We start from the raw sequence: 57,517 nt of genomic DNA on the forward strand, positions 1-57,517 counted from the left end.
AATGGGGTTGGTGCGGGCGATCTCAACCGGACGCATCGACCGCTTCGACGCCCGCAATGCGTGCGCCGGTGGACCATCAGGCCTGCCTGGCCGCTTCGCGGTACACCAGCAGGGGCGGCTTGTTCTCATCGATGGTGGACTCGTCGACCACCACCTTCTCCACATTGCTCATGCCCGGCAGATCGAACATGGTGTCGATCAGCGCGTTTTCCAGGATCGAACGCAGACCGCGAGCGCCGGTCTTGCGCGCCAGTGCCTTGCGAGCGATGGCCTTGAGCGCCGTAGGGCGCACTTCCAGTTCGGCGCCTTCCATGGACAGCAGCCGGGAAAACTGTTTGACGACCGCATTCTTCGGCTCGGTCAGGATTTCGACCAATGCATCCTCGCTGAGTTCCGAGAGTGCTGCGATCACAGGCACACGGCCGACAAGCTCCGGGATCAAGCCGAACTTGATCAGGTCTTCCGGCTCGATCTCCTTGAACGCCTCGGTCACGCTGCGCTGCTGCTTGCTCTTGACGGTGGCGCCAAACCCGATCCCCGACGCCTCGGTGCGGTTGTCGATGATCTTCTCCAGCCCGGCAAACGCGCCACCGCAGATGAACAGGATGTTGGTGGTGTCCACCTGCAGGAAATCCTGGTTCGGATGCTTGCGGCCGCCCTGAGGCGGCACGGAGGCCATGGTGCCCTCGATGAGCTTGAGCAGAGCCTGCTGAACGCCTTCGCCCGACACGTCTCGGGTGATCGAGGGGTTGTCGGACTTGCGGGTGATCTTGTCGATCTCATCGATGTAGACGATGCCCTGCTGGGCGCGTTCGACGTCGTAGTTGCAGCTCTGGAGCAGCTTGGCCACGATGTTCTCCACGTCCTCACCCACGTAGCCGGCTTCGGTCAGCGTGGTGGCATCGGCCATGACGAAAGGCACGTTGAGCATGCGCGCCATGGTCTGGGCCAGCAACGTCTTGCCCGAACCGGTGGGACCGATGAGCAGGATGTTGCTCTTGGCCAGTTCCACATCGTCCTTGCGAGCCGCCTGCTTGTGACGCAGACGCTTGTAGTGGTTGTAGACCGCCACGGCCAGCGCGCGCTTGGCGGGCTGCTGACCGATGACGTAGTTGTCCAGGTTCGCCTTGATCTGGGCGGGCGTGGGGACATCATCGCCCGACGCTTTGACCGACTCGAGACCGGGCAACTCATCGCGAATGATGTCGTTGCACAGGTCGATGCACTCGTCGCAGATGAACACCGAAGGACCGGCGATCAGCTTCTTGACCTCGTGCTGGCTCTTGCCGCAAAACGAGCAGTAGAGTGCTTTTTCACTAGAGGCGGCTTTTTTGTCGGCCATAGGTTGGAGGGCTCGGGTGAAGCGATGTCAACAATGATAGTTCAAGGGCGAAGGGGGACAAACGGGGGAAAAGCGCCGGAATTGGCACCATGTCCACCATTTATCGCCCCTCAACGGCCGGTCGGCCTGCAATAGCGCCTCAAGTCGTGCCGGGCCGCTTTTCGATGACCTTGTCGATCAGGCCATATTCGTGGGCTTCGCCGGCCGTGAGGAAGTAGTCGCGCTCGGTGTCCTGCTTGATCTTTTCCAGCGGCTGGCCCGTGCGTTCGGCCAGGATGCGGTTCATCTGGTCCTTGGTGCGCAGGATGTCGCGGGCATGGATCTCGATGTCGGTGGCCTGGCCTCGTGCGCCGCCCAGCACCTGGTGAATCATGATCTTGGAGTTGGGCAGTGAGAAACGCTTGCCCTTGGCGCCTGCGGCCAGCAGGAAGGCGCCCATGCTGGCGGCAAAGCCGCAGCACAGCGTGGACACGTCGGGCTTGATGAAATTCATCGTGTCGTAGATCGCCATGCCGGCGGTCACGCTGCCGCCGGGCGAGTTGATGTAGAACGAAATGTCCTTGTCGGGGTTCTCGCTCTCCAGGAACAGCAACTGCGCCACCACGAGGTTGGCGGTCTGGTCGTTCACCTCGCCCACCAGGAAGATCACGCGTTCCTTGAGCAGGCGCGAGTAGATGTCGTAGGAGCGTTCGCCGCGGCCCGACTGCTCGATGACCATGGGCACCATGCCCAAACCTTGAATGTCCATTGCGCTCATGCGTTTCTCCATGTGTTGATGCTTGCCATGCCACTACTGTAACCAACCCGCCGAGGCCGCCATCCGCCCTGGCGCAAGACCGGAACGACCGCAGGGCCGCGGAGATACTGGCAGATGGGGGACGAACCGGAAAAAGAAAGGGCGGATCGCTCCGCCCTGTTTCGTTGACCTGGAATCCCGATCAGGACTGGGCCATCAGTTCATCGAAGCTGACGGATTTTTCCGTGACCTGAGCCTTGGACAGCACGAATTCCGTGACGTTGTTCTCGATCACGATGGCTTCGACTTCGGCCATGCGGCGGTTGTCGCTCTGGTACCAGCGCACCACATCGGCCGGCTTCTCGTAGGAAGCCGACAGTTCCTCGATGTGGGCCTTGATCTGCTCGGGCTTGGCGTGCAGTTCGTTGGCGCGCACCAGCTCAGCCACCACCAGGCCCAGACGCACACGACGTTCGGCCTGCGGGCGGAACAGTTCCTCAGGGATCGGCGCCTTGTCGGCGTCCTTCACGCCACGCTGCTTCAGGTCGGCGCGGGCACCTTCCACGAGGCGGTCGAGTTCGGACTGCACCACCGACTTGGGCAGATCCAGTTCGGCCTTGGCGATCAGCGCGTCCATCACGGCCTGCTTGTTGCGGGCCTGCAGGCGGAACTTGACTTCGCGCTCCAGGTTCTTGCGGATGTCGGCGCGCAGGCCTTCCACGGTGCCTTCGGCGATGCCGAGCGACTTGGCCAGGGCTTCATCCACCTCCGGCAGGTGGGCGGCTTCGAGCTTGTTGACCGTGACCAGGAAGTCGGCGGTCTTGCCGGCCACGTCCTTGCCGTGGTAATCGGCCGGGAAAGCCAGTGGGAAGGTCTTGGATTCGCCAATCTTCATGCCGCGCACGGCGTCTTCGAATTCCTTGAGCATCTGGCCATCGCCCACGATGAACTGGAAGGCCTCGGCCTTGCCGCCCTCAAAAGGCTCGCCGTCGATCTTGCCGCTGAAGTCGATGGTGGCGCGGTCGCCGTCCTGGGCGGCCTGGTCCTGCGCGCGCTGCGCGAAGGTGCGGCGCTGCTTGCGCAGGATGTCGAGCGTGCGGTCGATGGCGGCGTCGTCGACTTCGGCGGCCACTTTCTCGACCGTGGCGGTGGACAGATCGGCGATCTTCACTTCGGGATAGACCTCGAAAACAGCGTCGAAGGTCAACTGGCCTTCAGGCGCGCCTTCCTTCTCGGTGATCTTCGGCTGCCCGGCCACGCGCAATTGCGCTTCGTTGGCGGCGCTGGCAAAGGCCTCACCCACCTTGTCGTTCATGACCTCGTAGTGCACCGAGTAGCCGTAGCGCTGGGCCACGACGTTCATGGGCACCTTGCCGGGACGGAATCCGTCCATTTTCACGTCGCGGGCAATGCGCTTGAGGCGGCTGGACACTTCGTTCTGGATCACATCGGCCGGCAGCGTCAGCGTGATCTTGCGCTCCAGCTTCTCCAGGGTTTCAACGGTCACGGTCATGGTTCTCTCCAAAAGGGTGTCGGTCAACCAGCCTGTCTGGCCGACCCGGGGAAATGCTTTGTCTGTGGTGTGGTGCGCGGGGGGGGACTCGAACCCCCACACCATTGCTGGCGTCAGGACCTAAACCTGGTGCGTCTACCAATTTCGCCACCCGCGCGCCTCGTAGGGGGTTTCCGACGCAGCGCAAAGGGTTCGCTGGGCGGCCGGTTGTCCACTTCACGGCAACCTTAGATTGTAGCCGCTGCGCTTTCCTTCGCCTTGCCCATTCAGACTCCCAGGCGCTGGCGCAATACGCGCACGGCGCTGCCGGGGGTGGTGAGCACGGGCAGGCCCGTGGCCTTGTGCACGGGCCGCTGGGCACGCGCCATGCTGAATTGCGCAAGAGCGATCAGATCGCAGCCCTGGCCCGCCAGCCAGTGAGCGGCCTCCACCACGCGCTCGTCGTGGCCGGCGTCGTCTCCGCGGTTCAGCGCGTCCATGGCGCCCTCTGCGAGGCAGGTGACCAGTTCGGTGCCGGACGGAAACTCAGGCGGCATGGAAAGCAACGTGGGCGCAAACGATGCCACCAATCCGATGCGACCTCCACGCGCCACCGCCTCGGCCACCATGGCCTCGTTGGGTTTGAGCACCGGCATGTGCGGTCGGCGTGCGGCCACGGCTTCGATGCAGGACCCAAAGGCCGAGCAAGTGAACAGGATGGCCTGCGCCCCGGTGCCCTCGGCATAGGCTGCCAGGGTCTCGAAGCGCTGGTGCATGGTTTCATCCAGTCCACTGCCGCTTCGCGCGAGGTCGGCCGAAAGGCTGTCGTCCAGCAGGTTCATGCGCACCGCCTCGGGCCAGGCACGCTCGAGCTCGTCGTTGATGGGCGCAACCGAGTGCGACAGCGCATGAATGAGGGCGACGCGCGTCATGCCGGCTGAGCCACTGGCGTAGGTCGCATGCGACGGCCCTGGTTCCACCAGACCAGCAGCACCAGCAACAGTGCAGGCAGATAGAACCAGTGCGATGTCGGCCGGTCGGTCGGCACCTGAACGCCTGTCACATCCCAACCCTGTTCAAAACCGGACTTGGCCGCACGCGTGCCGAATTTCACCTGCCCGATCTGCACGGTGTCACCGAGCGGCATCAACTGGAGTCCGGCATCAGAAAGTCGCTTGCGACCATCCGGGCCCTGGTCGCCGAGTTGAAGCGCGACGGTCTTGACCACTTCGTCGCCTTCGATGGTGAGGCCCTGGATGACCATCACCACCCTGTCATCGGTGGGCACATCGCGCGCCACGTCGTACACCTGAGCGGCGGGGACCAGGCGGTATTCAGGTTCGATGCGGTCCATGAAGAAGTCGGGGCGGAACAGCAGCACCACCGCCACGCTGAGCAGCACGGTCTCCCACCAGCGGCTCTTCACGCGGAACCAGTTCATGGTGACGGCAGCGAACAGAAGCGTGGCCAGCGTGCAGGCCAGCACCAGGCGAATGAGTTCGCCCCAACCATGCACGTTGATCAGCAGCAACTGCGGATTGAAGATCCAGATGAAAGGCAGGATCACCGTGCGCAGCGCATACACCGCACCCTGGATGCCGGTCTCGATGGCATCCTCGCCGGAAATGGCCGCCGCTGCAAAAGTCGCCAGCCCCACGGGCGGGGTGATGTCGCCCATGATCCCGTAATAGAAGACAAACAGGTGGACGGCAATCAGCGGGATGATCAGCCCGGACTGGGCACCCAGTTCGACCACCACCGGCGCCATCAGTGTGGCGACCAGAACGTAGTTGGCCGTGGTCGGCACGCCCAGGCCCAGCACCAGACAGACGAAGGCGATGAACAGCAGCATCACCATCACGTTGCCCTGCGCCACGAACTCGACGAACTCCGTCATGCGCAGCCCAAGGCCGGTGAGCGTGATGGCGCCGACGATGATGCCTGCCGTGGCGGTGGCCACGCCGATGCCGATCATGTTGCGCGAGCCGTCGTTGAAACCGCCCACCACCGAATTCCAGCCCGCCAGCCACGTGCCTGCCGTGCTGGCGCGGCGGAACAGCGCGATGAGCGGACGCTGGGTGAGCATGAGCACGACAAGCGTGGTCACGGCCCAGAACGCCGAGAGCGAAGGCGACATTTCTTCCACCATCAGGCACCAGATCAACATGGCGATCGGCATCAGGTAGTGCAGACCGGCGCGCACCGTGGGCCAGGTCTCGAGCGCTTTGGGATTGTCGATGTCGATGTCGTCCGGCAGATCTGGGCAGCCGGCTGCCTGCTTCACGGAGAACAGGTACAGCGCCAGCACCACGGCCGACACGGCATAGGGTGCAGCCGCACCCATCACCGTCTTGATCACCTGCAACAGGTAGTAGATGGCGCACACCACGGCGATGGTCCCGGCCAAGCCGATGGCATTGCGCAGCACGCGAATGCGCCAGGGCTTGGGCGTGGTCTTGATGATCGGTTGCATGCCCATCTTCAGCGCTTCAAGGTGCACGATGTACAGCAGGCCGATGTAGGAGAGCGTGGCCGGCAGGAACGCGTGCTTGACGATGTCGGCGTAGGGGATACCCACGTACTCCACCATCAGGAAGGCCGCCGCTCCCATCACCGGCGGCATGATCTGCCCGTTGACCGATGCCATGGTTTCGATGGCACCGGCCTTCACGCCGCCATAACCCGCCTTCTTCATGAGCGGGATGGTAAAGATGCCGCCAGAAACCACGTTGGAGACCGACGAGCCGGAGATCATGCCGTTGAGCGCTGACGACACAACGGCCACTTTGGCCGGTCCACCACGCAGATGGCCCAGCGCCGCAAAGCTGACCTGCATCATGTAGTTGCCGCCGCCCGCGCGGTCCAGCAGAGCGCCGAACAGCACGTAGACAAAGATGGTGCCGGCCGAGACCCCGAGAGCGATGCCGTACACGCCTTCGGTGGTGAGCCACATGTGCGAAATCAGGCGGTTGACCGAAGCACCCTTGTGCGAGAGCACCTCGGGCAGATGAGGACCAAGCAGACAGTAGGCGAGGAAGACGATCGCCAGGGCCGCCATGGGCCATCCCACGGCACGGCGCGTGGCTTCGAGCAGCAGCAGCACACCGGCGGTGCCAACCACGATGTCCATGGTGTTGGGTTGGCCCGGTCGCGTGGCGAGCTCGGCGTAGAACAGCATGATGTAGGCGCCGCAGAAGGCGGCCACCAGCGCCAGCAGCCAGTCGACCACGGGCACCCGGTTGCGCGGCGAGCGCTTGAAGGCGGGCCAGGCCAGGAAGGCGAGGAACAGGGCAAATCCCAGGTGGATGGCGCGAGCCTCGGTGTCGTTGAGGATGCCGAAGCCGAGTGCAAAGGGCAGCGGCGAGGCATACCAGTACTGGAACAGGGCCCATAACATGGCGACGGCAAACACCACGCCGGCCGTGATGCCTGTTGGTTTTCGTCCGCCGGTGTCGCTGTCGGCGACGAGTTGCTGCAAGGCTTCCGGCGCTTTTTCGAGATCTGTGGTCATGGCGTCAGGTCCGCTGGAGAAGGCTAAAAAAAATGGCGAAGATCACTTCGCCATGGGAGTCACGCCGGGCCTGCCCGCAGGCCCGTGGGGATCACTTGATCCAGCCCTTTTCCTTGTAGTACTTCACCGCACCTTCGTGCAGCGGTGCGCTCAGGCCGTCCTTGACCATGTTCTCCGGGTTCAGGTTGGCCAGCGCCGGGTGCAGCTTCTTGAACTCGTCGAAGTTGTCGAACACCGACTTCACCACCGCATACACGGTATCGGTCGGGGTCTTGCTCGAAGCCACCACGGTGGCGATCACGCCGTAGGTGTTGGTCGGCTGCGGGTTGTTGGGGTACAGGCCACCAGGCAGCGTGACCTTGGCGTAGTACGGCTTCTCGGCCACCAGCTTGTCGATGGCAGGGCCAGTGATGGAAACCAGCTTGGCGCCGCAGGATGTGGTCGGATCCTGGATGTTGGCGCTGGGGTGGCCAACAGCGTAGTAGAAGCCGTCGATCTTGCCGTCGCACAGCGCAGGGCCGTGCTCATCGGCCTTGAGTTCGGAGGCCAGGGAGAAGTCGCTCAACTTCCAGCCCATGGCGCCCAGCATTTCTTCCATCGACGAGCGCGTGCCCGAGCCGGGGTTGCCGACGTTGAAGCGCTTGCCCTTGAAGTCTTCGAACTTGGTCACGCCGGCTTCCTTGCGGGCCAGCACGGTGAAGGGCTCGGGGTGCACGGCGAACACGGCGCGCAGGTCACCATAGGCACCAGCGTCCTTGAATTGCCCCACGCCCTTGAGCGAGTTGAACTGCACGTCGGACTGGGTGAAGCCCAGGTCGAGTTCACCAGCCTTGATGGTGTTCACGTTGAACACCGAGCCACCGGTGGATTCCACCGAACAGCGAATGCCGTGCTTGGCACGGTCCTTGTTGACCAGGCGGCAGATGGCGCCACCAGCGGCGTAGTACACGCCAGTGACACCACCGGTGCCGATGGTCATGAACTTCTGCTGGGCCTGGGCGGGAGCCGTGGGAGCCATCAGGGCAGCGGCCGCGGCCATGGCGCTGAGACAAAGTTGGAATTTTTTCATGGTGGTAGCTCCTGCAGTTTTCTGCTTTGGTTGAACAATCGCGGTGCCCCCGAGAGGCGCCTCTTCCTCGATGCTTCGAATCCTAAGGCAAGCATCGTGCCGACCTTGGGCTCCGGGCATGGTATTTACCCCAAGGGGGTATGCAAATGCGTCATGAAACCAGCTGCGCGTCCGCCTGCGCGATGGCCAGATCGATGGCGCCCGCCAGCCGCTCCACGATCTGCGCCAGCTCGCCGGGCGTGCTGATGAAAGGCGGGGCGAGCAGCACATGGTCGCCACTGCGGCCATCCACCGTCCCACCCATCGGATACACCAGCACGCCGTTGGCCATGGCTTTGCTCTTGATGCTGGCGTGCAGCTTGTGCTTCGGGTCGAACCATTGCTTGCTGGCGCGATCGGCCACCAGTTCGATGCCCCAGAACAGCCCCCGACCGCGGATGTCGCCCACATGCGGGTGGTCGCCGAAGGCCTGCTGCAGCAAACCGTGCAGCTGTGCACCACGCTCGCGCACCTGGGCCAGGAGACCATCGCGCTCGATGACGCGCTGCACCGCCAGCGCCGCGGCGCAGGCCACGGCGTGGCCCAGGTAAGTGTGGCCGTGCTGAAAGAGCCCACTGCCGCGCCGGAAAGCCTCCACCAGCTTGCCCTGCGCCAGCACGGCGCCAATGGGCTGGTAGCCGCCCCCCAGGCCCTTGGCGATGGTGAGCAGGTCGGGCACCACCCCGTCCTGCTCGCAGGCATGCAGGGTGCCGGTGCGGCCCATGCCGCACATCACTTCGTCCAGGATCAGCAGGATGCCGTGGCGGTCGCAGAGCTCGCGCACGCCTTTAAAGTAGCCCGGAACGGGCACCAGCACGCCGGCGGTGGCGCCGCCCACGGTCTCGGCCACGAAGGCCATCACCGATTCGGGTCCGAGCCGCTCAATGGTTGATTCGAGCTCGGCGACCAGGCGCTGGCCATACTGCTCGGGCGTTTCATCCTCGCGCCGTTCGCGGTATTCGTAGCAGGGGGAGACGTGCGCCACGTCGATCAGCAGCGGCTTGAACTGCTCGCGCCGCCAGGCGTTGCCGCCCACGGCCAGTGCGCCCAGCGTGTTGCCGTGGTAGCTCTGCCGCCGCGCAATGAAATGGCGCCGCTGCGGCTGACCGATCTCCACGAAATACTGGCGCGCCATCTTGAGCGCGGCCTCCACCGCCTCCGACCCGCCGCTGACGAAATACGCGTGGCTCATGCCAGCCGGGGCGTTGTCGATCAGCACACTGGCCAGTTCCTCGGCCACTTCGGTGGTGAAGAAGCTGGTGTGGGCGTAGGCCAGCTGGTCGATCTGCGCGTGCATGGCGGCCAGCACATCCGGATGGCCATGGCCAAGGCAGGAAACCGCGGCACCGCCCGAAGCGTCAAGGTAGGTCTTGCCCTGGGCGTCGGTCAGTGTGATGCCCTGCCCGCTCACGGCCACAGGCAGGTCGTGGCGCAACTGTCGGTGAAAGACTCGCGTGGGATTCATTCGGGTGCGCAGGGAGATGATGGGGAAGGACGCAGTGTAAGGAGAGGGTTCACAGCCGGTGGATGCTTTTTTGTCGCCCATCCATGCCCAGGATTTATGGGCCTGCGACGGCGGCGGCCATGACTTCACGACATGGGCGATGGTGCGAACGGCATTTTGCAGATCACCGGCGCGTGCCTACAGTCGCAGTCCATGAGCACCCATTCCACCCCATCCCGCCACATCTGCGTGCTCGGCGCTGGCATCGTCGGCCTGGCCACGGCATGGCAACTGCTGCGCGACGGGTACCAGGTCACGGTGGTCGACAGTGCGCAGACCGGCGCGGGCGCCAGTGGCGCGAATGGCGCCCAACTCAGCTACTCGTACGTGCAGCCGCTGGCCGACCCCTCGCTCTGGCTGCAATTGCCCAAGCTGCTGCTTTCGCCCGATTCCCCGCTTAAATTCCGCCTGCAGTTCGACCCCCACCAGTGGGCGTGGGGACTGCGTTTCCTGGCAGCTTGCCGCGCCAGCGTCTCGCGCAGCACCACCGCCAGCCTGCTGGCGCTGGCCGCCGAGAGCCGAGCCGGTTTCGAACAACTGATGGAACACGAAGCGATCGACTGCGACTTCTCGGCCACGGGCAAGCTGGTGCTCTACCCCGATGCACCGTCGTTCGCAGCGGCACGCCGGCAGATGGAACTGCAGCGCAACCTGGGCACGGTGCAACACGCGCTCTCCCCGACGGAGGCCGTGGCGATCGAGCCCGCTCTGGCCCACCATGCGCAGCGCTTCGCCGGCGCCATCCACACCCCCAGCGAGTGCGCAGCCGACTGCTTCAAGGTGTGCCAGGCGTTGCAGCAATTGCTGGCCGTGCGCGGCGTGCGCTTCCGGTTCCAGACCGAAGTCACGGGCCTGGTCCGCCAGGGCGACCGCATCGTGGCAGCTGAAACAAGGCAAGGCCGCATCGAGGCAGATGCCTTCGTGGTGTCGCTCGGCACAGGTTCGCGCCGCCTGGCCACGCCATTGGGACTGGACGTGCCGGTCTATCCCATCAAGGGCTACAGCATCACCGTGCAGGCCAGCAAGGCGACCGGTGCAGCACCCACGGTGAACGTGACCGATGCCGCGCGCAAGGTGGTGTTCGCGCGAATCGGGGATCGGTTGCGCGTGGCGGGCATGGCCGAACTGGTGGGACACGATCGCACGATTCCGGCCGATCGCATCCAGTCGCTGGTGACCAGCACGCGCGAGGTGTTTCCAGGCGCGGGTGACTTCGAGGATGTGAAACCATGGACGGGCCTGCGCCCGGCCACACCGACGGGCTTGCCCGTGCTGGGCCGTTTGCGTGGCTCGCCGGACAATCTGCTGTTCAACACGGGGCACGGCGCCCTGGGCTTCACGCTCGCTTTCGGCAGCGCACAACGTGTGGCACGTGTCCTGAATGAGGGCGTCAGGCCAGTTGCTGCAGGGCTTGTTGCATGCAACGCGTGAAGGCCCGGGTGATGAGGGAGTTGGGCCGGGCCAACGGACGCAGCATGCGCACGGTCGTCGCCAGCTCGGGTTCGAGCGCGAGCACATCGACGCGCTCAAGATCTGCAGAGGCCGCCGTGCAGCCCTCCACCATGGCCACGCCCACGCCATGGTGCGCCAGCGCCAGCGCGACGTGGTAGGTCTGCACGGTCATCACTTCCTGCAGTCCGGCCCCGCTGTCACGCACGGCGTGGGCCAGCAGGGTGCCCAGCGGGTCCTGTCCATCCAGGGCGATCACGGGAAGTTTGGCGAGCTGGGCCAGGGTGATGGTGCCGGCCTTGACCTGCTTCGCGGGCAGCAGTCCCTTGGGCACGACGCAGACCACGCGCCGCACGGCCAGTTGCTCCTGCGCGAGCGCGGGGTGCGAAACGGCGCTGAACACATAACCGACGTCGGCCTCCTGCAGCACGAGCGACGAGACGATCTGCGGTGAGTGCAGTGCTTCGTGGTGCACGATCACCGAAGGATGCTTCTCACGAAAGAGGCGCATGGCGCGCGGGAACACTTCATAGCTCAAGGCGAGCACGGTGTGCACGCGCAGTTCGCCTTTGCCGCGCCCGGCCTTGAGGCTGGCCGAGAGGCGTTGCACTTCATCGAGCTGGGCGAAGAGGCGTTCAATGTGCGGGTAGAGGGTCTGCGCCTCGACGGTGGGCTTGAGACGGCCTCCGACGCGCTGGAAGAGCTGGAACCCGAGTTGCAGCTCCGCGTGTTGCAGCGTGCGACTGACGGCAGGCTGCGTGACATTGATCATGCGTGCGGCGGCACTCACGCTGCCGGTGAGCATGACGGCGTTGAAGACTTCGATGTGGCGTAGGCGCATGCCTTGTATTGTTTCCTTTTTTCTTCGGTGTGTAGCGGTCATCGGTGACCACGGGGCACGCGAACGGTGGAGTGCCTGCATGGTTGCAGGCTCGTGGACCTCAGGTGTTCTGTGGAGCGAAATAAAGGAGGAGGACCGGCAAAGCCGGTCCGGGGGACATTCGCGGAACAGAGCGCCTGAGGTCCGCGAGCCCGCGAGGTGTCACGCCTGCAAGGTCACAGGCTCCCGCTTCACCCGGAACCAGGCCGCATACATGGCAGGCAACGCCAGCAAGGTCAACACCGTGGCCACCACCAGCCCGCCCATGATCGCCACCGCCATCGGCCCCCAGAACACACTGCGCGACAGCGGGATCATCGCCAGCACCGCCGCCGCCGCCGTCAGCACGATGGGTCGCATCCGTCGCACCGCCGCTTCCACGATCGCGTCCCAGGCCGGCACGCCGCGCGTGCGGTCCTGCTCGATCTGGTCGATCAGGATCACCGAGTTGCGCTGAATCATGCCCATGAGGGCAATCACGCCGAGCAGCGCCACGAAACCGAACGGCCGGTTCAGCAACAGCAAGGCACCGGCCACGCCCGCCATGCCCAGCGGCCCGGTCAGGAACACCAGCATCGAACGGCTGAAGCTCTGCAACTGCAGCATCAGCAGCGTGAACACGATGAAAAGCATCAACGGAACGCCGGCAACGATCGAGGCCGAGCCCTTGCTGCTTTCCTCCACCGCGCCCGCCACCTCGATGCGGTACGCGTTGAGCCCGCGCTCGGCCCAGCCATCGCTGATCTTCTTCAGCGCCGGTTGCAGCTCGGCCGTCACCGTCGCACCCTGCAAGCCCTCCACCACATCGCTCTGCACCGTGATCGCGTACTCGCGGTTCTCGCGCCACATCACGCCGGGCTCCCAGTCGAACACCGGCGTCGCAATCTGCAACAGGGGAATGGCCTGACCGCTCGCCGTGGGCAGATAGGCGTTCGCCAGGCTGCTGATGGCATCGCGCTCTTCCAGCGGCTGGCGCAGCACGATGTCGATCAGCTTGTCGCCTTCGCGGTACTGGCCCACCGTGCTGCCGCTGAGCAGCGTGCGCGAAGCCTGCGCGATCGACTGGCTGGAGACGCCGAGCGCGCGCGCCTTGGCCTGGTCCACCTCCAGCCGCAGCCGCTTCACCGACTCGTTCCAGTTGTCGTTCACGCCGCGCGTGTTCGGGCTCGCGCGCAGGGCCTGCGTCACCTCGTCGGCCAGGCCCCGCAGCACCGCCGGGTCGGTGCCCACCACGCGGAACTGCACGGGATACGGCACCGGCGGCCCGTTGGGCAGCAGCTTCACGCGGCCACGCACCTCGGGGAACTCGGTGGCCAGCAAGGCGGGCAGCGCCTTGCGCATCTGCTCGCGCGTTTTCAGGTCCTTGGGCAACACGATCATCTGCGACACGTTGGTCTGCGGAAAGATCTGGTCCAGCGGCAGATAGAAACGCGGCACGCCCGTGCCCACCCAGGTGCTCACGCTGCGCACACCGGGCTCGGCGGCCAGGCGCTTTTCCACGCGCCGCGTCACCTCGTCCATGGCCTGCATGCTGCTGCCCTCAGGCAGCCACACGTCCACCAGGATTTCGGGTCGGCTGGAATCGGGAAAGAACTGCTGCTGCACCGAACCCATGCCCACAATGCCCAGCACGAAGGTGAGGACGGTCGCGCCGATGGTGATCCAGCGATGGTGCACGCACCAGTCCACCACGGCGCGAAAGCGCACGTAGAACGGGCCGTCGAACACCTCGTGCACCTCGCCCACGTGCGGTTTCACCTTGAGCAGCTTCACGCCCAGGTAAGGCACGAACATCACCGCCACCACCCACGAGATCACCAGTGCCAGCACGGTGACGGCGAAGATGGCAAAGGTGTATTCGCCGGTGGTGGAATTGGCCAGGCCGATGGGCAGGAAACCGGCTGCGGTGATCAGCGTGCCGGTGAGCATGGGCATGGCCGTGGCTTCCCAGGTGAAGGTGGCCGCGCGCACCATGCTGTAGCCCTCCTCCAGCTTGCGCACCATCATCTCCACCGCAATGATGGCGTCGTCCACCAGCAGGCCGAGCGCGATGATGAGCGAGCCCAGCGAGATCTTGTGCAGGCCGATGCCCCAGTAGTTCATGGCCAGGAAGGTGATGGCCAGCACCAGCGGAATGGTGATGAACACCACCAGGCCAGGTCGGATGTCGAGCGTGTAGCGGCGCAGGCCCTTGCCGCCCTCGCGCCGGTGCAAGCCCAGCGCCAGGAAGCTCACCGCCAGCACGATCACCACCGCCTCGATCAGCACCTTCACGAATTCATTGACCGAACTCGTCACGGCCGAGGGCTGGTCCTGCACCTGCGCCAGCGTCATGCCGGCGGGCAGGCGGGCCTCGATGCCGGCCACCGTGGTCTTGAGCGCCTTGCCCAATGAAATGATGTCGCCGCCCTTGGCCATGGAGATGCCCAGGGCGATGCTGTCCTGCCCGTTGTGGCGCACCAGCACGGCCGGCGGGTCCACGTAGCCCAAGCCGATGTTGGCGATGTCGCCCAGGCGGATCTGCGTCCCGTTGGCCGCGCGGATGGGCATGGCGCGCAGCTGCTCCACCGAGTTGAAGGCGCCGGCCACGCGCACCTGCACCACGTCCTGCGGCGACTGCACCGCACCAGCCGACGCCACCGCGTTCTGCTGACCCAGCGCGTCGAGCACCTGCTGCAGGTTCAGGCCCAGCACCGCCAGGCGCTTCTGCGAGATCTCGATGTAGAGCTTCTCGTCCTGCACACCGAAGAGTTCGACCTTGCTCACGTCGCGCACGCGCAGCAGTTGCTGGCGCACATCGTCGGCCACCGTCTTGCGTTCGGCCGGCGAGAAGCCATCGCCCTGCAGGGCGTAGATCACTCCGTACACATCACCGAATTCGTCGTTGAAGAAGGGGCCCACCACGCCTTGCGGCAGCGTGCCGCGCATGTCGCCCACCTTCTTGCGCGCCGTGTACCAGACCTGTGGCACCTCGCCCGGTGGCGCCGAGTCCTTGAGCTGGAAGATGATGAGCGCCTCGCCCGGCTTGGCGTAGCTGCGGATCTTGTCCGCGTAGGGCACTTCCTGCAGCGTTTTCTCGATGCGGTCCGACACCTGTTCGGCCACCTGTTCGGCGGTGGCGCCGGGCCAGTACACGCTGACCACCATGGCGCGGAAGGTGAAAGGCGGGTCCTCGTCCTGACCGAGCTGGAAGTACGCCGCCACGCCGAGCAGCATGAGCACGATCATGAGGTAGCGGGTGAAGGCCTGGTGGTCCAGCGCCCACTGCGAGAGGTTGAAGCGCGAGACCCAGGAACTGGCCTGCGCGGTCGGGTTGGCGGCGTCGCTCATTCGACGCTCACTGCGTGGAGGTGGTGACGAAGCGCGTGACCTTCTGGCCCGGTGCCAGCACATGCACACCAGCGGCCACCACCTCGTCGCCGGGCTTGAGGCCGGCCGCAATCACCATGTCGTTGCCATCGACACCGGCCACCACCACCGGACGTGGCTGCACCGTACCCGCAGCGGGGTCGAACACCCACACCGCCGTGCCCGAACGGTCGCCTTCGGTGGAGCGCATCAGCGCGCTGGTGGGCAGCTTGATCACCGGGCCGGCCGCGACCTGGCTGGCCGAAGGCGCCAGCGTCACGTAGGCAGTAGCACCCAGGGGTGCGGTGGCGTCGTCGGGCAGCGCGAGCTTGACCTGGTAGGTGCGCGTGGCCGCATCGGCGCTGGCCGCCACCTCGCGCACCAACGCATTCAGCGGTGCCGGCGCCATGCCAGCACCACCTGCCCCGGCCCAGAGCCTCACCTGCGCGGCAACGCCCGGCTTCACCTGGCCCACGCGGTCTTCGGGCACGGCAATCACCACGTCGCGTGCACCATCGCGCGCCAGCCGAACCACCGGTGTTCCGGCAGCCACGACCTGCCCTACCTCCGCCTCCACCGCCAGCACCACGCCTGCGCCATCGGCCAGCAGCCGCGTGTAGCCTGCCTGATTGCCCTGCACCGCGCTCTGGGCTTTCGCCTGGCGCAAAGTGGCTTCGGCCGACTGCAGCGTGGCCTGCCGACGCTCGATCTCGGCACCGCTCACGAAGCCACGGGACAACAGGTCCTGGTAGCGTTTGAGGTCGGCCGCCGCCAGGTCGCGCTGCGTCTGCGCTGCGCTCACCTGGGCCTGAGCGGCCTGGCTGGACAGGGCCAGGTCCTGTGCGTCGAGCTGTGCCAGCAACTGGCCGGGCTTCACACGCTGGCCCACTTCGGCCGGCCGCTGCACCAGCTTGCCACCCACCCGGAAACCCAGACGGGACTCGGTGCGCGCCCGCACCTCGCCGGCGTATTCGGCTCGGGCATGGATGCCGCCCTCGCCCACGGTGAGCAGCTTCACGGAGCGGATCGGTTCCTGTGGAGCCTCCGGCCGGGAACAGGCGGCCAGCACCATGGCAACAGCGGCGGCGACAAGAAATGGCGGTGTTCTCATGACGGTGCGGGCTTGCGCCGAAAGGGAGTTGTGAGATCGGTCAGCATTAATGACTGACCGGTTAGTAATCAAAATTGTAGTGTAAATTCGACCCCCTTCTCCTGAATTTCTGCCATGCCCCCCATCCCCGGACACGCCTCCCCCACTGCCGACGCTTCCGCCTCGCGCGCAGCGCCGCTGGGCGGTTCGATCGGGCACTACGAAAACTTCCCCGTGGCCTCCTGGCTGTGCCCGGCCCACTTGCGGCCGGCCGTGGCCGCCATCTACCACTTCGCGCGCACGGCCGACGACATCGCCGACGAAGGCGACGCCACGGCTGCCGAGCGCCTGAACGAGCTCGCGGCCTACCGGGCCGAACTGGCGCAATGCCTGCCGGGCGTCGTCACCGCCGAGGTGCCCGCGTCGCGCTGGCCCCGGGTGTTCGGCCCGCTGGCCCAGGCGGTGCGGCGGCACGCCATTCCCCCCGAGCATCTGCACGACCTCATCAGCGCCTTCGAGCAGGACGTGCGACACACCGAGAACGCGCACCCCTATGCCGACATGGCCGAGCTGCTGGCCTATTGCCGCCTCTCGGCCAACCCGGTGGGGCGCCTGTTGCTGCACCTGTACGGCGTGCGCGACGAAGCTTCGCTGCAGCAGAGCGACCAGATCTGCAGCGCGCTGCAACTCATCAACTTCTGGCAAGACCTGAGCGTGGACCTGCCCCGGCACCGTTGTTATCTGCCTGCAGACGTGTTGCAGCGCCACGGCGCCACCGTGGCGGACTTCATGCCCATTGCACAGGCCGAGCCCGGCGCGTTGATCGTGCGCCAGCAGGCCGTGGTCGCCGAACTGTGCGGCTTTGCGCGTGGGCTCATGCAGCAGGGATCACCGCTGGTGCACCGCGTGCCGGGTCGCGCGGGCTGGGAATTGCGCCTGGTGGTGCAAGGCGGCCTCGCGGTGCTCGGCAGGATCGCGGGGATCGAGCACCGAAGCTGGCAGACCCGTGTGAAGCTCCACCGAGGCGATGTGCCGGGTCTGGCCTGGCGAGCGTTGTGGATGTAGCGCTTCGACCCGCTCGCCGTCCCTGTCCAGACGCCTCCCCCTGGGGTATCGGCATAATCCTCGATCCGCCCGGGGTGCAAGGCCCCGTTCTTCTGCAACCAAGACATCTACCTATTTAGGAGACAGTTTCCATGGATCGTCGTTCCGTCATCAAGAACGCTGGCATCGCCGGTGTCCTGACCGCTGGCATCGCCCCCGCCGTGCATGCCCAGGCCGCTGTGCGCTGGCGCCTGGCCAGCAGCTTTCCCAAATCGCTGCCCACCATCTTCGGCTCCGCGGAGAAATTCTCCGAGACCGTCAAGGCTCTGTCGGGCGGCAAGTTCGAAGTCTCGGTGCATGCCGCTGGTGACCTGGTCCCCGCGTTCGGCGTGGTTGACGCCATTCAGGACAGCACCATCGAAATGGCGCAGAGCGCCCCGTACTACTTCACCGGCAAGGACCCCATCTTCGCCTTCGGCTGCGCCGTGCCTTTCGGCCTGACCGCGCGCCACATGGACGCCTGGATGGAACACGGCAACGGCCGCAAGTACATGGACGAGTTCTACGGCAAATTCAACATCGTCTCGATGAGCTCGGGCAACACCGGCACCCAGATGGGTGGCTGGTACCGCAAGGAAATCAAGACCGTGGCCGACCTCAAGGGCCTGAAGATGCGCCTGGGTGGCGGCCTGTTCGGCGAGACCATGGCCAAGCTCGGTGTGGTGGCGCAGAACATGCCCGCTGGCGAGGTGTACCAGGCGCTGGAAAAAGGTTCACTGGACGCCACCGAGTTCGTGGGCCCGTTCGACGACGAGCGCCTGGGCTTCCAGAAGGTCGCCCCGTTCTACTACTACCCCGGCTGGTGGGAAGGCGGCGCCGAACTCGAGTTCTTCATCAACAAGAAAGCCTTCGACGCGCTGTCGGCCGAGAACAAGGCCATCGTGCGCGCCGCTGGCGCCGTGGCCGCCCGTGACATGACCGCCAAGTACGACGCCCAGAACCCGGCCGCGCTCAAGCGCCTGGTGGCCGGTGGCACCAAGCTCATGCCCTTCTCCAAGGCCATCATGGACGCCGGCTTCAAGGCCTCGCAGGAAGTGTTTGCCGCACACGAAGCCAAGTCGCCCGAATTCAAGAAGATCCACCAGGACATGCGCGCCTTCCAGCGCGACCAGATCCTGTGGAGCCGCTTCTCCGAATGGCGCTACGACAGCTACATCACCGGCGCGAAGATCTGACGCTTCGCGACATGTCTCGATGAGCAGAGAGCCCGCCACGAAAGTGACGGGCTCTTTTTTCTGGAGTTGCCACCATGACCACGACCCAGTTTCAGATCCGGAAAAACCAGCTGGACAGCACCCGAGTGGTGACCCTGCCCGATGCACCCCTGGCCGATGGCGAGGTTCGGGTTCGCGTGGAACAGTTCGCCTACACCGCCAACAACATCACCTATGCGGCCTTCGGCGAGTCCATGAACTACTGGCAGTTCTTTCCTGTTTCCGACGATGAGAAAAGCGTCTGGGGCATCGTGCCGGTGTGGGGCTTCGGCGTGGTGGAAGCATCGCGCTGCATCGGTGTTGCGGTGGGCGAAAGGCTGTATGGCTATTGGCCCATGGCCTCGCACGCCGTGCTGCAGCCGGTGCGCGTTTCGCCCGAGAGTTTTCTGGACGGCGCATCACATCGCGCCGCGCTGCACACCATCTACAACCAGTACCTGCGGTGCGCCGCCGATCCGCTGCACGACCCCGCCACCGAAGCCCTGCAGGCGCTGCTGCGGCCCCTGTTCCTCACCGCCTGGCTGATCGACGACTTCCTGGCCGACAACCATTTCTTCGGTACTTGCGAAGGCGGCCAGCGCGGCGTGATGCCGCTCTCATCGGCCAGCAGCAAGACCGCTTTTGCCACCGCCGCGCAACTCGCGCGCCGGCCCGAGGTGGAGGTGGTGGGCCTGACCTCTGCCGCCAACGTGGCGTTCTGCGAAAGCCTGGGCGTGTACCGCCGCGTGCTCACCTACGACCAGCTCGACACGCTCGCGCAGGACACACCTTGTGTGTACGTGGACTTCGCAGGCAACGGCGAGCTCCGCAAAAACATCCACACCCGCTTCGAAAGGCTGGCCTACAGCTGCTCCATCGGCGGCACCCACGTGGACCAGTTGTCGGGCGCGCGCGACCTACCCGGACCGCGACCGGTGCTGTTCTTTGCGCCCGCGCAAGCGAAGAAGCGCCATGGTGACTGGGGGGCTACCGGGTTCAACGAGCGCATGGCGCGCGCCTGGCACGGCTTCATTGAACAGGTGAGCCAGCCTGCTGCGCCCTGGGTGAAGGTGCAAGAACACCATGGGCCTGGAGCTGTTCAGGCCGCACACATATTGGTGCTGGGCGGCCGCGCGGATCCGCGTCTGGGTCACGTGCTGTCGCTGCAGGACATCTAGGGCCTGTTCAGTCTTGACAAGGGGCGCATACGTCCCATGCGCATCAAAGCAACACTGCAAGTGGTGCGACGCATGGGTCTTCCGGTCTACTGTTCAGCAATGGCGAAAGAGAAGTCCGTCATTCTTCCCACTCTCTCCTTGGCAAACACCACCGAAACTCGCGTTCCCGGCTTGATGGCTTCCATGGCAACTTCCATGTTCACCATGTCGACGCCGTCGATGTAGTTGGCGACTGCGGAGTCGACTCCATCAAGCCGGACATAGGCGATGGCGACGGGCGCGGGTCTCTTGCCCTCAAAGCCGCGCACCACGATGGTCGATGCCTCGATCACCCCATGCAACCCTGCCTCCACCCATTCATCACAACGCTCAAAGCTTCGCTCGCAATACGAGCGAGGCGGCAGGTAGGTAAGCCCGGAAGTTGAGCAGCGTGTCGCCAGAATTTTTCCTTCCTGCAGACCGGCCATGAATTTCCCTGCCACCTCTCCAAGAGAATAGCGGTAACGCAGCGTGATCTCGTCAACGATGTAATTGCTGTCTGCTTGTTGAGTGGTCATATGGAGCTCCATTCAGTGGATGACGGGTTCGGAACCGAAAACGGTGCAGTTGCAGAACTGCGCGATGCCGCCGATGGCGGTCGATACCGCTGCCTTGACGTCGGGCCGTTGCATCTCCCCCGCACGTCCCATGACCTGGTTGGCAGCATCGATGGCTCGAACAAGCCCTGTGATGGCGATAGGATTCGTGCACAAGGTACCTCCCGATGGATTGACGGCGACAGCACCGTTCTCCCAGCTCCAGTGACCCTGGCGCTCAAGACGCAACGCAGTACCCGGACTGCAGAATCCAAGCTGCTCGAGCGTCATCGCACCGATCGTGCTGTAGGGGTCGTACAGCTCGGTCACCTGTATCTGACGCAAGGGATCGCGAATGCCTGCCTGCGCAAAACACCTCTGCGCCATCACTCGCATCAACTCCAGATTGGCGTAACCGTGGCGTGAAGTGGGGCCAAGCCGATCACCCAGCCAGTAGGTCTCGGTGATGCTGGCAATGCCATTGATGAAGGCGGGTCGTTCACAGTGGCGCTCAGCCACCGCCTGGCTCGCCACCACCATGGCTGCGCCACCTGAGGAGCGGGGACAGATGTCGAAGAGCTTGAGCGGATATGCAATGACCGGTGATTGCATGACCTCATCGACGGTAATTTCACCCTTGAGGTGCGCACTCGGGTTGCGCATGGCATTGCGCCGCGCACGAACCACCACACGCGCCAGATCTTCCTGGTGAAGATCGAACTCCTTCATGTAGCGGCTGGCCTGCAATGCGACTGAGGTGTTGGTGGACAGCGGCATGTCGCGTTCATAGAACGCGTCGAAGATGAGGTTGAGAACCTTCTGTGCATCGGGCGTTTCGGCGATGCGCTCAGCGCCAACGATGAGCACGCGATCCGCAAGCCCGGCTCGCACAAGGCTATAGGCCGCATGCACCGCAGAACCTCCGGTAGCTCCGCCCGTGTGAACCCGAAAGATCGGTTTGCCTGCACCAAAGATGTGATCGATGGCCCATCGGTCGGCGTCAGCAACGCCAAGGAAGCTGGTGGGCGCCAAAGAGAACACGATGGCGTCGATGTCTTCAGGCGACATGGCCGCCGCCCGCAACGCACCAACGGCTGCCTCCTGCGCTTGTTCCACATAGGTCAAGTCCGGGTGATGGGTCTGGAACTTGGACTGGTAGGTTCCAATGACAGCAACTTCGCGATTCACTCGGTGATCCCTTCAAATATGACGAACACATTTCCCTGCTGCGCGTAGCCGTGACAGCCGTGCGCGGCAGCGCGATGTACACCTTTGCGTTGCACAGGTCCTGCACGGTTCGATACCTGCAGGACGGCCTCCATCGCGTTGACAAGCCCGGTGCAGAAAACCGGGTTCTGTGCAAACGACGCCCCCGATGGGCTGACCTGCGAATCCGAGAGCTTCAGCGCATCGCGGTAGGCGATTTCGTGGAAGATGGTGGGTGTATCCAGCTCCACCAGATCCAGCTCTTGCCCCGATGCCAGACCAGCGCCTGACAGAGCCTGAAGCCAGGCATTGCGCGCCGACTGCATGGCGCCCAGTCGCTGTGCATCCAGTCGGTAGCTGTCAGAGTTCCAGCCCACACCGGCGACCCGACAAAGGGGACGCAGTTGAGGCCGGGTCCGCAAGTAGCGATCAGAGGCAAGCACCATGGCCACCGCCCCATCGCTTGGCGATGCCATGTGTGCCGAGCGCAGCGGTGTCGCCTCAAAAGGGCTGTTTCGAATGTCTTCGGGAGAAGGTGGTTCGCGGCGCAAGCCTCTTGGATTCATGCTGGCACGTTGATGCGCATCACACACCGCACGCGCAATCTGCTCGTCCGTCAGATCAAGTTTCGATACCACCGATTGAGCGAAGAGCGCATCGGCGATCCGTCCGTCCATGCCCATCGGTCTGACGTAGAAAGGGTCGCCTCGCATCCGCATCACCGCGTCGAGGTCGGTCTTGGAGCTCTTGCACCAACTGACGACCAAGCCCACGTCGAAGTCACCTGAAGCAATGCGCGCGTGACCGAGTACCAGGCCCATCGAGCTGCTGTCGGTGACCTTGATCTCATCCGTCAGATAGCCGCCTGAAGGAGCGGTCATCAGCATGCTGGAAATGGGCCGACCATCCATCTCGTCGCAAGCCGCGAGCGTCACGTGGTCGAGTTCACCTCTCGACACCCCGGCATCGCGCAAAGCTGCCGAGCAGGCCTGATAGGCGAACTCCTCCAGGCGGAGGTCGGATTGAAAGGATGGCGTCGCTTGTCCGACACCCAGTACGTTGACGTTCATCGATGGAGGCTCCTGTGGCCCGCCGCTTCGAGGGCAGGTTTGACGCTTTCAAGAGAGCCACCCCCATCACAAGGAATGATGGCTCCAGATATGTAGCTGGCATGCTCGGAACCGAGAAACAGCGCCAGCTCGGCGATGTCCTCCGTCCGACCGAACCGGCGCAAAGGCACCTGAGACAAAGCGAAGTCCCGTGCAGCTTCGTCGGGCGCCATCAGTCGCGAGAACCCCTCTGTGTTCTCAATGGGTCCAGGACTGATGGCGTTGACCCGTATGCCGAATGCCCCCCATTCCAGGGCCAGAACACGGGTCATTTGGTCAACGCCAGCCTTGGCGGCGGCTGCGTGCACCTGGAAACGCATCGGCACGCTGGACTGGGGTGCTGTGACATGAATCAAACTGGCACCCGGCTTTCGCACGTGCGGAAAAACCGCATGCATCACATTGAAGGAGCCATTCAGATCGATATCGACGACCGTTCGGAATCCATTGGGCGAGAGCGAGTCGGCCGCGCAAAGGAAGTTGCCCGCCGCGCCTGAATACACGACATCGAACGGACCCTGGAGCCCGGCGAGAGCAGATGCCGCGCTCGCCAGTCCAGCACTGTCTCGCACGTCGACCGCAAGCCCTTGAGCTTTCCCACCCACTGCGCGCAGCATGTCCACGGCGCGCTGAACCTTGCCCTCATCCCTGCTGATGACACTGACCCGCGCGCCAGCGCCCGCAAAGGCCTTTGCCACGGCCAGATTGATGCCACTGGTACCACCCGCCACGAAGACGTGACGATCACTGTAGTCAATTCTCAGCATTTGGAATCCTCAGCGGCAGGCTTGACCGGTTCGGCAACCGTGTGCGGAAAAAGCGAGAAACGCGGCGCCGCGCGCGCCTGGAGGACACCATCCACCGCAGTGAATACACCCCTGGCCTGGTTGTGAGGGTGCGTCGCGGCTTGCTGCGGAGACAGCACGGGCGCGAAGCAGGCGTCTGTCCCCTCCAGCAAAGCGATCCAATGCATCACGTCCCTGGTTGCGAACAATTGCACCAGCGTCTCCCGCATCGCGGGCCACACGGTCTGGTCGAACTGGCTGCTGGATGAGAAGCGGTCCGAGAGACCCAATCGCTGCATGAGCTCCTGGAAAAACTGAGGCTCCAATGCACCGATGGACACCTGTGCACCGTCCAGGCATCGATAAGTTCCATACCATGGAGCCCCGTCGATCCAGCTCTTGCCGCGCTCTGCGGGGAGTTGCCCGACCGTCGCCAATGAATGAAGGAGCGTTTGCATGTGGGCTACGCCGTCGATGACCGCGGCATCCACCACCTGGCCCTTCCCCGTCGTGCGGGCATGCAGAACACCTGCAAGCATGCCAACCGCCAGATACAGCGCACCGCCACCAATGTCCCCCACCAGCGTGGGTGGAGGGAGCGCCGGCGTCTGTGGGGCGCCCGCATACCATGCTGCTCCGGCCAGTGACACGTAGTTGATGTCATGCCCAGCGCTCTGAGCCAGAGGGCCGTCCTGTCCCCAGCCTGTCATGCGCCCGTAGACAAGACGCGGGTTTCGGCGAAGGCATTCCTCCGGTCCCAAGCCCAGGCGCTCCATCTTGCCCGGCCTCATGCCTTCGAGAAGTCCATCGGCATCCGCCACGAGTGCAAGGAGTTGCTCGCGTCCCGGCCGGCTCTTGAGATCCAGGCTGAGACGGTGCTTGCCTCGAAGAAAGATGCTGCCGAACGCGGCGCCACTGCCGGCGCGTTCGACCAGCGTCACCTCGGCGCCAAGGTCTGCCAACAACATCCCGCAGAACGGCGCAGGCCCAAGCGCCTCAATCTCGACGATGCGCACGCCGTTCAAAGGTCCGGGAGTGCTCATGCTGGATCCGTGAACACGGGCTTGCGCCTTTCCTGGAACGCGCGAAGTCCCTCGACAGGATCCTTGCCATGCAGGCGTGCGCTGGTGATTTCCAGTTCGCACCGTGCAGCAGCTGCCCATTCCAGATTCTCTTCAATGGCCACCATCTTCTTCATGCAGGCAAGCCCTGCGGGACTGCGCTCGCAAAGGCGCTGCGCAAGCTCTTGCGCCTGCCCATTCAGTTTCGATGCCGGCACGACGCGGCTCACAATGCCTGCGATGAGCATGTCCTGAGCGCTGTACTCGTCCCCGGTGAAAAGCATCTCACGGGCCTTGAATGAACCGACGCTGCGCAGCAACCCATGAACACCGCCTGCCGCCGGGAGCAAGCCGTGCCGTGCGTGCGCGTCGGAAAATCGCGCCGTGTCGGCAGCCAGAATCAGGTCACAGCACAGCACCATTTCCAGTCCGCCCGCAAAGCACGCACCATTGACCGCTGCGATCACTGGCAAGCGAAGATTTCGCAGCGAGGTGAGCATGGTCTGCAAGGGAACCAGAAAGCGCTCGGTCACTGCAGTGGGGCCGATCTCCATGAGACTGGACACCATCTTCAGGTCGGCACCCGCACAGAATGCGGTGCCCGTGCCCGTGATCACCAGTACCCGGGAACCATCCGAGCCTGCGGTGTGCAGCGCCTCGCCCATTTCCATGATAAGCAGTTCGTCGAGCGCATTGCGCGAGGCCTCGCGCGTCAGCACGATGGAGGCCACCGAGCCCGTCGTCTGGTAACTGAGGGTTTTCATCTCGCGTTCTTGCCCGTGCCGCCGCCAGGAATCACAGCCATCTTCACCTTGGCGCCTGCCTGGGGTCTCGTCGCCGTCTTCAGCCCGTTCATGAAGAGGTCCAGGAATGCCTCTCCAATCTCCCTTGAAGATCGATGCGTGCGATCGGGATCAAACCAGGTGGCAATCCAGTTCAGCGAACCCAGAATGGCCGCCGATGCCAGCGCAGGATGGACATCCCGGATGGACCCATCCGCCAGACCCCGTGAAACGATCTGCTGCAAAGCCGAGTCGATGAGTTGACGTTCTGTCGCGAGGTGCGTCAAAGCCTCCTCGTCCAGCACATCCCATTGACACCGGACAAGACAGCGCGCGAAGTCGCTGGCTGTCCACTCGGCAAGGTTCAGGATGAAATCACCCAGCTGCTCCATTCCCGTGCGGCTCGGATCGTTGGCCTGCGGAATCGTGAGCTTCAAATGCTCCAGAGCGGTGTGCTGGCACTTGAAGAGAATTTCTTCCTTGCTGCCCACGTAATAGCACAGCGTGGGCTTTGAAATTCCAAGCCGGTTCGCGATGTGCTGGAGGGACGTGTTGTGAAACCCGGCCTGCACAAATGCCTTTGCGGCCGCCAGAAGAATGGCGTGGCTCTTTCGAGCATGTTCGGACTCCTTGTCGAATGGTCCGCCGCGCTCGCCCGCGTCCGATCCTGACTTGTTGGAGGCGGGTCGCCCTACCTTGCTTGCGTTCATATTGGTACCTTTTTTCAGAAGAATCAACCCAGCCAGCGCTTGCGGCGTCGGTAGTGCTTGACGTCCCGGAATGACTTTCTCACGCCCCCTGCATCCACACCCAGATAGAACTCCCGCACATCGTCGTTGCTGGAGAGCTCACTGGACACACCCTCCAGCACAATCCGGCCACCCTCCATCACATAGCCATAGTCCACCAGTTGCAGAACGGCCGTTGCGTTCTGCTCGACGATCAACATGGAAGTGCCTTCGGCCCTGCACCGCCTGAGAAGTGCATAGATGCTCTCCACCATTTGCGGCGCAAGACCCAGCGACGGTTCGTCAATCAGCATGAGGCGCGGCTCCGCCATCAAGGCACGGGAGATCAACAGCATCTGCTGCTCGCCGCCCGACAGGTAGCCGCTGGTTCTGTGGCGCAAGTCCTTCAGCTGAGGCACCAGCTCATAGATCCATTCCTTTCGGCGAAGCATCGCAGTGCGACTCGACAGTCGATGGCCTCCCACGGTGATGTTCTGGTCCACCGTCATGTGCCTCAGCACACGTCTGCCTTCCATCACGTGCGTCACGCCTGTGGCCACCACTTCATCCGGCGACATGCCGACGAGAGACTGCCCGTCGAAATCCACCGACCCCGCAGTGACCTTGCCGTACTGCCCGTGAATCAGGCCAGAAATCGCCTTGAGCGTGGTGCTTTTTCCGGCGCCATTCGCACCCAGCAGAGCGACACTTTGACCATGCCCCACCTGCAGGGATACGCCACGCACCGACAGCACGACGTCTGAATACACCACTTCGACGTTGTTGAGACTCAGCATGGCGTTTTCTGGCAATCCGTGGTCACCACTTGCTCACGGCCGGCACTGCGACCCCTTGCGCAACGCCCACGAACTTCCCGTCCTTCACGGTGCCGATGTTCACCGTTGCGCTGGTGGTGGGAAAGGGTGCCTGGCTGGTGAATTCCAGGTCAGGGGCAAGACCGAAAAGTTCGGACGATTTGAACGTACCGCCCAGAAGAGCAGCGCGCACATCGGCGCCCGTGATGGTGGCGGTTCCCGCCTTTTTCTGCGCTCGTTCGATCGCCCTGACCGTGTAGACCGTCTGAGCCAGACCCATGATGGTGAATCCATTCCAGGCCGCCTTGAGGCCATGGTTCTTCTGCAGCATTTCGTAGAACTTGCGAGCATCGGTGGCGTCGGCGGTGGCCAGCGCTGTGGCGTGGGCTTCGTAGTCTCCCTCCACTGCAGCCATGCCTCCGAGCACTGGGCCCAACGTGGCAAGTCCATTGTGTGAGGAAACCAGAACGGGAATCTTCCGGTTGAGGGTCTGAAGCGCTCGTTTCGTGGCGATCACCTGGCCCATGGTGCCGAGCACGACGATCACATCCGGATTCGCGGCCGTCACGCGACGCATCTGAAGCGTGAGGTCTGACGGCTGCAACTCGGTGAACACCGTTTCGAGAAGCTGCGCCTTGGTGGGATTTTCCTTGGCATACATGGCAATGCCCTTGCTCATGTCGGCAAACGCTGCGCTGGCTTCCGAAGACACCGTCACGAACTTGACGGGCCGACCCAGTTGGCCGCTCATCCAGTTGATGAAGGCACCGGTCTCATGGCCGTAGGTGGGTCGAGACAGAAACGCCCATGGGTCGGCCTTCCAGGCAAAGCCGTAAGCGCCGTTCGCCGCAGTCAACGGGACCTTGTCATCGGGCAGGCGACTCTGCAAGGCGGCGAAGTCCGTGCCTCCCAGCCCAAGGATGGCGATAGGCTGGAGTTCGGACTTGATGCCAGGCCACAGCGAGGCTGTTTGCGCCACGTCGTAGCGTGTGTCATAGGTCTTCATGCGGAGCTCGACCTGATTCTTCGAGCCAACCTCTTTGTTCCACCACTCAATGACAGCACGGCGCGCATCTTCCACGGGCGGATAGATGCTTGAAAACGGACCCGTGTAGTCGCCCAGCGAGGCGATGTTGTAGACCTTGGGCGATTGCGCCTGAACGTGGCCCGCAGTGAGTGCGACCATGGCCGAGATTCCGATCGCGAGAAGCTTTCTGATTTTGAGCATGAGTGTCTCCAGTTACAGGTGGGAAAAGGTGGCGCCTTGCAAGCAATTGGTCAGCGCGGAAAAGGCCATCGCCGGTACTGCGCCTTGAGGATGTTCCAACGGCGCATCAGACCATCCGGCTCGTAAATCAGGAAGGCAACGATCACGCCGCCCAGGAACACGTTCATGGCGGCAAACACCACGGAGTTCCCGAGCATCGGCAGCAGCGTCGCCAGGGTCGGCCCCACCGTGGACAAAAGCTCCTGGGCGCCGCGGATCGTGACTGCGCCGACGATGCCACCGACGATGGAGCCCATGCCGCCAACGATGACCATGGCGATGTACCAGATCGACTGGAACAGCGTGAACCCTTCCGTGTTGATCAGACGCAGCTGGTAGGCGATGAGGCTTCCGCCCACGCCCGCGTAGAAGGCGCCGACAAAAAAGGCCAGCGCCTTCGTTCGCGCAACCGCGATGCCCGTCATGCCGGCCGCCAACTCGTCGTCGCGAACCGCCATGAACGCTCTTCCGTAGCGGCCCCGCACGATGCCAAACGCGCCTGCCACCATGAGCATGCCCACCACCAATGCCATCAGGAACAGATCGCGCTCTGAGGTGAGTCGCCAGCTTCCCAACGACGCCGGTGGCACTGTCAGTCCGGAAGATCCGCCCAACCAGCTGGATGGGAGATTCAAGATCAAAAAGGGAAACAGTGCTTGCGCAGCAATGGTGGTGAGAGCGAGATAGAAGCCCCGGATGCGCACCGCAGCCATGCCGAAAACCCAGCCGAACGCCGCAGCGGCAAGGCCGGAAAGCGGCAACGCCACGTAGAAGGGAACCGACCAACGCTGTGCCAGGTAAGCCGTGCAGTAGGCACCCACCCCCGCGAAGGCCGCTTGCCCGAGGTTGACCTGGCCGGCGTAGCCGGTGGTGATCTGCAATCCGACGGCAATGATGGCGGCGGTGACGATGGAAGTCACCACGGAAAGCATGCGGGGAGATCCGATGAATGCGAATGCGATCAACAGGACAACGATCACGCCGAGTGAAACCCACTGGCGTTTCGTTCTGATGAGCGCAACGTCTTGCGGATAACTGGTGGAGAAGCGGCCAGCCGGATCCATGCTCATACCCTTTCAATGATCTTCCAGCCGAACATGCCGGTGGGCCGTATCAGCAGCACGGCCAGCATGAACAGGTACGGCACGATGGCTGAAGCCTGTCCACCAAAGACCGGATCGATGTAGGCCGATGTGAGGCCTTGAATCAGTCCGATGATGGCGCCGCCCAGGAGCAGGCCACGAATCGATTCCAGTCCAGCCAGCAGCGCAATGGGCAGCGCCGCAAAGCCGATTTCGGCCGCGTTGTAAGTCAGAGTCTTACCGCTCAGGTAGGTCATGGCTCCCACGATCGACAGAGCAACACCCATGGCCCAGGCAAGCGCCATCGAGCGGCGAACCGAGATGCCCACGGACTGTGCGACTTCGTGGTCTTCCGACACAGCCGCCAGTGCCAGGCCCGCGCGACTGTGATTGAAGAAATGGTGCAACACCAAGGCGGCGGTCACTGAAAGAACGCCACTGGCCAGCAAAGGTGTGGGGATGAACAGCTCCCACAGGATCACAGGTTCCAACGGAAATATCGCGGGAAACTGGCGCTCGTGAGCGCCCCAGGCCATGAGCATCACACCGCGCAGCAAGATGATCATTCCAATGGTGACCATCACCATGGCGAACACGCTGCGACCCACCAGCTTTCGAAAGAATGCGCGCTCGATCACGATGCCGACGATCGCACCGGCGGCGACGGACAACACCACACCCAGCCAAGTGTTCAGCTTGAATACCGAGAGAAAGGTCCAGACGATGAATCCGCCCAGCACGATCAGTTCACCCTGTGCAAAATTGAACACGCGGCTGGCGCGGTAGATGACGACAAAACCCATGGCAACGATGGCGTAGAGCTGCCCGGTAAGAATCCCCAACACCGCGTAGTTCAGAAAGTCGATCAATTCGTCATCTCCACTGGTGTTAGAAGTGCATTGCGGGGGCTTTCCGGTGCTTCTGCGTCGCGCAACTGCACATTCCATCTGAAGACGCCCTTGCGCCCATCCTGAAGCGTCACGCCCACCTCCAACGCGTGAGAGCTTTCATGGGCATAGAGCGCGCTGACCATGCCGGCATACCGGTCCAGCACCACTTCCCTCCGAAGCTTGCGTGTGCGTGTGAGCTCGCCCTCGTCCGGATCCAGTTCCTTGGGGAAGTTCGCAAATCGACGGATCCGAGCCTGTACAGGCAGCAATCGATTGACCTTCTGAATCTCGGACCCGATAAGCTCAAGTACCTGGGGATGCTGGGTCAGATCGGCGTAGCCGCCGAACGAAATGCTCCGGGACTCGGCCCATTGCCCCAGCGCCGCACCATCGATATTGATCAGCGCCACCACGAACGGACGTGACTCGTCTCCTACCACCAGAACGTCCTTCAGATAGGGCGAAAACCGTAGGCGAACTTCGAGGAACTGCGGCGAGAAGCTGGAGCCATCAGACAGCTTTCGCATGTCCTGCACACGATCGATGTAGACAAAGTCACCGTCGACACCCTGCACCACATCCCCGGTCTGAAACCATCCGTCTCGCCACTTCTCGGAGGTCTTTTCTGGGGCGTTCCAGTAACCACGAAAGCCCGAGCCACCACGCAACTCCAGTTCTCCGTTGTCAGCGATCCTGGCCTCCAGCGGCGCGCCGAAGTGGTCCTGCACCGGCAGCAAAGCACCGATGGACTCCACACGCACCTCGTGACCAACATGCCCCATCACCACCCCGAACTCTGAACACCCATAAGCGTTTCGAAGCGGCACGCGCAAGGCATGAAAGAACTCGAATGCCTCGGGCGCCATGGCAGAACCGCCCAGAAGCGCCGTTCTGACCCGCGTGAGACCCAGTTGATCCCGGACACCATGAAGAGCCAGCACATCCACCAACTTCCGCAGAAGCCCATCGAACAACTGAGGCCGTCCGTCGCGCCGCCGTGCCTCTACCCGCTGAGCCAGGTCCAGGACATGGTCGAAGACATGCCTGCGCCAGGGGCTGGCATCCAGCATGCGCGTGCGCACCTGGCTGGCCAGTGCCTCCCATTGGCGGGAGCCGAAAACCAGAAAGTGCGGAGCCACCTCGCGAATGGCCTCTGGCACCTGGTCAGGGCGCTCCGGGAAGTGAACCACCAGTGGCAGCGCCACGGCCAACGCCACGCCCAGATACTGCTCAGTCGCCCATGCAAACGGCGTGTACGACAGATACGAATCGCCAGGCTGCAACTGCACGGCCGCTTGCAAGCGCGCTGCGTTGTCCAGCAAGTACCTGTGCGAACAGATCACACCTTTGGGTTTGCTGGTGGTGCCAGACGTATACGCCAGACAAGCAATATCGTCCGGGGAACCCGCAGAGATGAGGCGCCGCACCTCATCGGTGCCCGTGTCATCGGCCAGAAGCTCGGCCAGATTCTGCAGGCGCTGGTCCGTGTAAGACCACATGCCGTCCTGTTTCCAGTACAGCATCTTCCGGATCGGTACCGCGCCGGTGCACTCGATCAGTTTGTCAATCTGCTCCTGCCCCTGAGCGACAGCAAAGAATGCCCCACTGTCCATGGCCACGTGTTCCAGCTCGGGGGCCGAGATGTCCGGATACAACGAAACAGCGCGGGCGCCGGCCGCCTGAACGGCCAGTTCGACCCAGACGTGTTCTGGTTCGTTTTCGCCCACGATCAACACGGTGTCGTCGGGACCGAGGCCGAAGCGGCGCAAGCCGGCGGCAATTCTCAGCACACGGCTCGCCACGTCTGCCCAGGTGTATTCCACCCAGATCCCCCGCCTCTTCTGACGGTAAGCCACCTCGGATGGGCGCTGATCTGCATTGACCAGCAGCAATTGGGGGAGTGTTGCCAAGGGGGTCATGCCTGAACTCCCAGGTACGCCGCAATGACGTTGGCGTCGCCCTGCACCTGCTCAGGCGTACCGTCGGCGATCTTTTTTCCGTACTGCAAGACCACGACGCGATCGGCCAGATCCATCACAACGCCCATGTCGTGCTCGATCAACAACATGGCGGTGCCTCGGGTTTCTCTGATGTCCACAATGAAGCGCGCCAGATCTTCTTTCTCTTCAAGGTTCATGCCCGCCATGGGCTCGTCAAGCATCAGAAGCTTGGGTTCGAGGGCGAGTGCGCGCCCGAGATCGACTCGCTTGCGAAGTCCGTAGGCCAGCGTCCCGACCTTGTGGTGCCGGTAGGGCTCGATCTGCAGAAATTCAATAATTTGTTCCACCGCCTCTCGCTCACGCGTTTCCTCCTTGCGGCAGCGCGAAGACCAGACGAATGCAGACGTCAATCCGTATGAAAAGCGCTGTTCGCGCGCCACCATCAAGCTTTCCACCACCGTCAGCGAACCAAACAATTGGGTGCCCTGGAACGTGCGCACTGCCCCACGGCGCGCGATTTCATGAACGGACAAGCCCGCGAGACGTTCACCCGCGTAAACCACGCCACCACTGGTGGGCTTGTAGAACCCGCTGATGCAGTTCACCAGCGAACTCTTGCCGGCGCCATTGGGGCCGATCAAGGCGAGCAGCTCGCCAGGCTCGATATGCATGGAGACATCTTGCAGCGCCGCGATTCCACCGAAGCGCAGGCCGACAGATTCCACCTTGAGAAGAGGATCGAGGTTTTTCGTCACCAGATTCACACGCGCCTCCATTCGCCATCCCAATAGGGCGCTTTCAAACGAGGCTTGTCGATGGCGCCGCGAGCGTCCCTTGGAAATTCACCCGCATGAATGACCCCGATGGACTTGGGCGCCTTCACGCTGCCTAGACCTTGCTTGCACCAGGCGATCAGCGCGTCCTCGTCAAAAGAAGATCCCGGTCGAAGCGCCACCACCGCGTGAACCGCTTCACCCCAGCGGCCGTGAGGAACACCGATGACGGCGCACTCCGAGACCGTCTCGTGACTGCTCAACCGTTCCTCCACTTCACCCGGGAATACGTTGAACGATCCGCTGACGATCATTTCCCGCTTGCGATCCACGATGGTGATGTAGCCAGCGGCATCCGCCACGCCGATGTCACCGGTCAAATGCCACCCTCCCCGTCTGCCACGGGCGGTCAGTTCGGGCTTGCGGTGGTAGCCCTCCATCAACATCGACGAGCGGATCGCGATCTCACCCCGTTCGCCAACCGGCGACTGCGCGCCACTGTCATCGAGCAAGGTGACATGGGCAAACCGCACCGGTCGGCCGGCAGACCGCGCGATCTCTGGCAAATACTGGCCGTTGCGCATGTAGTCACTGGGGCGCTTCACCAGTGCCAGCAAGGTTTCGGTCTGCCCGAATACCTCGTACAGCACCGGGCCGAACACCGCCACCGCCTGCTCGAACCGTTCCGGCGATACCGGGGCGCCGGCCACAACGATGCAACGCAGCGCGGGGAAAGATCGGCCCGTGCCCACGTGGTCGAGCAGTGCATAGAGCGCCGTGGGCGGAAGGAACAGGTGGCTGATCCCTTCGCTCTCCAGTGCCGCCTGAACATCGTCTTCGATGAACTGATCATGGATGACGTTGGTGGCGCCCACCGAAGCAAAGGCCAGGGCAAAGATGCCGGCGGCGTGGGTGAGAGGCGCTACAACGAGGTGTCGTGATTCACTGTTCGCGTCGAGCGAATCCACCACATTGGCCAAGCCGATTTCGATGGCGGCACGTGAATGAATAGTGCCATGGCAGGCTCCACCTGGACCTCCTGTGTGCTGCAACCAGGCGGGCGTGGTGAGCGCGGGCTCTGCAAACGCATGCTCGCGCGTGCCTTGCAACCGCCAAGTCTCGAGGGACGGCCCCAGTGTCGAAGTGGCATCCATGCAAACCACGGTCTTGATGCCAGGCACCGAATCGAGTGCCATCCGAGCCTTGCCTTCGTACCTTTGTTGGAAGAACACGCACTCGGCATCCAGGTAGCTGAGCACTTCGGCCGTGGTGGCTTCGGTGATCGAAGAATGGATCGAAGTCCAAGCGAGACCAGCGAGGTTGATCGCCAACTGCAGAACACAGACATCGGGACAGTTGTCGGCCAGGATGGCCACCGTCGCGCCGCTCGAGAGCTCCAGCCGGTCCAGGGCCGCGCCCACCTCATGCACCCGAACCGCCAGCGCGTCGAAAGAAAGCGTTTTGCCATCTCCGATCAGCGCGGGATGTGCTGGCTTCAGCAATGCCGCTCGTTCGATGTAGTCGATCAAATGCACGTGCAATTTCCTTATTGGTAATGTAATCTACCCACGGGTATATTGATCTACCAGCGGGGAAACCCTTACTAAGGAGACAGCATGGACTTCGCTCTGACAGCCGAACAATCAGCCATCCAGGACGCCGTGGCGAGTTGGACATCCCGGGAACTGGCCCCGGGCGCAGCGCAACGCGACAAGCTCGCCTGCTTCGATCCCGGGCTGTATCTGCAGTGCGCACGCGACCTCGCCATCACCCGCCTGCCGTTCGCACCACATCACGGAGGCCTGGGCGCAGGCATGCTCGAAACGAGCCTTGCCATCGAAGAGGTCGCTCGGCATGACCAGTCGCTGGCGGTGACACTGATGGTCTCCATGGCCGCGGGGCTCATGCTGGCGGAGCATGGTTCTGCGGACCAGATCGCCTCATATCTCCCAGATCTCGTGGCGGGAACAGCCATTGGCGCCGTGGCAGGCACGGAGCCCCAGGCAGGATCCTGGACGGCGGGCTACCGCACGCGGGCTCGCGCCGTGTCCGAAGGATGGCAGCTCGATGGAGAGAAGGCATTCATCACAAACGCTGGAACCCCCATCACCTCCGTGGTGCTTGTCTGCGCATTGACGGGCGAAGCTGACACAGGTTCCCAGATGACGATGTTCGCGGTGCCGTCCGATGCCCAGGGAATGCAGTACGGAGCGCCCTACGACAAACTCGGCTGGAGGTCTTCAGAGACGCGCCCGATATTTCTCGATGGCGTCCGTCTTCCGGGCGACGCCGTGGTCGGCGTGATCGGTCACGGGCGTCATCTTGTTCACAGCGCCTTCAAAGTGGGCCGAATCCTGATCTCGGCCATGGCAGTGGGCATGGCGCAGGCCTGCCTGGACCACGCGTTGCGGTATGCGCGTGAACGGATGGCCTTCGACCAACCCATCGGCAAGATGCAGTTGGTGCAGAAGGCTGTTGCCGACATCGCAGTCCGCGTTGAAACCTCCAGGTTGATGGTGCGCCGGGCGGCCTGGATGCGCGATGCAGGCAAGCTGGACGATGGATTTCTGTCGATGACCAAATACCATTGCACGGAGATCGCGTCCGAATGCGCTGACATGGCGATTCAAGTGCATGGCGGTCTGGGGTACCTGAACGAATGTCCGCCCGCACGGCATTGGAGGGATGGGCGTGTGCTGCGCATCGGGGATGGCACCAGTGAAGTTCAGATCGGATTGATAGCGCGTTCACTCGGGCTCTAGCTGTGATGTTTCAGCACGCGATGTAGGCGTGTACCGACACGGACATCCGCACACGTCCGACAGTCAGAAGCAAGCTTTGGTGGCACCTTCTACGCATGCCGTCTTCTCTCAGTCCCCCGTGAGCCACGCCTTGAATGAAGTGCTCGACAAACTGGGTCGCTCCATGATCTTCCCCTTGATCGCGGTCTCGCCTACCAGCGCCATCCCCGGCGTCACGGCGGTAGTGGCGGTCATCGTCTTCCTGTTGGTGGGGCAGATTCATGGAGTTCGTACCGCCCTCGGGCTCCATCGCCTCGACCATCATTGCGCTCTTTGCCGCTGGGCTGTTGACGCGGGATGGCGGCGTGGTTTTGGTCTCGCTGCTCCTGCTGTCCGTGTTGCCGCTGCTGTTCTGGCAAGCGGCGTCCCGCGTCTGAAAACCGCAGACGATTTCACTTCTCATCCCTTCTCTTCACTTGACTTCTCTTCTTGAAAGGAAACCCTCATGTCCGACAAACCCGGCCGCGACGTGGAACGCGTCTACACCAACCAGGAATTCGTGGCCAAACTCAGGCGCCTCGCCGACGCCATCGAGAAAGGTGAACGGTTCGAGATTCAGGTGGCCGGCGAGCGCATCTACGTGCCGGTAAGCGCCGTGTTCTCGGTGGAGCACGAGCGCTCGGAAGAAGACGAGGAAATCGAGTTTCAGGTGAAGTGGACGCTGGCAGCGAAGTAGCCGCCATCCAGCGCCGCAGGACCCCCTCAGGCGGGGGGAGATGCTCGACCCCGACGGATCGGACCCTTCAACGGCTTGTCGAGCGGCACAACGTACCCCCCTGCCGAACGTCCAGCGCACCTTCCTTTGCCATGGCCAACACCACGGCGCGCACCACCTAGGTCTGGTGCTCTTCGCTCATCAAGGCCTGCATCTCCTCCAGCGTCTGCATCAAGGCACCGAGCTGCCGTGCCAGTTCGTCGTTGAATGTGTGCACCAGTTCCGCAAAGTGCGGTCGCACCGGAATCCAGCAAGGGTGTTCGGGATGCTGCTCGCGCTGCGGCAGGATCATCTGGTCCAGCTTGTTGTGCGTTTTCAGCGTGAGCGAAAGGCAATAGGCCTGGTCCGCTGCCTGCATGGCGATTTTCTGGGCTGGGGTTCGGGTCGGAGAAGTGACCATGGTGGATCTCCCTGAAGCTTCCGTTTTCACCAACCGCCGCCACCAAGATCATCGGTGGCGGCGGCCCGAACGGATTAGCCTTACCGGGAACCTCCTGCGAGAACCGGCGAGCCCAAGGGCTCTCCGCCCGAGCCGCCAAAAAATGGAGGCGCAAGCGAAAAGCCGCAGGGTCTGCGGTTAGGAGATCCTGCGGCTTTCGCCACAGGAGGTTCATCGGCAGGAGGCTAATCCTGATCAAGTTTTTTGTGACTTGACCGAGGCAGTATAGCGGGGCGGGTTGATCGGATTCGGGCTGTTGCAGGCATCGGCTGAATCAGCTTGAAGAGGCCTGGACCACCCTCAAGGCCCGACCTGGCGAGGGTAGGCTCAGCCCGCACCAAGAACCTTCGCAAGCAATTCGGTCTGTCTGGAGCAGCCTGTCTTGGCCAGGATCGACGCTACGTGGGTGCGTGCAGTCGCATAGCCGAGCCTGAGCACATCAGCAATAGTGGGTACATCCAGACCTTGGATCAGCAAGGCCAGAACCGCAGACTCCTTCCTGGTCAGCCCTTTGCTGGCACAGAACTGCTGGAGTCGTTGCTGCACATCCCAGGCAACATCCACCTGGTCAATGGTGATCAACGCGCAGCTGTTTGGCCAGTGCAAGGCGAGTGCAGGATCTGCAACAACGGGGACAAAGTTCAGGTGCAAACGCACCGCCGAACCATCGCCCTTGGCCACTGTTGCAGCTCGACCATAGGACAGCCCTCTGGTGCATTGGTGGAGTGCCCCTTTGAACTCTGCCTGCGGGATGCCTGGGAGCGCGCTGATCAAGCGCCCACCCGAGCCGCGTTCTCCCAAGCTTCGCAGGATTGAAGCGCCTGCAGGGTTGGCGTAATCAAGCTTCCCGTCCAGCCTTACAACAAAGACGGCACTTGGGATCTGTTCAAGAAGACCGGGTGCGATTTCATAGGCTCTTGCCTTTTCCAGCCTCCAGTAAGTTTGTACTGCGCGTTGTATGTGAGGCCAAAGATCCAGAAGAAAGCGCCTGGTGGTGTCGTCAAAGAAACCTTCCTCTTTGCTTCGATGAAACGAAAGGTAGGTCGGCAAGGCGATTGAATCGCTGGCGTCGCAGATGTTCAGACTGACGATGTCATAGCCACCCCAACGCCTGCAAAAGTCGTTGTAAAAATCGGTGCGCAGAAGCTCCTTTTCAGGCAGCACCTCATTTCCACTCAGGACTGCGCCAGCGAATCGAAATTTGCCACTGTCTGCGGCAGCCTTCATCCAGGCGTCTCTTTGAATCCAATGCGCGGCGTATTCAGAGACAACCTCCCTTGGGGCCCCGAGGAAGCCGTTGATTTGACGGGCTTTCCAGCTTTCCCCTGGCGAGAACATAAGACCCATCTGCGATTTCACCCCCTTCCCTGTAGCCGCGACAGCCTCATCCCAAGTGCCCGAGCCAATCGCTGCCATCGCCCACGCTCGGGAGGCATCTTCGAGAAGCTGGCCTGGGTTTTTCGACTTCACGTGAGCACTCTATTCCTAACAGAGCTTCCTGGGTACACCATGAGGACTCCGCATTTCAGACCCCATGTAAAGCCTTGCTTGTCTTGCTCATGACCACCCACCCAGAAACTTGAGCTTCTTCAACACCAGGGTTGTTTCGAAGGGTTTTTTATAGACATTTACAAGCAGATATCTCCATCAATTGGTGGATCACGCGATCTCCAAATTTTGATACTGTCTATTCTGCGATACATGGATTTTTGCTGTGAATAACTTTGCAAAAATTCTTCGAAACTTCAACTATAAGCAAGCAATTGAACCCAAAATTTTAACGAATGAGAGGCAAGTCATGAATATCTACAGGTCATCATTACGGTGCGCTGCTCTTCTGTTCGTTGAAAGCATCATATCGGCACCTGCCTTTGCCAGTCCGCCTGCCAGCGAAGCGTTAGGATTTTTGCAATCACAATATCAATCCTGCCACCAAGCATTTCGCACGACGAATTCAAGAGGAATAGTAATCGACACCTTCAACCTAGTAAAAATATTTACATTCAGCAAAACGGGAGATGGGGTTATCGAATACAGCACCGAGGCAGCTTTATCAAACGGGCAAAGGGAAAAAGAAAATACTCGATTTGAATTCAAATTTAAGGATCTGACCGCACCTACCGGCCGAATATTTGCGGAAAACACACCAACATCAATCAAGGCAGAATGCAGTCGTAGCGAGTGCGCTGAAATCACCTTCTTCGATGGGAGAAAAGTGAGATCACAAAAAGCTTCCTTTGTGATCTTTCCTATTTGCGCCAGTGCAGGTGCAGATCGCATGCAGCGAGCAATCAACGATGCAATTTCTTCCTCTGGTGGGAAGACATCAAAATACTAGTTGTTACAAGAAGCGCCGGGGCACTGTCTTGGGAGAGTACGTCATTCGGCGAGTTCAAATCTGACTTCGCATCGCCACAATGTGGTGTTGTAGGTCACGGGGACTTTGCGACATTCGCAGTCTTCCATTGAGATTTCATAGCTCCGTCTTGTCGACCTATAAAGATTTCGCTGATAAAGCTGCGCAATATTCTGTGCATCGGTTGTTGCATCGCGACAAGCCTTCTCCTCACTCCTCTGGTCCATGCCTTTGCCTCGACCTTGAGTGTATTGAGCGACTGCCAAACTCGACAAACCAAGTAGAAAAATGGCAATCATGCCTTTGGATGACTTCATCTCTTTCTCCATTTCAAAATGATGACAAAAATAACAAGCACGAAAGTTGATGATTGATAGCAGACAATGTTTTGTTTCAGATCCAGTAAAAATATTCGTTCAAATTGACTTCTCATGGTGGCGGGTCAGTGTCTTAGCAGCGTAAAGAATCTGCATCCACCATTTGGATTAGTTTTCACGTGTCCAGTGACACCATGCACTTAACGGTTCGCGCTCGTCCAAGTACATTGGCCCACCGGCGGACCATTTCAGTTTGAACGTCGCCATACCCCAACATTGCTATACCCTGGAACAGCATTGATCCGAATACCTCTATCTGAGTAGCGAACCTCATTCTGTCTAACACTCTCAGTAAAAACACCTAGCAAATTTCTGAGGTACGTACCTCAGAATGCCGCCATGGATCCCCGAAACCCCCTCAAGGCCCGTGCCACGCTGGAAGACGTGGCGCTGGATGCGCAGGTCAGCCTGGCCACTGCCGATCGGGTGGTGAACAAGCGGCCCGGGGTGCGTGAAGCCACGGTGGCGCGGGTGAATGCAGCGGTGCGGCGTCTGGGTTACCGGCCCGATCCTTCGGCGGCCAAGCTGGCTCGTTCGCGCCTGCGCCGGGTGGCGTTTCTGCTGCCGGCGGGCAACAACCGGTTTGTGGATCTGCTGGGCGAGCAGATCGAGGCCAATGCCGAATGGATGCGGGACCAGCGCATCGATTCCGAGGTGCTGTCGGTCAACGTGTTCAACCCCGGCGAGCTGGCCAAGGCGCTGCTCGCGCAGGAGGGCCAGCGCGATGCCGTGGTGGTGATGGCACTCGATCACCCGGTGGTGCGCTCGGCCATCGACCAGCTCACGCAGGCAGGCACGGTGGTGATCACGCTGGTGTCCGACGTGCCCTCTTCCACGCGCCAGCACTACGTGGGCATCGACAACACGGCCGCCGGCCGCACCGCGGCCACGCTCATTGGCCGTTTCGTGGGCGCGCGCAAGGCCCAGGTGGCCATCATCCTGGGCAGCCTTTCGCTGCGCGACCACGCCGAGCGCTATTTCGGTTTCAACCAGGTGATGGCGCAGGAGCACCCGCACCTCACGGTGTTGCCGCCGCTCGAAGGGCAGGACGACGCGGGGCGCAACCAGTCGCTCGCCGTGCAGTTGCTGGCCGATCACCCGGAGCTGGCCGCCATCTACAGCGTGGGCGCGGGCAATGCCGGCATCTGCCAGGCGCTGCGCGGCGCGGGGCGCGACCAGAACACCGTGTTCGTGGGCCACGAGCTCACCAACGTGTCGCGCGCAGAACTGCTCAACGGCACGATGGACGCGGTGATCAACCAGGACGCCGGCCACGAGATCCGTTCGGCCCTGCGCGTGGCGCTGGCCCAGTGGTCGCAAGAGCCGGTGCTGGCCGACCAGGAACGCATCCGCATCGACATCTACCTGAAGGACAACCTGCCGTGATCACGCTGGGCCTGGACCTCGGTACCTCGGGCGTGAAGGCCCTGCTGCTCGACGGCGATGCCACGCTGGCCACCGCCACAGCGCCGCTGAGCGTGCAGCGGCCCCAGCCGGGATGGTCTGAGCAAGACCCTGAAGACTGGTGGCGCGCCACCGAGCGTTGCCTGGACGAACTCGCGGCCACGCACCCGCGCGCACTCGCGGCCGTGAGGGGCATTGGCTTGTCCGGCCAGATGCACGGCGCCACGCTGCTCGATGCCGGCCATGCCGTGCTGCGCCCGTGCATCCTGTGGAACGACGCGCGCAGCGGCGCGCAGTGCGCCGAGCTGGAAGCACCCACCCTGAACCTGCGCCGCCTCACGGGCAACCCGGCCATGGCCGGGTTCACCGCGCCGAAGCTGCTGTGGGTGCGCGAGCACGAGCCCGAGGTGTTCTCGCGCATTGCGCGTGTTCTGCTGCCCAAGGCCTGGCTGCGCTGGAAGCTCAGCGGTGAGTTCGTGGAAGACATGTCCGACGCCTCGGGCACGCTCTGGCTCGACGTGGCCGAGCGACGCTGGTCGCCCTTGTTGCTCGCGGCGTGCGGCCTGTCTGAAGCGCAGATGCCGCGCCTGGTGGAAGGCACCGAGCCCACCGGCCAGTTGCGTGCCGAATGGGTGCAGCGCTGGGGCTTTGACCAGGCCCCGGTGATGGCCGGCGGCGCCGGCGACAACGCGGCCGGTGCCGTGGGTGTGGGCGCAGTGCACGCGGGCGATGCGTTCGTGTCGCTCGGCACATCGGGCGTGTTGTGGGCCACCACCGCCGGCTTTGCGCCCGCCGCCAGCCACGGCGTGCACGCGTTCTGCCATGCCCTGCCCGGCCTGTGGCACCAGATGGGCGTGCAGCTCTCAGCCGCCGCTTCGCTGGCCTGGTGGGCGCGCACGACCGGGGTGAACGAGGCCCGCCTGCTCGACGAACTCGACCACGCCGACCCCGGCCCCGCACCCTGCTGGTTCCTGCCCTATTTGAATGGCGACCGCACACCGCACAACGACAGCGCCGTGCGCGGCGGCTTCCTGCAACTCTCAGCCGACACCGAGCGCACCGACATGACACAGGCCGTGCTCGAAGGCGTGGCCTTTGCCTTTCGGGATGCGCGCGATGCGCTGGCCACCGCCGGCACCGAGCTCCATGAGGCTGACCTGCTGGGCGGTGGCGCACGTTCGGCGCGATGGAGTCAGGTGCTGGCCGACGTGCTGGGCCTGCCGCTGCACCAGATCGAAGGCGGCGAACACGGCTGCGCGCTGGGCGCGGCACGTCTCGCACGCGCGGCGGCCGGTGGCGGCAGCACCTTTGACAAGCCGCGACGGCTGCGCAGCTTCGAACCGGGGCGCGAGCGCGCTGCGCTCTACGACGAGGCCCACGGCCGCTGGCAGGCGCTGTATGGCATGGCTCGGCAAGTGGCCACGCCCCTGCAGACCATTCCCTCGGCCATGCCCGCATGAGCCCTTCCCTCCAACACACCAGACGCCTTTCACCATGACACAGACCCTCGCACCCGAACCCAAGGCCTCCGCCCAGCAGAAAGGCTACTTCAGCTTCCGCCAGCCCATTGCGTTCCGCGGCGAGGGCTTCAAGCCCACCGCATCGGAACCACTGGCCTACCAGTACTACGACAAGAACCGCCTGGTGCTGGGCAAGCGCATGGAGGATCAGCTGCGCTTTGCCACCTGCTACTGGCACAGCTTCGGCTGGGGCGGCACCGATCCCTTCGGCGAGCCCACCTTCCAGCGGCCCTGGCACGGTGCGGGCGACCCGATGGCGCAGGCGATCCACAAGGCCGACGTGGCCTTCGACCTGTTCCGCCTGATCGACTCGCCCTTCTTCACCTTCCACGACCGCGATGTGGCGCCCGAAGGCGCCACGCTGCGCGAATCGAACGAGCACCTCAAGCGCATCGAAGGCGTGTTCGAACGCAAGATGGACGAGACCGGCGTGAAGCTGCTCTGGGGCACGGCCAACCTGTTCAGCAACCGCCGCTACCTGGCCGGTGCCGCCACCAACCCCGACCCGGACGTGTTCGCCTACGCCGCCGCGCAGGTGAAGAACGTGATGGAAATGACGCACCGCCTCAAGGGCCAGAACTACGTGCTCTGGGGTGGTCGTGAAGGCTACGAGACGCTGCTCAACACCGACCTCAAGCGCGAGCTGGCCCAGCTCGGCCGCTTCCTGAACCTGGTGGTCGAGCACAAACACAAGATCGGCTTCACCGGTCAGATCCTCATCGAGCCCAAGCCGGCGGAGCCGACCAAGCACCAGTACGACTACGACGTGGGCACGGTGTACGGTTTCCTGAAGGCTCACGGGCTGGAGAACGAGGTGAAGGTGAACCTGGAGCAGAACCACGCGCTGCTGGCCGGCCACACCTTCGAACACGAGATTGCGCTGGCCGGCGCTTTGGGCATCTTCGGCTCGCTTGACATGAACCGCGGCGACGAGATGCTGGGCTGGGACACCGACCAGTTCCCCAACAACCTGCCGCAGGTGGCGATGACGATGTACGAGGTGCTGCGCGCCGGCGGCATCGGCCAGGGCGGCCTGAACTTCGACGCCAAGCTGCGCCGCCAGTCGATCGACGCCGACGACCTGGTGTGGGCCCACGCCACCGCCATGGACCTGTGCGCACGCGCCCTGCTGGTGGCCGAAAAGATGATGCAGGACGGCGCCCTGCAGCGCCACGTGCAGACGCGCTACCAGGGCTGGGACTCGCCACGCGGGCGGGCCATCCTGAACGGCGAACGTTCGCTGGACGCGCTGGCGCGCGAGGTGGAGGCCGATGGCCTGGAACCGCAGCCGCGCTCGGCGCAGCAGGAGCGGCTGGAGCACCTGGTCAACAGTTACCTCTGAACACCGTCACACACCAAGACACCGAAAGACAAGGAGACAACACACATGGCCACCAACATCAAAGGCCCCGGCATCTACCTCGCGCAGTTCGCCAGCGACACGGCGCCGTTCGATTCGTGGGCGTCGATCACGAAATGGGCCGGCGGCCTGGGCTTCAAGGGCGTGCAGATCCCGTCGTGGGACAAGCGCATCTTCGACATGGACAAGGCCGCTGAATCGCAGACCTATTGCGATGAGATCGCTGGCGTGGCGCGCGAGAACGGCGTGGCCATCACCGAACTCGGCACCCACCTGCAGGGCCAGCTGGTGGCCGTGCACCCGGCCTACGACGAAGCCTTCGACGGCTTTGCGCCGGAGGCGTTCCGCAAGAACCCCAAGGCCCGCCAGGCCTGGGCGGTGGAACAGATGAAGCTTTCGGCCAAGGCCTCGCAACGCCTGGGCCTGAAGAGCAACGTGAGTTTTCCCGGCGCGCTGGCCTGGCCGTTTCTGTATCCGTGGCCGCAACGCCCGGCCGGTTTGATCGACGCCGCATTCGACGAACTCGCCAAGCGCTGGAAGCCGATCTTCGACGCCTTCGAAGACGCAGACTGCAACGTCTGCTTCGAGCTGCACCCCGGCGAAGACCTGTTCGACGGCACCACCTTCGAGATGTTCCTGGAGCGCGTCAACAACCACCCGCGCTGCTGCATCAACTACGACCCTTCGCACTTTCTGCTGCAACAACTCGACTACCTGGAATTCATCGACATCTACCACGAGCGCATCAAGGCGCTGCACATCAAGGACGCCGAGTTCCGCCCCACCGGCCGCCAGGGCGTGTATTCCGGCTACCAGCCGTGGGTGGAGCGCGCCGGGCGCTTCCGCTCGCTGGGCGACGGGCAGGTGGACTTTGGCGCCATCTTCTCCAAGATGGCGCAGTACAACTACGACAGCTGGGCCGTGCTCGAATGGGAGTGCTGCCTGAAGCACCCCGAAGCCGGTGCGGCCGAAGGCGCGGAGTTCATCCGCAAGCACATCATCCGCGTGACGGAAAAAGCCTTTGACGATTTCGCCGGTGGCGACACCGACCCTGCGCAACTGCGCCGCATGCTCGGCCTGCAGGAGGCCGGCCAATGACGATCGAAGCCGGTTCCACAACGGAAGGCGCAGGCCGCCGCATCCGTCTGGGCATGGTCGGCGGTGGCGAAGGCGCCTTCATCGGCGCGGTCCACCGCATCGCCGCGCGCCTGGACGACCACTACGAGCTGGTGGCCGGGGCGCTCTCCTCCACGTCCGAGAAAGCCCTGCGCTCGGCCAAGGCGCTGGGCCTGGCCCGCGCCTACCCGGACTTCCGCACCATGGCGCGCGAGGAAGCGGCGCGCGGTGCCGACGGCATCGAGGCCGTGGCCATCGTCACGCCCAACGACCAGCACGCACCGGCCGCCGAAGCCTTTCTGGAGGCCGGCATTCACGTCATCTGCGACAAGCCGGTGACGACCACGCTGGCCGAGGCGCAGCGCCTGCGCGAACTCGCCAAGGCCAAAGGCCGCCTGCTCGCCGTGACCTACAACTACACCGGCTACCCCATGGTGCGGCACGCGCGCAAGCTGGTGCGCGATGGCGCGCTCGGCAAGATCCGCGTGGTGCAGGTGGAGTACGTACAAGACTGGTTGACCGAGCCGCTCGAATCCAGCGGACAGAAGCAGGCCGCGTGGCGCACCGACCCGGCGCGTGCCGGTGCGGGCGGCTGCATCGGCGACATCGGCACGCACGCCTACCAGTTGGCCGCGTTCGTGAGCGGGCTGCAGACGCAATCGCTCTGCGCAGAGCTCAGCGCCTTCGTGCCCGGTCGCGCACTGGACGACAACGTGCAGGTGATGCTGCGCTTTGCCGGTGGCGCGCGCGGTTCGCTCTGGGCCAGCCAGGTCGCCCCGGGCAATGAGAACGGCCTGCGCCTGCGCGTCTACGGCGACAAGGGCGGCCTCGAATGGTTCCAGGAGCAACCCAACCAGTTGCGCTGGTCGCCGTTTGGCCAGTCCACCCAGATCGTCTCGCGCGGCACGGGTGCGGCCAACGCCGATGCGGCGCGCGTCTCCCGCCTGCCGTCTGGCCACCCAGAGGGTTACCTCGAAGGCTTCGCCACGGTTTATGCCGAGATTGCGCAGGCCCTGCGCGCCACGCGCGACGGATCGGCACTCTCGCCCGACGTGGTGTTCCCCACCATCGAAGACGGCGTGCACGGCATGGCGTTCATCGAAGCCGCGGTGCGCTCGTCGTCGCAGGGTGGGCAGTGGGTGGAGGTTTCCGAGTGAGCCTGCGAGTGCGCTTCAATGAAGTCGTGAAAGACTTCGGGCCGGTGCGCGTGCTGCACGGCGTGAGCTTTGAGCTCGCGCCCGGGCGCATGGTGGGCCTGCTCGGCGAAAACGGTGCGGGCAAATCGACGCTGATGAAGATTCTTTCGGGCTATGAGCCGCTCTCCGGCGGCAGCCTGGAAGTCGATGGCACGGTGCGGCATTTCGCCAGCTCGCGCGAGGCCGAAGAAGCCGGCATCGTGCTGATCCACCAGGAGTTCAACCTTGCCGACGACCTGACCGTAGCCCAGAACATCTTCCTGGGCCGCGAGCGACGCAAGGGCTGGCTGCTCGACGAATCCGGGATGCGCAGCGCAGCGCGCGAGGTGCTGCAGCAGGTGGGGCTGGACATCGACCCCGACACCCGCGCACGCGATCTCATCGTGGCCGAGAAGCAGCTGGTGGAAATTGCCAAGGCGCTCTCGCGCCATGCGCGCCTGCTGGTGATGGACGAGCCCACGGCCACGCTCACACCGTCGGAAACACAACGCCTGTTCGCGCTCATTGGGCAGTTGCGCGCCCAGGGTGTGACGGTGGTCTACATCTCGCACAAGCTCGACGAGGTGGAGCGCGTGACGGACGAGATCGTGGTGATGCGCGACGGCCGCTTCGTCGCGCGCGGCCCCACCGCCGACCACACGCGCCACCAGATGGCCAACCTGATGGTGGGCCGCGAGCTCTCCGACATGTTTCCGCCGCGCGTGGCGCCACCTTCGGCTGAGCCGTTGCTGTCGGTGAAGAACGTGACCGTGCCGGGCTGGGCCAGGAACGTGAGCTTCGACGTGAGGCCCGGCGAGATCCTGGGCTTTGCCGGCCTGGTCGGCGCCGGCCGCACCGAACTCTTCGAAGGCTTGCTGGGCCTACGGCCCGTGAGCGGCGGCGAGATGCAGCTGGCCGGCCGCGCGGTGCGTTTCCGCAATCCGCGCGAGGCCGCACACGAAGGCCTGACCTACCTCAGCGAAGACCGCAAGGGCTGCGGTCTGCATATCCGCATGTCGCTGCAGGAAAACCTGACGCTGATGGACCTGGACCGGCACGCAAAGCCCATGCTCGACCCCGGTTCCGAGCGCCGCGCGCTGGAGAAGGCCGTGTCCGACTTCGGCATCCGCACCGGCTCGCTGGACGCACCGGCCGGCTCGCTCTCGGGCGGCAACCAGCAGAAGCTGGCCATGGCCAAGGTGCTCCAGCCCGACCCGCGCGTGGTGGTGCTCGACGAACCCACGCGCGGCGTGGACGTTGGCGCCAAGCGCGACATCTATTTCCTGGTCCAGCGCCTGGCGGCCGAAGGTCGCGGCGTGGTCGTCATCTCCTCCGAACTGATGGAGCTGATCGGCCTGTGCCACCGCGTGGTCGTGATGCGCGCAGGCACGGTGCAGACCACGCTGGACGCCGACCACCTGACCGAAGAGGCGCTGATCGCCCATGCCACCGGAACGCATTGAAATGACCCAGAACACCGTTCGAGCCGAGCCCGCCGAAACCGCGCCCAGCCAGGGCCGCCAACCCCTGCGCCAGATCCTGCGCAATGCCGGTCCCATCGTCGGCCTGGTGCTGCTGTGCATCGCCGGCACGCTGCTCAACCCCGACTTCGCGACCTGGGACAACGCGATGAACGTGCTCACCCGAACCGCCTTCATCGGCATCATTGCGGTGGGCATGTGCTTCGTCATCATCTCCGGCGGCATCGACCTTTCGGTCGGCTCCATGGCCGCGCTCATTGCCGGCTGCATGATCATGGTGATGAACTGGGTGGCGCCGCTCGTGGGCAGCCCGGTGGCCGCCGTGCTGGTGGGCATGGCGATCGCGCTGATCCTGGGCGCGGCCTTCGGTCTGGCGCATGGCGTGCTCATCACCAAGGGCCGCATCGAGCCCTTCATCGTCACGCTGGGCACGCTGGGCATCTTCCGCGCCTACCTCACCTACTTCTCCAACGGCGGCGCGCTCACGCTGAGCAACGAACTTGGCGACACCTACGGGCCTGTCTACTACGGCGCCTTCCTGGGCATTCCCATCCCGATCTGGGTGTTCCTGGGCGTGGCACTGGCCGGCGCGTTGCTGCTGAACCGCACGCGCTACGGCCGCTACGTGCAGGCCATCGGCTCCAACGAACAGGTGGCGCGCTACGCTGCAGTGGCGGTGGACCGCATCAAGATCCTCACCTATGTGCTGCTCGGCGTGTGCGTGGGCATCGCCACCCTGCTCTACGTGCCGCGCCTGGGCTCGGCCTCGCCGTCCACCGGCCTGCTCTGGGAGCTCGAAGCCATCGCCGCGGTCATCGTCGGCGGCACGGCGCTCAAGGGCGGCCAGGGCCGCATCGTGGGCACCGTGGTCGGTGCCATCCTGCTGTCCGTCATCGGCAACATCCTCAACCTCACCAGCATCATCAGCGTCTACCTGAACGCGGCGGTGCAGGGTTTCGTGATCATCGTCGTGGCCTTCCTCCAAAGAGGGCGACGATGAATTCCCCGGCGGCGCAGCCCTTCGGCCGGCGAGCCATTTCAGCCTCGAGAACCTACCCAGGAGACATCATGAACAGACGCCTTTTTTCTGCCATTTCACTGGCCATCGCCACCCTCGTCACCGCACCCTCGGCCTTCGCCCAGAACAAGCTCGTGATGGGCGTGTCCATCCCGGCCGCCACCCACGGCTGGACCGGCGGCGTGGTCTATTGGGCCAACCGCACCAAGGCCGAACTCGAGAAGCAGTACCCCGGCTCTTCCGTCATCGTGAAGACCGCCGGCTCTGCCGCCGAGCAGGCCAACCAGGTGCAGGATCTGCAGACCGTCAACAAGATCGACACGCTGGTGATCCTGCCGTTCGAATCCGCACCGCTGACCAAGCCCGTGGGCCAGGTCAAGAGCAAGGGCGTGTTCGTGACGGTGGTCGACCGCGGTCTCACCGACCCCACCGCGCAGAACGCCTACGTGGCCGGTGACAACCCCGGCTTCGGCAAGGTGGCTGGCGAATACATGGCCAAGGCCATGGGTGGCAAGGGCAACGTGGTGGTGCTGCGCGGCATTCCCACCGTGATCGACAACCAGCGCGTCGACGCCTTCAACGCCGTGATGAAGAACCACCCCAACATCAAGGTGCTGGACGCCAAGCACGGCAACTGGAACCGCGACGACGCGTTCAAGGTGATGCAGGACTACCTGACCCGCTTCAAGCAGATCGATGCCGTGTGGGCCTCGGACGACGACATGGCGGTGGGTGTGCAGAAGGCGATTGAACAGGCCAAGCGCACCGACGTGAAGCTGGTGCTGGGCGGCGCAGGCTCCAAGGACTACATCAAGAAGGTGATGGATGGCGACAAGGTCGTCACCGCCGACGTGACCTACTCGCCGAGCATGATCGCCGACGCCATGAAGCTCACCGCCGAGTCGCGCGTGAAGGGCACCGCCATGCCCGCCACCACCACGATTCCTTCGGTGCTGATCACCAAGGAAAACGCGGCGAAGTACTACTTCCCGGACTCGCCGTTCTAAGCAGGCCCTGACCCCGCCACCCGCATCGCGAGTTGCCAAAGCGCAACCCGGTGCGCGGCGGCCAGGGCGTCGGGCGTTGCGTCGCTCAGGTCTACCCGGAAGTCGGCAGAACCCAACGCCGGTGCAGCGGCCGTGGCCCCCACGCCGGTCAACCACCAGCGCGCCTGAATGCGCAGCGTGCGCTGAGCGGCATCGGCCATCAGCGTCACAATTTCCACCCGCAGCCGGCGGCCCACCATCACGCCGCCCGGTGCCGGTGCGCGCCACACCAGACCCTCACCGCGCAGCAGCGCGAGATCGGACACCAGCAGGCGCGGAATGCTGTCGCGCAATGGCTCGGCCCAGCGGTGACCCGTGAGCGACTGCAGGCCCGCAGCACCACTGGCCACCATCAGTGTGTCGCGGTCCAGCGAACCGGGCATGTCCACCGCGCTGGCCACTTCCCACACCGCACCGTCGCCAGGGCGGGCTGCCGGCCGCGGACCGGGCGGTTCGCTGCGCAGTTCGTACCAGCGGGTGGAAGGAGCTGGGTTGCCAGCACAGGCTGCGAGCAGAACGGTCGACGCGCAAACGCCCCCAAGGATCAGTCGTCGTTTCATTCTGGGACCCTCCGGCCACGCAACAAGGAGTCAGGTTGTTGTTCGAGCGCTTCGGCCAGATCGCGCAGGGCCCGCGCGGCGCGCGAGAGATCGCCCAGCGCCTGGTCGGCACCGGTCATGAGGCGCGAGTCGCCCGAGGTGGCTTCGCGCAGCGCGGTGGCGGTGCGCGCCACCTCGTCGGCCGCGCGTTGCAGATTGGTCACCAGCGGCGCGTTGGGCGCCAGCAGCTCCGACACCTGGCTGGACGTCCTGCCCAGGCCTTCGGCGGTGCTGTTCACCGATTGCGCTGCCTGCCCCATGCCGTCCATGGCCTTGCGGGTGGACGCCAGCGAACGCTGCAACTCGTCGGCCAGGGGGTCGATGCGTTTGTCGAGCCGCTGGGAGATGCGGTTGAAGGTCGCGGTGATCTGTGCCAGGTCGTCCATCGCCTGCTTGAGCTGAGGGCCGCCCACCACCGCACGCGCGGAAGACGCGATGGCAGAAATGTCTTCAGCGATGCGGCGGAAATCCATGCCGTCGAACTGCTCGCGCAGGTTCTGGATGGCGGTGGCGGTGGTGGGTATCTCGATCTCCGTGCGGCGCGTGCTGCCACGCAACTTGCCATCGAGCTTGGGCCGCAGGTCCAGGTCCACATACAGCAGGCCGGTGAGCAGGCTCTGCATGGAGAGCTGAGCGCTCAGGCCACGCTCCACCAGTGCAGGCAGTGCGGGCTCCGAGCCGCGCTTGCCGTCCAGGCCGCTCACCGCGTTGCTGTCGAGCACGGCCACCACGGGAATGGCGTAGTTGTCGTTCTGGCGGTCGTAGAAGATGTCGATCGATTCCACGCTGCCCACGCGAACGCCCCGGAACACCACCGGGGCACCCACCTGCAGGCCGTACACCGACCCGCTGAAGTACATGACGGTGCGCTCCTTGCGGGTGAAGAGGTTGTTGCCCGCGAGGGCGATGATGGCGATGGCAATCAAAGCGATGCCCGCCACCACGAAGGTGCCGATCAGCGTGGCGCTGGCCTTGCGTTTCATGAAGTGGTCTCCCGGGAAGTCGTGGCGCCGCGGCGCAGAAAGGTCTGAACGCCTTCAGGGCCGCTGCGCCGCAGTTCTTTCGGTGGGCCGAGCGCGGTCATGGTCTTGCTCTGGGCATCCAGGAACAGCAGGCGGTCTGCCACGGTGAAGATGCTCTCGAGCTCGTGGCTCACCATCACCACGGTGGTGTGCAGGTCGTTGCGCAGGTGCAGGATCAGCTCGTCGAGGTTGGCCGAGGCCAGCGGGTCAAGGCCGGCGGAAGGCTCGTCGAGAAACACCAGCGGCGGATTGAGCGCGAGTGCACGGGCGATGGCGGCCCGCTTCTTCATGCCACCGCTCAGCGTGGCGGGCTCGGCGTCGAAACTGCCGCCCAGCCCCACCAGCGCGAGCTTGAAGCGCGCCTCGTGTTCGCACTGCGCGGCGTCCATCTCGGTGAAGAGCTGCATGGGCAGCATCACGTTTTCGCCCACCGTCATGCTGCTCCACAAGGCGCCGGCCTGGAAGGTGACGCCAAAGGTCTGCATGAGCTGGCGCTGCTCTGCCGCATCGGCCGCGTACAGGTCCCGATCGCCATACAGCACCTGCCCGGCCGCAGGCGCCTGCAGGCCGATGAGGTGGCGCAACAGCGTGCTCTTGCCGCAGCCGCTGCCACCCGCAATCGCCAGCACTTCGCCTGACAGGATGTCGAAATCCAGGTCGCGCTGGATCACCCTGGCGCCAAACGCCATGGTGAGCTTTCGCACGCTCACCAGCGGTTCTGCCGGCAAGGGGGCTGAAGCGGCGGCGACCTGGGGATCCTGAACAGTTTCCATCTAGAAGTCGAGCCTTTGAAACACGACCGTGAGCGCCGAAGCCGCCACCACGATCCAGACGATGGCTTGTACCACCGACGCGGTGGTGGCATCGCCCACGGCCTGCGCGCTGCGTCCCGCCGACAGGCCTTGCAGGCAACCAGCCAGTGCCACCAGCATCGAATACACCGTGCCCTTGATCAACCCCACCAGCACGTGGGGCAAGGTGAGGGCCTGAAAGCTGGAATACACGTACTCCAGCGGCGTCACGCCATAGATACCCACCGCCACCAGCCAGCCCACCGCCATGCCCACCAGCGCACCGAATGCCGTGAGCATGGGGCCGACGATGAGCAATGCCAGCACGCGCGGCAGCACCAGGAAATCGACCGGGTTCACGCCCATGGTGGCCAGTGCGTCCACTTCCTCGTTGGCGCGCATGCTGCCGATCTGCGCTGCAAAAGCCGCTCCCACACGCCCCGCCAGCACGATGCCCACCAGCAGCGCCGCCACTTCGCGCACCACACCCACGGTGACGAGGTCGGCAATGTAGGTCTGCGCGCCGAAGCGCTGCAATTGCGCCGCCCCCATGTAGGCCACGATGAGGCCGACCAGAAAACTTACCAGGGCGACGATAGGCAGGCTGCGTGGCCCCGTCTGTTCGATCTGCCACAGAAGATCGGAAGCACGCATGTCGCTCCTGCCGCGCATCCACCGTCCAACGGACAGCAACACCTCACCAAAGAAGGTCAGCGCCTTGCGCTTTTCCACCCACCAGGCGGCGGTGCGCGCACCCAGCCGCGCGACGCGGCCCCGCGGGTTGGCCGCTGGCGCAGCGGCCAGCGGTGGTGTGCCGTTCAGCGCAAGCGAAACGATCTCCCGCAGACCTTCTGGGAGCCCCTGCAGATCCACCGGCACTTCGCGCTGTGCAAGGGGTTGAAGTTGCGACCAGAGGCGCGAAGCGAGCGTGGCATCCCAGGCGCCGAGCGCGGTCGCGTCGACGCGCACGGAAGCCGCATCGGTCTCGGGGCGTTCGGGAAAGGTACCAGATGAGCCGAGCCAGTCGCCAGACAGACGCAGGACCCAGGCATCGCCCTGTGCATCCCAATGGGCCTCGGGGTTCTGCGCTGCGTCACGCGCCTCCATGGTGGCTGGCGAGGCATTTCCAACGGGGGCATGGGGCACGGAGGGATCCATTCATGCTCGGAGTGTGGATTCTATCGAGGGGTCCGTCTGTAGGACATCGCGCACAAGGAACCCGGCCTGCGCCTACGCGGGCCGGGTCGCTTCGCAGATAACCTGAAGGCCATGAAACCCGCCCTCAAAATCCGGCACGTCGTGATCGGGGTGGCGGCCGTGCTGGTGGCCGGCGTGGTGGCGATGGAATTGGCCGGCTGGCCCTTCCTTCGCCAACCGGTCGAGCGTGCCATCACACGCGCCACGTCGGCACCGACGACGTTGGAGGCTCCGTTCAGGCTGCACCTGTTGTGGCGCCCGAGGCTCGAGGTCGCTCATCTGAACATCGCGTCCGATCCGCGCTACGAAGTGCCTCATCTGCTCGACGCCCGAGACGTGGTGCTGGCCTGGCAATGGGGCGACGTGTGGCGCTGGAGAAAAGGCGAACCGTTGCGCGTGCAGACATTGCAGGCTCAAACGCTCGACGCGAAGCTGTTGCGCAAGCCCGATGGCCAGGCCAGCTGGCAGCTGGGCGACCCCGCGGAGCAGAAGGACCCCAAAGATGCGGATGACGATCCGCTGGGTAGCCTGCCGCGCTTTGGCACCCTGCTCGTGGGACGCGGTGACATCGACTGGCGCGACGCCGTGCAGGACGTGGACCTGAAGATCGGGGTGCGCGGCAGCGAAGGCGAGGCGGTGAGCCAGGACGGTGCGGGCTACGAAGCGCAGATCAACGGCCGCTACCGTGCCCTGCCCATGAAGCTGAAGGTGACCGCTGGCGGCACCCTGCCCCTGCTGCGCGACGCCAGCGCGGAGGCGCCCTGGGTTCCCGTGCGCGTGGAAGGCAGCGTGGCATCGTCTCGCCTGCTGTTCGACGGCGAAGCCGCCGCGCTGATCGGTACGCCGCGCCTGCGCGGGGCGCTGGAATTCCAGGGACCATCGCTCGCGGCCGTGGGTGAACCTCTGGGCATCACGCTGCCCGCGACACCGCCCTTCGATCTTCGCGGTCGCCTGGAGCACCAGGCCGGCCAATGGCGCTTGCAGGCCACCCGCGCCACCATCGGCACCAGCCGCCTGGCGGGCGAACTGCTGTACGACCAGCAGGTGAGCCCACCGCGCCTCAGCGGCGAACTGCATGGGCCGAGGCTGGCATTCGCCGACCTGGGTCCGGCCATCGGCGCCGACACCGGCGCCAGAACGCCACCCACAGAACGCCCTGCCGATGGCCGCGTGCTGCCGCAACGCCGTTTCGACCTGCCCTCGCTCAAGGTTATGGACGCCAACGTGCTGATGAAGTTCGATGAGCTGGACTTCGGTACGACGGCCATGGCGCCGCTGCGGCAATTGCAGACGCGCGTGCGGCTGGACGCGGGCGTTCTGCGCCTGGAACCGCTGCAGACGGTGGTGGCGGGCGGCTCGCTCAAAGGCACCACCCAGCTCGACTCGAACGCCAGCCCCGCGAAATGGGAAGCCGACATGGAATTCGCCAACATCGACGTGGCCGGGTGGTTGCGCGGCGTGCAGAAGGGCGACGCCGCCGAAGCGGGGCCGCCGCCCACCGCCACCGCCGCGTTGAAGCGTGAGCGCCAGCAGGCCCGCCAGGGTGGCGACCAGCCCGCGCAGTCCTACCTCACCGGGGCACTCTCGGGCCATGTGAAGGTGCGAGGTGCGGGCAACTCCACCGCCGCCATATTGGGCAGCCTGAACGGTCCCATGCAGATCCACCTGCGCGATGGCACCGTGTCCTACCTCATCACCGAAGCCCTGGGGCTGGACGTGGCGCAGGCGGTGGGTGTGGTGATCACCGGCGATAAACCGCTGCCCTTGCGTTGCGCCCGCTTCGACCTGCAGGCCAACAACGGCGTGATCGAACCCCGGCTGGCGGTGGCCGACAACCGGGACAGCACCATCTGGATCACCGGTCCCATCGATCTGAAGAGCGAGTCGCTGGACCTGCGTGTGGTCACGCGGCCCAAGGACTGGTCTCCCCTGTCGCTTCGCACGCCCATCACCGTGGGTGGCACGCTGGGCGACCCCGATGTGGGCATCGAAGCCAGGGGCCTGGTGGGGCGCGTGATCGGTGCGCTGGCGCTGGGTACCACCGCGGGCCCACTGGCCGCGCTGATTCCCCTCATCGAGCTGGGCACCAAGGAAGGGGCCGACCCCTGCAACCCGGCGCTGGCCGCCGCGCCCACCAGAAAACCGTGAATCAGTGCACCGCTTCGATCGCCGCGTGGCGGTTGCGACGCCAGGTGGCGGGCGGCACGCCGTACTCGCGGCGGAAGGCCCGGATGAACGCGGTGTCGGTCTGGTAGCCCACGTCCTGCGCAATGCGCGCAAGCGGTGCCCGGCTGCCGCACAGCAGGTTGGCGGCCAGCATCATGCGCCACTGCGTCAGGTACTGCATGGGCGAACTGCCCACCAGCAACTGGAAGCGCTCGGCCAGCACAGAACGCGATGTGCCCGCCTCGCGCGCCAGTTCGTCCAGCGTCCACGCATGCGCAGGGCGGCGGTGCAATGCGTTGAGAGCGCCGCCCACGATGCGGTCGCCCAGCCCTGCCAGCCAGCCTGTGCGGCCCGCGCTCTGTTCGTGGATGTAGAGCCTGAGCACCTCGATGAACAGCACTTCGGCCAGCTTGGCCAGCACACCCGCGCCACCGGGGCGCGGCGACCGGGCCTCGGCCAGGGCGTAACGCACCGACGCTTCGAGCCAGACACCCGCGTTCGACCCGCGCACGTTGACGCGCATGAGCGGGGGCAGGCCGGCCAGCAGCAGCCGGGCCAGCCGCGCATCGCAGGCGAGGTAGCCGCAAAGCAGGCGCGTGGTCGCACCACCGCCCCCGTGGTTCAACTGGCGCGGTCGGCGCTGCAACAGGTCTTTCAGCGGTGTACCGGGCGCCGGCACCAGGCCAGGCGCCGAAGCCATGCGGTGGGCGTCGCCCTGCGAGAACACGATCACGTCGCCTGCCGACAGCCGCATCGGCGCCTGCCCTTCCAGCTCGACGCAACACTCGCCTTCGGTGATCAAGTGAAAGATCACCACGCGCTCGGCGCCAGGTTCGAGCAGCGGTGCGGCCGCGTCGGCGGGTGGTGACTGGTAGCACCAGGGTGCGGTGAAGCGCCCCTGAAGAAAAATCGCGCCCGCCAGTTGCACCACGCGCAGCGTTTCAGACAAGGCGTCCATGGCGGCTCAGGCGTTCTCGATGTGCAGCGCCAGCGGCGTGACCGAGCGCACCGCTGCGGGAATGGGAGAACAGCTCAGGCCGCGCTCCACCAGCTCGCGCAGCCGTTCGGGCGCCTCGCCCCTGGCCTGGATGCGCACGCTCAAACTCACATCGCCCGGCCCGGCGTGCACGGTCTTGCCGTCGGCACCCTTCATGCCGAGCAGCCCCCGCGTGTCGGACCGGCTGCTCGCCTTCACCTCCAGCAGCGTGAGTTCGATACCCTCGGCCGCCGCTGCCATGGTGATGGACGTGGCCGCGCAAGATGCCAGGCCCGCGCGAAACAGCCAGCCCGGCGTGACCTGATCGCCCGTGCCCCCCAGCTCGGTGGGCATGTCGGTCGGCACCACCGTGCCATTCGCATGGCTGGCCAGCATGCGCGTGCCACCAGTCCAGCGCACGGAAGCCGGCGCGTCGTCGTGCAGGCCGGTTTCAGGCCGGCGTTCCAGCACGGCTTGAACACGTTTGAGGGCATGGGCGAGGTGATCGTTGAACACGGTGCTGCTCCTGGTGCGACGCCTGGGGCGGATTATGGGCGGGTGCCGCCTTGCGTGGAACATGGCCGGACGCAGGGTCAACTTTCCCGGACGCCGCGTCAGGCAAGGCGCCGACGCCGATCGGGCGCGGACGATGGGTCAGGTGCGGAATCCGTTCGGGCAGGACAGCAAGGAGTTGCGCGCGTTCCACTGGGTTCCGGGCAGGCCAAGGCGAAAGTGGCACCCGAAAACCCCGAGCAACCCATCAGGAGAGAACACCATGAATGCATCCAACGACCTCGTGGCCATCAAGGCCCGCCAGCAGACCGCCTGGGCCAGCGGCGACTACGCCGTGATCGGCACCACCCTGCAGATCGTCGGCGAATCGCTGGCCGAGGCCTGCGACCTGCGCTGGGACGAGCGCGTGCTCGACGTGGCCGCCGGCAACGGCAATGCCACACTGGCTGCCGCGCGCCGCGGTGGCCAGGTCACGTCCACCGACTACGTGGGCAGCC

General features: G+C 64.1%; 51 protein-coding genes and 1 tRNA gene (1 of these 52 cut by a window edge). 18 read left to right on the forward strand and 34 right to left on the reverse strand.

Annotated features, from left to right (window positions below; genetic code table 11):
- Positions 1-76: 76 nt before the first annotated feature.
- The 8 genes from clpX to ACTIF6_RS09385 form a co-directional block, all read right to left on the reverse strand.
- Positions 77-1,342, reverse strand: a complete 1,266-nt coding sequence (gene clpX / locus ACTIF6_RS09350) for an ATP-dependent Clp protease ATP-binding subunit ClpX (protein ID WP_439587695.1) — start codon at positions 1,340-1,342, stop codon at positions 77-79.
- Positions 1,343-1,481: 139 nt separating this feature from the next.
- Positions 1,482-2,099: an ATP-dependent Clp endopeptidase proteolytic subunit ClpP gene (gene clpP / locus ACTIF6_RS09355; RefSeq protein WP_439587696.1), complete on the reverse strand. Its 618-nt coding sequence runs from the start codon at positions 2,097-2,099 to the stop codon at positions 1,482-1,484.
- Positions 2,100-2,280: 181 nt separating this feature from the next.
- Positions 2,281-3,591: a trigger factor gene (gene tig, locus ACTIF6_RS09360; protein WP_439587697.1), complete on the reverse strand. Its 1,311-nt coding sequence runs from the start codon at positions 3,589-3,591 to the stop codon at positions 2,281-2,283.
- A gap of 70 nt (positions 3,592-3,661) precedes the next feature.
- Positions 3,662-3,748: transfer RNA gene (locus ACTIF6_RS09365), tRNA-Leu, on the reverse strand.
- Between the two features lie 109 nt (positions 3,749-3,857).
- On the reverse strand, positions 3,858-4,502 hold the full coding sequence (locus tag ACTIF6_RS09370) for an aspartate/glutamate racemase family protein (protein WP_439587698.1): 645 nt from the start codon (positions 4,500-4,502) through the stop codon (positions 3,858-3,860).
- Complete coding sequence (locus tag ACTIF6_RS09375) at positions 4,499-7,081, reverse strand: TRAP transporter permease (protein ID WP_439587699.1); 2,583 nt, start codon at positions 7,079-7,081, stop codon at positions 4,499-4,501. The genes ACTIF6_RS09370 and ACTIF6_RS09375 overlap by 4 nt, the downstream gene beginning before the upstream one ends.
- Before the next feature lie 91 nt (positions 7,082-7,172).
- Complete coding sequence (locus tag ACTIF6_RS09380) at positions 7,173-8,150, reverse strand: TAXI family TRAP transporter solute-binding subunit (protein ID WP_439587700.1); 978 nt, start codon at positions 8,148-8,150, stop codon at positions 7,173-7,175.
- Positions 8,151-8,301: 151 nt separating this feature from the next.
- On the reverse strand, positions 8,302-9,654 hold the full coding sequence (locus ACTIF6_RS09385; protein ID WP_439587701.1) for an aspartate aminotransferase family protein: 1,353 nt from the start codon (positions 9,652-9,654) through the stop codon (positions 8,302-8,304).
- Between the two features lie 192 nt (positions 9,655-9,846).
- Here ACTIF6_RS09385 and ACTIF6_RS09390 point away from each other — a divergent pair, with 192 nt between their 5' ends.
- Positions 9,847-11,124 (forward strand): D-amino acid dehydrogenase, encoded by a 1,278-nt coding sequence (locus tag ACTIF6_RS09390; RefSeq protein WP_439587702.1) that lies wholly within the window; start codon positions 9,847-9,849, stop codon positions 11,122-11,124.
- Here ACTIF6_RS09390 and ACTIF6_RS09395 read toward each other — a convergent pair.
- The 3 genes from ACTIF6_RS09395 to ACTIF6_RS09405 form a co-directional block, all read right to left on the reverse strand.
- On the reverse strand, positions 11,084-11,983 hold the full coding sequence (locus ACTIF6_RS09395) for a LysR family transcriptional regulator (protein WP_439587703.1): 900 nt from the start codon (positions 11,981-11,983) through the stop codon (positions 11,084-11,086). The two genes, ACTIF6_RS09390 and ACTIF6_RS09395, sit on opposite strands and share 41 nt — an antisense overlap.
- Positions 11,984-12,184: 201 nt before the next feature.
- Entirely contained in the window at positions 12,185-15,352 is a 3,168-nt protein-coding gene (locus ACTIF6_RS09400; RefSeq protein WP_439587704.1) for an efflux RND transporter permease subunit, read from the reverse strand.
- Positions 15,353-15,359: 7 nt separating this feature from the next.
- Positions 15,360-16,481: an efflux RND transporter periplasmic adaptor subunit gene (locus tag ACTIF6_RS09405; RefSeq protein WP_439587705.1), complete on the reverse strand. Its 1,122-nt coding sequence runs from the start codon at positions 16,479-16,481 to the stop codon at positions 15,360-15,362.
- A 114-nt stretch (positions 16,482-16,595) separates the two neighbouring features.
- On the opposite strand from ACTIF6_RS09405, the gene hpnC reads away from it, so the two are divergent.
- The 3 genes from hpnC (at position 16,596) to ACTIF6_RS09420 (ending at position 19,935) form a co-directional block, all read left to right on the forward strand.
- Positions 16,596-17,525, forward strand: a complete 930-nt coding sequence (gene hpnC / locus ACTIF6_RS09410; RefSeq protein WP_439587706.1) for a squalene synthase HpnC — start codon at positions 16,596-16,598, stop codon at positions 17,523-17,525.
- A gap of 131 nt (positions 17,526-17,656) precedes the next feature.
- Entirely contained in the window at positions 17,657-18,739 is a 1,083-nt protein-coding gene (locus tag ACTIF6_RS09415; protein ID WP_439587707.1) for a TRAP transporter substrate-binding protein, read from the forward strand.
- Between the two features lie 74 nt (positions 18,740-18,813).
- Entirely contained in the window at positions 18,814-19,935 is a 1,122-nt protein-coding gene (locus ACTIF6_RS09420; protein ID WP_439587708.1) for a DUF2855 family protein, read from the forward strand.
- Between the two features lie 86 nt (positions 19,936-20,021).
- Here ACTIF6_RS09420 and ACTIF6_RS09425 read toward each other — a convergent pair whose 3' ends face one another.
- The 14 genes from ACTIF6_RS09425 to ACTIF6_RS09490 are packed head-to-tail and all read right to left on the reverse strand — an operon-like array spanning position 20,022 to position 34,483.
- Positions 20,022-20,492: a Zn-ribbon domain-containing OB-fold protein gene (locus tag ACTIF6_RS09425; RefSeq protein WP_439587709.1), complete on the reverse strand. Its 471-nt coding sequence runs from the start codon at positions 20,490-20,492 to the stop codon at positions 20,022-20,024.
- A gap of 12 nt (positions 20,493-20,504) precedes the next feature.
- On the reverse strand, positions 20,505-21,698 hold the full coding sequence (locus ACTIF6_RS09430; RefSeq protein ID WP_439587710.1) for a thiolase family protein: 1,194 nt from the start codon (positions 21,696-21,698) through the stop codon (positions 20,505-20,507).
- On the reverse strand, positions 21,695-22,786 hold the full coding sequence (locus tag ACTIF6_RS09435; RefSeq protein ID WP_439587711.1) for a thiolase family protein: 1,092 nt from the start codon (positions 22,784-22,786) through the stop codon (positions 21,695-21,697). The genes ACTIF6_RS09430 and ACTIF6_RS09435 overlap by 4 nt, the downstream gene beginning before the upstream one ends.
- On the reverse strand, positions 22,783-23,592 hold the full coding sequence (locus ACTIF6_RS09440) for an SDR family oxidoreductase (RefSeq protein ID WP_439587712.1): 810 nt from the start codon (positions 23,590-23,592) through the stop codon (positions 22,783-22,785). Before ACTIF6_RS09440 ends, ACTIF6_RS09435 begins: the two co-directional genes overlap by 4 nt.
- Positions 23,586-24,653 carry a CaiB/BaiF CoA transferase family protein gene (locus tag ACTIF6_RS09445; protein ID WP_439587713.1) on the reverse strand — a complete coding sequence of 356 codons (1,068 nt, stop codon included), beginning with the start codon at positions 24,651-24,653 and terminating at the stop codon, positions 23,586-23,588. The genes ACTIF6_RS09440 and ACTIF6_RS09445 overlap by 7 nt, the downstream gene beginning before the upstream one ends.
- Positions 24,650-25,435 carry an enoyl-CoA hydratase/isomerase family protein gene (locus ACTIF6_RS09450; protein WP_439587714.1) on the reverse strand — a complete coding sequence of 262 codons (786 nt, stop codon included), beginning with the start codon at positions 25,433-25,435 and terminating at the stop codon, positions 24,650-24,652. The genes ACTIF6_RS09445 and ACTIF6_RS09450 overlap by 4 nt, the downstream gene beginning before the upstream one ends.
- Positions 25,432-26,163 (reverse strand): TetR/AcrR family transcriptional regulator, encoded by a 732-nt coding sequence (locus tag ACTIF6_RS09455; protein ID WP_439587715.1) that lies wholly within the window; start codon positions 26,161-26,163, stop codon positions 25,432-25,434. Before ACTIF6_RS09455 ends, ACTIF6_RS09450 begins: the two co-directional genes overlap by 4 nt.
- Positions 26,164-26,186: 23 nt before the next feature.
- On the reverse strand, positions 26,187-26,978 hold the full coding sequence (locus ACTIF6_RS09460; protein WP_439587716.1) for an ABC transporter ATP-binding protein: 792 nt from the start codon (positions 26,976-26,978) through the stop codon (positions 26,187-26,189).
- A gap of 22 nt (positions 26,979-27,000) precedes the next feature.
- A complete protein-coding gene (locus tag ACTIF6_RS09465) occupies positions 27,001-28,224 on the reverse strand; it encodes an ABC transporter substrate-binding protein (protein WP_439587717.1) in 1,224 nt (407 codons plus the stop codon).
- Positions 28,225-28,274: 50 nt separating this feature from the next.
- Positions 28,275-29,333: a branched-chain amino acid ABC transporter permease gene (locus tag ACTIF6_RS09470; RefSeq protein ID WP_439587718.1), complete on the reverse strand. Its 1,059-nt coding sequence runs from the start codon at positions 29,331-29,333 to the stop codon at positions 28,275-28,277.
- On the reverse strand, positions 29,330-30,214 hold the full coding sequence (locus ACTIF6_RS09475) for a branched-chain amino acid ABC transporter permease (RefSeq protein WP_439587719.1): 885 nt from the start codon (positions 30,212-30,214) through the stop codon (positions 29,330-29,332). The genes ACTIF6_RS09470 and ACTIF6_RS09475 overlap by 4 nt, the downstream gene beginning before the upstream one ends.
- Entirely contained in the window at positions 30,211-32,154 is a 1,944-nt protein-coding gene (locus tag ACTIF6_RS09480) for an AMP-dependent synthetase/ligase (protein WP_439587720.1), read from the reverse strand. Before ACTIF6_RS09480 ends, ACTIF6_RS09475 begins: the two co-directional genes overlap by 4 nt.
- Complete coding sequence (locus tag ACTIF6_RS09485; protein ID WP_439587804.1) at positions 32,151-32,930, reverse strand: ABC transporter ATP-binding protein; 780 nt, start codon at positions 32,928-32,930, stop codon at positions 32,151-32,153. The genes ACTIF6_RS09480 and ACTIF6_RS09485 overlap by 4 nt, the downstream gene beginning before the upstream one ends.
- Positions 32,931-32,935: 5 nt before the next feature.
- Positions 32,936-34,483: a class I adenylate-forming enzyme family protein gene (locus tag ACTIF6_RS09490; RefSeq protein WP_439587721.1), complete on the reverse strand. Its 1,548-nt coding sequence runs from the start codon at positions 34,481-34,483 to the stop codon at positions 32,936-32,938.
- An 81-nt stretch (positions 34,484-34,564) separates the two neighbouring features.
- On the opposite strand from ACTIF6_RS09490, the gene ACTIF6_RS09495 reads away from it, so the two are divergent.
- The 3 genes from ACTIF6_RS09495 (at position 34,565) to ACTIF6_RS09505 (ending at position 36,425) form a co-directional block, all read left to right on the forward strand.
- Positions 34,565-35,710: an acyl-CoA dehydrogenase family protein gene (locus tag ACTIF6_RS09495; protein WP_439587722.1), complete on the forward strand. Its 1,146-nt coding sequence runs from the start codon at positions 34,565-34,567 to the stop codon at positions 35,708-35,710.
- 130 nt (positions 35,711-35,840) lie between these two features.
- Positions 35,841-36,182: a hypothetical protein gene (locus tag ACTIF6_RS09500; protein ID WP_439587723.1), complete on the forward strand. Its 342-nt coding sequence runs from the start codon at positions 35,841-35,843 to the stop codon at positions 36,180-36,182.
- Between the two features lie 12 nt (positions 36,183-36,194).
- Complete coding sequence (locus tag ACTIF6_RS09505; protein ID WP_439587724.1) at positions 36,195-36,425, forward strand: amphi-Trp domain-containing protein; 231 nt, start codon at positions 36,195-36,197, stop codon at positions 36,423-36,425.
- Between the two features lie 157 nt (positions 36,426-36,582).
- Here ACTIF6_RS09505 and ACTIF6_RS09510 read toward each other — a convergent pair whose 3' ends face one another.
- Both ACTIF6_RS09510 and ACTIF6_RS09515 read right to left on the reverse strand, forming a co-directional pair.
- A complete protein-coding gene (locus ACTIF6_RS09510) occupies positions 36,583-36,822 on the reverse strand; it encodes a hypothetical protein (RefSeq protein WP_439587725.1) in 240 nt (79 codons plus the stop codon).
- A 408-nt stretch (positions 36,823-37,230) separates the two neighbouring features.
- Entirely contained in the window at positions 37,231-38,373 is a 1,143-nt protein-coding gene (locus tag ACTIF6_RS09515; protein WP_439587726.1) for a helix-turn-helix transcriptional regulator, read from the reverse strand.
- A 244-nt stretch (positions 38,374-38,617) separates the two neighbouring features.
- On the opposite strand from ACTIF6_RS09515, the gene ACTIF6_RS09520 reads away from it, so the two are divergent.
- On the forward strand, positions 38,618-39,241 hold the full coding sequence (locus ACTIF6_RS09520; protein WP_439587727.1) for a hypothetical protein: 624 nt from the start codon (positions 38,618-38,620) through the stop codon (positions 39,239-39,241).
- 41 nt (positions 39,242-39,282) lie between these two features.
- Here ACTIF6_RS09520 and ACTIF6_RS09525 read toward each other — a convergent pair whose 3' ends face one another.
- Positions 39,283-39,576: a hypothetical protein gene (locus ACTIF6_RS09525; protein ID WP_439587728.1), complete on the reverse strand. Its 294-nt coding sequence runs from the start codon at positions 39,574-39,576 to the stop codon at positions 39,283-39,285.
- 399 nt (positions 39,577-39,975) lie between these two features.
- On the opposite strand from ACTIF6_RS09525, the gene ACTIF6_RS09530 reads away from it, so the two are divergent.
- From ACTIF6_RS09530 to ACTIF6_RS09565, 8 genes are all read left to right on the forward strand, one after another.
- Positions 39,976-41,022 (forward strand): LacI family DNA-binding transcriptional regulator, encoded by a 1,047-nt coding sequence (locus tag ACTIF6_RS09530; RefSeq protein ID WP_439587729.1) that lies wholly within the window; start codon positions 39,976-39,978, stop codon positions 41,020-41,022.
- On the forward strand, positions 41,019-42,500 hold the full coding sequence (gene xylB / locus ACTIF6_RS09535) for a xylulokinase (RefSeq protein ID WP_439587730.1): 1,482 nt from the start codon (positions 41,019-41,021) through the stop codon (positions 42,498-42,500). The genes ACTIF6_RS09530 and xylB overlap by 4 nt, the downstream gene beginning before the upstream one ends.
- A 34-nt stretch (positions 42,501-42,534) precedes the next feature.
- Positions 42,535-43,902, forward strand: a complete 1,368-nt coding sequence (gene xylA / locus ACTIF6_RS09540) for a xylose isomerase (RefSeq protein ID WP_439587731.1) — start codon at positions 42,535-42,537, stop codon at positions 43,900-43,902.
- Between the two features lie 45 nt (positions 43,903-43,947).
- Positions 43,948-45,018: a sugar phosphate isomerase/epimerase family protein gene (locus tag ACTIF6_RS09545; protein ID WP_439587732.1), complete on the forward strand. Its 1,071-nt coding sequence runs from the start codon at positions 43,948-43,950 to the stop codon at positions 45,016-45,018.
- Positions 45,015-46,193: a Gfo/Idh/MocA family protein gene (locus tag ACTIF6_RS09550; RefSeq protein WP_439587733.1), complete on the forward strand. Its 1,179-nt coding sequence runs from the start codon at positions 45,015-45,017 to the stop codon at positions 46,191-46,193. The genes ACTIF6_RS09545 and ACTIF6_RS09550 overlap by 4 nt, the downstream gene beginning before the upstream one ends.
- The gene (locus ACTIF6_RS09555) at positions 46,190-47,674 is read left to right on the forward strand and encodes a sugar ABC transporter ATP-binding protein (protein WP_439587734.1); all 1,485 of its coding nucleotides are present in this window, start codon (positions 46,190-46,192) and stop codon (positions 47,672-47,674) included. The genes ACTIF6_RS09550 and ACTIF6_RS09555 overlap by 4 nt, the downstream gene beginning before the upstream one ends.
- A 1-nt stretch (position 47,675) precedes the next feature.
- On the forward strand, positions 47,676-48,692 hold the full coding sequence (locus ACTIF6_RS09560; protein WP_439587735.1) for an ABC transporter permease: 1,017 nt from the start codon (positions 47,676-47,678) through the stop codon (positions 48,690-48,692).
- 68 nt (positions 48,693-48,760) lie between these two features.
- Positions 48,761-49,717 carry a substrate-binding domain-containing protein gene (locus ACTIF6_RS09565; RefSeq protein WP_439587736.1) on the forward strand — a complete coding sequence of 319 codons (957 nt, stop codon included), beginning with the start codon at positions 48,761-48,763 and terminating at the stop codon, positions 49,715-49,717.
- Here ACTIF6_RS09565 and ACTIF6_RS09570 read toward each other — a convergent pair.
- The 4 genes from ACTIF6_RS09570 to ACTIF6_RS09585 are packed head-to-tail and all read right to left on the reverse strand — an operon-like array spanning position 49,714 to position 53,314.
- Positions 49,714-50,316: a PqiC family protein gene (locus ACTIF6_RS09570; protein WP_439587737.1), complete on the reverse strand. Its 603-nt coding sequence runs from the start codon at positions 50,314-50,316 to the stop codon at positions 49,714-49,716. The two genes, ACTIF6_RS09565 and ACTIF6_RS09570, sit on opposite strands and share 4 nt — an antisense overlap.
- Positions 50,313-51,338 (reverse strand): MlaD family protein, encoded by a 1,026-nt coding sequence (locus ACTIF6_RS09575; protein ID WP_439587738.1) that lies wholly within the window; start codon positions 51,336-51,338, stop codon positions 50,313-50,315. The genes ACTIF6_RS09570 and ACTIF6_RS09575 overlap by 4 nt, the downstream gene beginning before the upstream one ends.
- Entirely contained in the window at positions 51,335-52,150 is an 816-nt protein-coding gene (locus ACTIF6_RS09580; protein WP_439587739.1) for an ABC transporter ATP-binding protein, read from the reverse strand. Before ACTIF6_RS09580 ends, ACTIF6_RS09575 begins: the two co-directional genes overlap by 4 nt.
- The gene (locus ACTIF6_RS09585; protein ID WP_439587740.1) at positions 52,151-53,314 is read right to left on the reverse strand and encodes an MlaE family ABC transporter permease; all 1,164 of its coding nucleotides are present in this window, start codon (positions 53,312-53,314) and stop codon (positions 52,151-52,153) included.
- 123 nt (positions 53,315-53,437) lie between these two features.
- Here ACTIF6_RS09585 and ACTIF6_RS09590 point away from each other — a divergent pair, with 123 nt between their 5' ends.
- Positions 53,438-55,513 (forward strand): AsmA family protein, encoded by a 2,076-nt coding sequence (locus tag ACTIF6_RS09590; RefSeq protein ID WP_439587741.1) that lies wholly within the window; start codon positions 53,438-53,440, stop codon positions 55,511-55,513.
- A gap of 1 nt (position 55,514) precedes the next feature.
- On the opposite strand, the gene ACTIF6_RS09595 is transcribed toward ACTIF6_RS09590, so the two are convergent.
- Complete coding sequence (locus ACTIF6_RS09595; RefSeq protein WP_439587742.1) at positions 55,515-56,489, reverse strand: AraC family transcriptional regulator; 975 nt, start codon at positions 56,487-56,489, stop codon at positions 55,515-55,517.
- Between the two features lie 6 nt (positions 56,490-56,495).
- Positions 56,496-57,023, reverse strand: coding sequence for an OsmC family protein (locus ACTIF6_RS09600; RefSeq protein ID WP_439587743.1), 528 nt, complete (start codon positions 57,021-57,023; stop codon positions 56,496-56,498).
- A gap of 259 nt (positions 57,024-57,282) precedes the next feature.
- On the opposite strand from ACTIF6_RS09600, the gene ACTIF6_RS09605 reads away from it, so the two are divergent.
- Positions 57,283-57,517, forward strand: partial view of a class I SAM-dependent methyltransferase gene (locus tag ACTIF6_RS09605; protein WP_439587744.1) — the beginning only. 578 nt of this gene lie beyond the right edge of the window; 235 of the gene's 813 nt are visible here — the first part of the coding sequence; the start codon lies at positions 57,283-57,285; its stop codon lies beyond the right edge, outside the window.

Origin of the sequence: Hydrogenophaga sp., assembly GCF_051860785.1 — a bacterium.
GTDB lineage: Bacteria > Pseudomonadota > Gammaproteobacteria > Burkholderiales > Burkholderiaceae_C > Hydrogenophaga.

Coding starts and splice junctions, on each gene's coding strand:
- ACTIF6_RS09370 (WP_439587698.1), bottom strand. CDS start 4,502: ATGACGCGCGTCGCCCTCATTCATGCGCTGTCGCACTCGGTTGCGCCC.
- ACTIF6_RS09575 (WP_439587738.1), bottom strand. CDS start 51,338: ATGAAACGCAAGGCCAGCGCCACGCTGATCGGCACCTTCGTGGTGGCG.
- xylA (WP_439587731.1), top strand. CDS start 42,535: ATGACACAGACCCTCGCACCCGAACCCAAGGCCTCCGCCCAGCAGAAA.
- ACTIF6_RS09385 (WP_439587701.1), bottom strand. CDS start 9,654: ATGAATCCCACGCGAGTCTTTCACCGACAGTTGCGCCACGACCTGCCT.
- ACTIF6_RS09570 (WP_439587737.1), bottom strand. CDS start 50,316: ATGAAACGACGACTGATCCTTGGGGGCGTTTGCGCGTCGACCGTTCTG.
- ACTIF6_RS09545 (WP_439587732.1), top strand. CDS start 43,948: ATGGCCACCAACATCAAAGGCCCCGGCATCTACCTCGCGCAGTTCGCC.
- ACTIF6_RS09470 (WP_439587718.1), bottom strand. CDS start 29,333: ATGAGCATGGATCCGGCTGGCCGCTTCTCCACCAGTTATCCGCAAGAC.
- ACTIF6_RS09525 (WP_439587728.1), bottom strand. CDS start 39,576: ATGAAGTCATCCAAAGGCATGATTGCCATTTTTCTACTTGGTTTGTCG.
- ACTIF6_RS09450 (WP_439587714.1), bottom strand. CDS start 25,435: ATGAAAACCCTCAGTTACCAGACGACGGGCTCGGTGGCCTCCATCGTG.
- ACTIF6_RS09380 (WP_439587700.1), bottom strand. CDS start 8,150: ATGAAAAAATTCCAACTTTGTCTCAGCGCCATGGCCGCGGCCGCTGCC.
- ACTIF6_RS09435 (WP_439587711.1), bottom strand. CDS start 22,786: ATGAACGTCAACGTACTGGGTGTCGGACAAGCGACGCCATCCTTTCAA.
- ACTIF6_RS09460 (WP_439587716.1), bottom strand. CDS start 26,978: ATGCTGAGTCTCAACAACGTCGAAGTGGTGTATTCAGACGTCGTGCTG.
- ACTIF6_RS09445 (WP_439587713.1), bottom strand. CDS start 24,653: ATGAGCACTCCCGGACCTTTGAACGGCGTGCGCATCGTCGAGATTGAG.
- ACTIF6_RS09580 (WP_439587739.1), bottom strand. CDS start 52,150: ATGGAAACTGTTCAGGATCCCCAGGTCGCCGCCGCTTCAGCCCCCTTG.
- ACTIF6_RS09405 (WP_439587705.1), bottom strand. CDS start 16,481: ATGAGAACACCGCCATTTCTTGTCGCCGCCGCTGTTGCCATGGTGCTG.
- ACTIF6_RS09530 (WP_439587729.1), top strand. CDS start 39,976: ATGGATCCCCGAAACCCCCTCAAGGCCCGTGCCACGCTGGAAGACGTG.
- ACTIF6_RS09510 (WP_439587725.1), bottom strand. CDS start 36,822: ATGCAGGCAGCGGACCAGGCCTATTGCCTTTCGCTCACGCTGAAAACG.
- ACTIF6_RS09400 (WP_439587704.1), bottom strand. CDS start 15,352: ATGAGCGACGCCGCCAACCCGACCGCGCAGGCCAGTTCCTGGGTCTCG.
- ACTIF6_RS09415 (WP_439587707.1), top strand. CDS start 17,657: ATGGATCGTCGTTCCGTCATCAAGAACGCTGGCATCGCCGGTGTCCTG.
- ACTIF6_RS09595 (WP_439587742.1), bottom strand. CDS start 56,489: ATGGACGCCTTGTCTGAAACGCTGCGCGTGGTGCAACTGGCGGGCGCG.
- ACTIF6_RS09480 (WP_439587720.1), bottom strand. CDS start 32,154: ATGACCCCCTTGGCAACACTCCCCCAATTGCTGCTGGTCAATGCAGAT.
- ACTIF6_RS09465 (WP_439587717.1), bottom strand. CDS start 28,224: ATGCTCAAAATCAGAAAGCTTCTCGCGATCGGAATCTCGGCCATGGTC.
- ACTIF6_RS09505 (WP_439587724.1), top strand. CDS start 36,195: ATGTCCGACAAACCCGGCCGCGACGTGGAACGCGTCTACACCAACCAG.
- clpP (WP_439587696.1), bottom strand. CDS start 2,099: ATGAGCGCAATGGACATTCAAGGTTTGGGCATGGTGCCCATGGTCATC.
- ACTIF6_RS09425 (WP_439587709.1), bottom strand. CDS start 20,492: ATGACCACTCAACAAGCAGACAGCAATTACATCGTTGACGAGATCACG.
- ACTIF6_RS09495 (WP_439587722.1), top strand. CDS start 34,565: ATGGACTTCGCTCTGACAGCCGAACAATCAGCCATCCAGGACGCCGTG.
- ACTIF6_RS09375 (WP_439587699.1), bottom strand. CDS start 7,081: ATGACCACAGATCTCGAAAAAGCGCCGGAAGCCTTGCAGCAACTCGTC.
- ACTIF6_RS09395 (WP_439587703.1), bottom strand. CDS start 11,983: ATGCGCCTACGCCACATCGAAGTCTTCAACGCCGTCATGCTCACCGGC.
- ACTIF6_RS09390 (WP_439587702.1), top strand. CDS start 9,847: ATGAGCACCCATTCCACCCCATCCCGCCACATCTGCGTGCTCGGCGCT.
- ACTIF6_RS09550 (WP_439587733.1), top strand. CDS start 45,015: ATGACGATCGAAGCCGGTTCCACAACGGAAGGCGCAGGCCGCCGCATC.
- ACTIF6_RS09565 (WP_439587736.1), top strand. CDS start 48,761: ATGAACAGACGCCTTTTTTCTGCCATTTCACTGGCCATCGCCACCCTC.
- ACTIF6_RS09590 (WP_439587741.1), top strand. CDS start 53,438: ATGAAACCCGCCCTCAAAATCCGGCACGTCGTGATCGGGGTGGCGGCC.
- ACTIF6_RS09440 (WP_439587712.1), bottom strand. CDS start 23,592: ATGCTGAGAATTGACTACAGTGATCGTCACGTCTTCGTGGCGGGTGGT.
- hpnC (WP_439587706.1), top strand. CDS start 16,596: ATGCCCCCCATCCCCGGACACGCCTCCCCCACTGCCGACGCTTCCGCC.
- clpX (WP_439587695.1), bottom strand. CDS start 1,342: ATGGCCGACAAAAAAGCCGCCTCTAGTGAAAAAGCACTCTACTGCTCG.
- ACTIF6_RS09420 (WP_439587708.1), top strand. CDS start 18,814: ATGACCACGACCCAGTTTCAGATCCGGAAAAACCAGCTGGACAGCACC.
- ACTIF6_RS09560 (WP_439587735.1), top strand. CDS start 47,676: ATGACCCAGAACACCGTTCGAGCCGAGCCCGCCGAAACCGCGCCCAGC.
- ACTIF6_RS09455 (WP_439587715.1), bottom strand. CDS start 26,163: ATGAACGCAAGCAAGGTAGGGCGACCCGCCTCCAACAAGTCAGGATCG.
- tig (WP_439587697.1), bottom strand. CDS start 3,591: ATGACCGTGACCGTTGAAACCCTGGAGAAGCTGGAGCGCAAGATCACG.